This is a genomic window from Sphingomonas sp. ATCC 31555 (assembly GCF_000282895.1).
GTDB lineage: Bacteria > Pseudomonadota > Alphaproteobacteria > Sphingomonadales > Sphingomonadaceae > Sphingomonas.
Genome location: NZ_ALBQ01000018.1, coordinates 1 through 57671, shown reverse-complemented (window position 1 = coordinate 57671; position 57671 = coordinate 1). Strand labels below are relative to the sequence as shown.

Sequence of the window (57671 nt, the reverse complement as noted above, 5' to 3'; positions counted from 1 at the left end):
CGACCGGTTCGATTACACCCGGCCGGTCGACGGCAGCGATCCCGCCACCGATTGGAAGGGGCTGCACACACTCCCCAGCCTGCCGAGCGTGCTGAACCCGAAGGTCGGCTGGGCGCACAACACCAATGACTGGCCGTGGCAGGTGGCGGGGCCGGACAGTCCCAGCGCCAAGGACTATCCGCGCTACATGGACCAGGTGGGCGGCAACGCCCGAGGCGTGCATGCAGACCTGCTGCTGATGGGAAAACGCGGCTGGACCGCCGAGCGGTTGCGCGCCGCCGCGTTCGATCCGTATCTGCCGGCCTTTGCGAAGCTGGTGCCGGAGCTGGTCGCGGCATGGCGGGCGCTGCCGGAAAGCGACCCCCGGCGGGCGGCGCTGGCCGATCCGGTCGCCACGCTGGCACGATGGGACCATTGCTGGAGCGCGGACTCGGTGGCGACCAGTCTTGCCGTGTTCTGGGGCGATCAGCTGTGGCGCGAGGTCGGCAGCTTCGCCCAGGCCGAGCGGATGAACGTACCGGACTATATCGCGGCCAAGGTCAATGCGCGGACGCGGCTGGCGGCGCTATCGGCGGCTATCGATCGGCTGACGCGCGACTTCGGCACCTGGCAGACGCGCTGGGGCGAGATCAACCGCTTCCAGCGCCTGGACAACGCGCTGCAGCCGCATTTCGATGATGCCGCGCCGTCGACGGCGGTGCCGTTCCCCTCGGCCCAATGGGGCAGCCTCGCCTCGTTCGGCGCCAAGGGCTGGCCGGGTACGAAGCGATATTATGGCACCAGCGGCAACAGCTTCGTCGCGGTGGTCTCCTTCGGCCCGCGAGTTGCAGCGGCAGCGGTGATGGCAGGCGGCCAGAGCGGCGATCCTGCCTCGCCGCACTTCGCGGACCAGATCGATCGCTACGCCGCGGGCGAACTGCGCCCGGTCTATTTCTACCCCGACCAACTGGCAGGGCACATCGAGCGCCGCTACCGCCCCGGCCGCTGATCGGCTGTTTGCACGAGCCACGCCCCCGCTAGCGCCGCAGCGTGTACAGATAGGCGGCGATGTCGCGCGCCTCCTGCGGCGTGACGCCTTGATCGGGCATGCCGTTGCCCGGCACGATGCGTTGCGGATGCCGGATCCAGCGCTGCAGGTTGGCGGGATCGTTGGGCAACACCCCGGCGACGAAACTGCGGGTCGCAATCCCGTTCAGCGCAGGGCCGGCCACCCCAGTCGCCGCGCCGATGCCCGGGATGCGGTGACAGGCGCCGCAGGCATGGCGCTCAATCGCCGCGGCTGCGGCGATGGTGCGCTCGACCAGGAAGCTGGCGACGATCAGCACCGTCAGACCTATCACGATCAGTCCCGCCCAGCCGAGCAGGCCGCGGTTCAGCCCGACGTCCGGCGGGTTGATGGCCGGCGCACCGGCGGGTCCGCGCCGCCGCAGCGCCCGCACGATGCTCCAGGCGACCGCGGCCAGCACCAGCAGGTACATTGCACCGCACACCAGCAACATCAGCCAGAACAGGCCATGGATGCTGGACGCCTGCTCGCCCGCCGGCGCAAGTGCCGATTGCAGCCCGTTCAACGGACCGGCCCCGCCCAGTTGCGGCCCTGCGGTTCGCCGGTCTGGTCGAGGTCCTGACGTCGCCGCTTTTCCGGCGACAGCCGCGGCAGGGTCCGCACATAGGCGGTGATCTGCCACAGCTGTTCGCTGGGAATGCGCGTGGCATAGCCGATCGGCGTGCCGGGGTGTTGCTCGGCGATGGTGCGATAGACCTGGTCGAGATTCCCACCCCGTACCCAGATGCGATCGCCAAGGTTCAGCGCGCCCTGCGCGGAGCCGCTGTGACAGCCGCCGCAACCATATCAGGTGAAATAGCGCCCGCCCTGCGCGACCTGGTAGACGTTGCGTTCGTACCGGGCGGCGCGCGGGTCCTGCGCGCCCGTCGGCCCGGTCTGCGGCAGGTCCGGGCCGGCGGAGCGGGATTCGGCGCTGCAGCCCGCTACCATCAATGCCATCAGCCCGGTCAGGCTTGCGCGCGCGAAATCGTTCACGCAACGACTATCGCGGATCGGCAGGCCGCGCTCTATTACAAAGGATAGTTTTTGCAGCCGGTGGGTGTGCGTTGCGCCGAAAATCTGGGAACGGCCGGCAGCCTTACCCGATCTATGCGATGGCCCTGCGGGTCGCGCGCAGATGCGCCACGAACCTGCCCGGATTCTCCATCGCGGCGAAGTGGCCGCCGCGTTCGGCCTCAGCGAAGAAGCGGAGATCGGCGAACCGCGCCTCGGCCCAGCGCCGCGACAGCCGCACCTGTTCGCCGGGGAACATGCTGATCCCCGTCGGCAGCGGCACCGGCGCGTCCGGCACCCCCTGCGCCATTTCCTGCGCCGCCTCCCAATAGAAGCGCGCCGCGCTTGGGCCAGCATTGGGCAGCCAGTACAGCATCATATCGTCGATCAGGTGGTCGAGCGCGAACAGCCGCTCCGGCGCCCCGCCGCTGTCGGACACGTCCTGGAACAGTGCATAGATCCACGCCGCCAGCCCGACGGGCGAATCCGCCAGCCCGAAGCCCACCGATTGCGGGCGCGTGCATTGCAGCTTCATATAGCCCGAATAGTCACGATCGTAGCGGGCCGCATCGGCCAGCATCTGCCGCTCCTCCGCGCTGGCAGCGGCGATTTCGTCGGGGGTCGGTCGGAACATCACGAAGTTGAGGTGGATGCCTGCCAGCCCCGGCGCGCGCATATGCGCGAGCGTCGTCGTCACCGCAGCGCCCCAGTCGCCCCCTTGCGCCATCCAGCGCGCGCCATAGCCCAGCCGCGTCATCAGCGTCGACCAGGCGGCAGCCGTGCGGCCCACACCCCAGCCGGGCTCGCGCGGCTGATCGGAAAAGCCGAAGCCGGGCAGCGAGGGGATCACCAAGTGGAATGCATCCGACGGCGTGCCGCCATGCGCTTGCGGATCGCTGAGCGGCCCAATCACGTCGCGGAATTCCAGGATCGAACCGGGCCAACCGTGCGTCAGCAGCAGCGGCGTGGCGTCCGGTTCGGGCGAGCGGATGTGGAGGAAGTGGATGCCCAGCCCGTCGATCACGGTGCGACTGCTGCCCCACCCGTTCACCATCGCCTCGGTGGCGCGCCAGTCATAGCCCTGCCGCCATCGCGCCACGAGCGCGCGGATGTCTGTGCCGCGCGGGCCCTGGCTACCGTCCGGCACGCTATCCGCCCCCGGCCAGCGCGTGTGCGCCAGCCGGGCGGCCAGATCGTCCAGCTCCTCCTGCGGGACGTGGATCGGGAAGGGCGCGATCGCGTCCTGGCTCAAAGCGTGATCTCGCCTTCGTCGCTGCCGTTCCAGTAATGCAGACGGCTGGCGTGAACGCGGATCATCACCAGGCCGGGCGTGTCGATTCCCTGTTCGAACCAGCGGTCTAGATCCTTGGTCCAGCGTTCGGCGAACTGCGCCTTATCGCGGATCAGCGCTGCCTCGCCCTCCACCGCAATGAACAGCGGTGGTCCGCCGAGCAGGCCGGCTGCGCCGGTGAAGCTGAGCCCGACGCGAGGATCGCCGGCGATGTCGGTTACCGAGCGGGCGGTGTCATAGGCGAAGAAGAAGCTGTCGCCGCGATATTCGACCTCGCCATTGTTGCTCATCGGGCGGCTGGCGATTGCCCCGCCTTCGGTGCGGGTCGACAGCATGCCGAAATCGATCTTCGCCATCTTCTTCGACAGGTCTTCCAGCGTCATCTCAGCCATCGCGTCGCTCCTTGCATAAACTGAACTATACCGTTCAGTTTTGCTGAAACAAGCGGAATGGCTATAGGTTGCAGGATGGAATCGCGTACGCCGCCAGAAACTGCTGCTGCCCGTCGCCCTCGTGGCGGCCGGCCCTCTGCCGAACGCGCGGGCGATGTCGATCGCCGCATCCTCGATGCCGCCACCGTGCTTTTCCTCCAGCTCGGCTTCGACGCCACGAGTTGCGATCAGGTCGTGGCGCGGGCGGGGGCCGGCAAGGCCAGCCTCTATGCGCGCTATGCCAATAAGGAGGCGCTGTTCGCGGCAGTGGTGCGGCGCATGGTCGAACACACGCTGGTTCCGGCCGCAGAGGTTCCATGGCACCTGCCGGTTGCGGATCGTCTGCGGGCGGTAGGGAGCAGTCTGCTGGTCCACGCACTCACGCCCGAAGCGGTGGCGCTGATGCGGGTGGTGGTGACGACGGCGCATCGCATGCCGGAGCTGGCGCGGATGGTGGACCGGATAGGGCGAGAGGGCGGCATCGCCTGCGTCGCCCGCGCGCTCGCCGGGAACAATCCCTCGCCGGCCGATGGCGCGCATGCGCGGGAAGTCGCCGAACGGTTCATCGACATGGTGTTCATCGTGCACCAGATGCGCGCGCTGATCGGCGACGCCCCGGCGCAGCTCGACGCGGCGGCATCCCGCCGGATCGACGATGCGGTCGATCTGCTGGAGCGCGCCGGCCTGCTCCGCGCTTTCGCGGCGACCTAGCTCCCACCGCCGAGCAACAGGCTTGCGCCAAGCACTGCGGCCGCGAGGGAGGCGAGGCAGGCGATCACCATCAGCAGCCCGTCGCGCACCAGCAGGGCGATGCCGAACAGCAGGATGGCCACCATCGGCGCGGTGGTAGCGAACGGAAGCAGTTCCAGCGGCGGCACTGTGCAGGCAAGCACGATCACCACCGCCGCGGCCGCCTTCACCCAGCCGCCCCGCGTGAAGCGCAGCAGTCGGCCGTGAAACCAGCGATCTAGACGCTTGGCGACCGGCCTGGCCTTGCACACGGCCTTGCAGAGCTTTTGCGAGCCCAGGCTCCGCCGCTCGATGAAGCCGGGCAGCCACAAATGGGTGCGCCCGAACAGGATCTGCGCCGCTACCAAGATCACCGTCGCGGCCATCGCCGTCGGTAGTCCGGGGATGCCGCCGATCGGGGAAATGTCGATCAGCGGGACCAGCACCAGAAACGGCGCGAAGCTGCGCGCGCCCAGGGCTTCCACCACATCGCCGATCGCGACGCGATCCTTCTCCTCCGCCAGTTTGTCGACCGCGTCGAGAAGTGCGTCTACCGTGTGTTCGTCGCTCATCGGCTGTCCAACACCGGCGTTTCTGCTCGGTTCCGCCGGGCCGCTTCCCGGTCCGGCGCCGCCTTCAGTCGGTCGCCCGGATGATCGCGCGAGTCACGTCGCCCATCAGCTGCATGCGCACCGGGATCGGCCTGCGCGTGCTCGCGATCAGCACCGCCACGGCATAGCGATGCCCGTTTGGCGCGGTCAGCAGGCCAACATCGTTATAGCCGGTGGCAAGGCTTCCCAATTCCTGGCCCGTGCCGGTCTTGTGCGCCAGCTTCCAGCCGGGGCGCAGCCCCGATTTCAGGCGCAAAGGCCCGGTCTTGCTTGCCAGCATGATCGAGAGCAGCCGGTCGGTGGAGGCAGGGCTGAGCAGCTTCTGCTGGCCGAGCAGCGAAAGACCTAGCGTGATGCCGTTGGCGCTCGCCCCGTCATAGGGATCCGCCAGATAGCGGTTGAGCGCCTTTTGCCGCGCCGCCGGGCTCAACGCCGCGCGCGCCTGCAGGAACCCCGCGCCACCGGCCCATTCCGGCCGCCAGGTCAATCCTGCGGTGCGCGCCTGCAACTCGCGCTCGCCGGGCCCGAAGCTCACGCCGCGAACGCCCTTGTCGGCGAGCATGCGGCGGATCGCGGCGGGGCCGCCCACCTTCCACAGCAGCACGTCGTTGCAGGTATTGTCGCTGCGGGTGAGCGCGCATTGCAGCAGCGCCCCCACCGTCGTGCGGTATCCATTGGCGCCGACCAGCGCCCGGATCGGTTGGTGGAAGACGGTCAGGTCCGCCCTTGTGACGGTCACCGGTGTCGTCAGCGATAGCCGCTTCGCGTCGATCGCATCGAACACCGCGATGGCGACCCACAGCTTGCTTACGCTCTGCTGCGGGAACGCACGCTCGCCGTTCCAGGCGACCATCCAGCCCCGATCGATATCGCGCACCGAAATCGCCACCTGGCCGTCAAACTCCGCGCCCAGCGCCTGCACGGCGTTGAGCAGTGCCGCCGGCGCTTCGTCCGATCTTTTGGGGCGCGGCGCGGCAGACGTGGCGAGGATCGGCGGGGCGACCGGCACCGCCCGGGGGGGCGGCGGTGGCGCCTGTACGGGGGAGAGTGGGCCGGCAGGTACGCAGCCGGTGAGCAGTGCGCCTGGCAGAAGCGACGCGACGGAACGGACAACAGTGGCGAAAAGCGGCAAACAACCCTCCTGTGCCGACCGCTTACAGCCATCGCCCCGAAAAGAGCAGCGCAGATGCCAACGGTTCGTCGCTGCGGAAGCGGCGTTCGTCGTCGTACTGGGCTGGAAAAGTGCTGGAGGCCCGAGCCGGAATCGAACCGGCGTATACGGATTTGCAGTCCGCTGCGTCACCACTCCGCCATCGGGCCATCCAAGAGGGTGAGGCGCGGCCAATGCATTGGCGGTGGGGGCAATGTCAACATCGTTTCAAAATAACGTCGCGGTCGCTTGGCGTTGGCGTTGGGCCGCGATACAAGCCCGGAGACAGCAACAAGTGTATTGCACAACTAACACGGTTGTGCGACAAGCGGAGTGATGATGACCCTCTTGGTCGACCCTGCGCCCCTCGAAGCGCCCCGTTTCGAAGCGATGCGCCACGCCATGGTGGCAAGCCAGCTGCGTACCAACGCGGTGAACGATCCTCGCGTGGTGACGGCGATGTCGCTCGTCCCCCGCGAAGTTTTCCTACCCACCGAGCATCGTGCGCTCGCCTATCGCGATACGCTGCTGCCGCTCGGCAACGGCCGCCAGCACAACGCGCCGCTGGTTATCGGACGGCTGCTGACGGAATCGGTGCTGCAGCCGACGGATCATGTGCTGGTGGTTGGTGCCGCCGGGGGCTATGCCGCCGCGTTGCTGGCGCAGCTCGTCCAGTCGGTGGTCGCGCTGGAGGAAGAGCCGGCGCTCGCGGCGATCGCGCGCGGCGGGCTTGCAGGCTCCGCCAATGTCGAGCTGGTGCAGGGGCCGCTGAACGCCGGCTGGGCGGCGCGCGCGCCCTATGACCTGATCGTGATCGACGGCGCGGTGGAGGAATTGCCGCAGACGATCATCGATCAGGTGAAGCAGGGCGGCCGCATCGCCACGGGCATCATCGATCGCGGCGTAACGCGGCTTGCCATCGGTCGGCGCAGCGAGGGCGGTTTCGGCCTAGTCGACTTCATGGATATTGAAGTCGCGACGCTGCCTGGCTTTGAAAAACCGAGAAAATTTACCTTTTAACCTTAAAGACGGGGCTCATGCGACTGAACTTTTTGCTCATTGGCGTGAGCCTCGTTTCCCTCGGGGCCCCGGCGCTCGCGCAGACCGCGCCGAGCGGTCGGCAGGACGTGCCGTCCCCTGGCGCGAAAACCGCCGCACCGACGACAACGCTGCAGGATGCGCTCGCACAAGCCTATGCGACCAATCCCGATCTGCAGGGGCAACGCGCGAACCAGCGCGCCAACGACGAGAATGTTCCGATCGCGCGTTCGCAGGGGCTGCCGGGCTTCAACGCGACCGGGAGTGCCAGCGACAGCTTGTACAATACTGCCTCCAATGCGTTCACGCCGACGCGCCAGGCGCAGGTCGGGCTCAACCTGTCGCAACCTATCTATAGCGGCGGCCGCATTCGCAATTCGGTCCACGCTGCCGAGGTGCGGGTGGATGCCGGCCGTGCCAATTTGCGCGGGACCGAGGCCGACATCTTTACCCAGACCGTCACGGCCTATCTCAACGTTATCCGCGACGAATCGGTCGTCCGGCTGAACCAGGAAAATGTCCACGTCCTCGAGGTGAACCTCCAGGCAACGCGCGACCGATTCGAGGTCGGCGACCTGACCCGCACCGACGTGGCGCAGTCCGAGGCTCGGCTGGCGCTCGCGCAGGCCCAGCTGCGCAGCGCCGAGGCACAGCTGATCGGGAGCCGCGAGACCTATATTCGGGTGGTAGGGACGCCGCCGGGGGTGCTCGCGCCGCCGCCGCCGCTGCCGAATCTGCCGGAGGACGTGCAGACCGCCGAACAGGTCGCGCTGGCCAACAATCCATTTCTCGAAGCGGCCCAGCTCGCGCGCGATGCCACGCGCTACGACACGCGTGTCGCGCAGGCCGGGCGCCTGCCGCAGGTGAGCCTGGGGGTCGGCGGCAACTACACCAATTATCTCGGCTCTATCGGCAGCGTCGGCGGTGTCTCCTCGGGCGTGCCGAATACCACGACCAACGCCACCGTCGGCGTGCAGCTGACGATGCCGCTGTTCCAGGCGGGCCGCCCCGCCGCGCAGGTGCGCCAGGCCCAGGCGCGCGAAGGCGCCGCGATCGAGCAGGTCACGCTCACCGAGCGTGGCGTGATCGCCCAGGCCCGGTCGGCTTATGCGAGCTACCAGGCGGCGCTCCGCGTGATCGAATCGTCGCGCACCGCGGTGCAGGCAAATCAGCTCAGCCTCGAAGGCGTGCGCGCCGAAAACAGCGTCGGCACGCGCACCATTCTCGATATCCTCAACGCCGAGCAGGAACTGCTGAACGCACAGGTCCAGTATGTCACTGCCGAGCGCGACGCCTATGTTGCCGGCTTCACCTTGCTCGCCGCCATGGGGCGCGCCCAGGCCAGGGACCTCAATTTCGAGGCGGGGCAGCTCTACGATCCGGCGCTGAACTATCGGCGCGTTCGCAATCGTATCAACGACTGGCGCGACGACAAGACGCCGCTGCCGGTCGCGACCAGCACCCGCAGCACGCCGCCGCAGACGCCGGAAGTGGTAGGCCAGCCGCTCGATCCCATTCTCCAGCGTCCGGTTGACAGCGACCGTCCGAATCCCTGATTGAGGGGGTTCGCACTCGAACGCCAGGATGGACGCGATGGGGACTGCCAGCAGCGAGCCGTCGATGGAGGAGATCCTCGCATCGATCAAACGGATCATCGCCGATGACGAACCCGGCGCGCTCGGGCGCGGGCGGCCGCTGCGAGCGGTGCCCGAAGCGGACCATGCGGCGGCCGAGGGTACCACCTTCGCCGATCCGCAGGACGATGTACTGGAACTGAGCGAGCCGATCACGCTGCCGCCGACCGTCACGGCAGGGCCGGACCCGCTGTTGTCCGACCGCGTGGCAGAGGCGAGCCGCGAGAAGCTCGAAGCCTTGTCGCGGCTGGTGGTGAAGCCGCAGGGGCCGGGATCGGACACGCTCGAAGGACTGGTACGCGAGATGCTCAAGCCGATGCTGCGCGAATGGCTCGATCAGAACCTGCCGCAGATCGTCGACGGCATCGTTGCGCGCGAGGTCGCCCGGATCACCGGCGGCCGCTGATCGCCGCGCGTCCGCGGCGTGATCGGGCGATTGTATCCGGCGTTACCTTCCGGCTATCGTGGCCGGCATGAAGCAGTTTCTCGTCGCGAGCGTCGCGCTCGCCGCCACCTGCGCGCCGGTCTCGGCACGCGACCTCACCATTCAGGACGTTGTCGGCCTCTCCCGCGTCGGATCGCCCGCCGTCTCTCCCGATGGGCGCTGGCTGGTCTGGCAGCAGCGCGAAACCGATCTGTCGGCCAATCGCGGGCGCTTCGATCTCTGGCGGCTTGATCTTCGCGCGAAGGGCGCCAAGCCCGAAAAGCTGGTTGCCGAAGCCGAGGTGAACGAAACCGCTCCGCAATTCTCCGCCGATGGGAAGACCGTGTGGTTCCAGTCGGACAAGGGCGGCGAAGATGCGGTGTGGGGCATCGCGGTGACGGGGGGAACGCCCGTGCAGTTCACGCACCTTCCCGGCGGCTTCAGCGGTTTCAAGGTGTCGCCGGACGGCAGCCGCCTGCTGGTCTGGGCCGATCGCAAGCCGGGAGCGCCTTCGCTGCAACCGGCGATGGTGAAGAAGGATGCGAATGCCGGCTCGGGCCGAGTCTATGATCAGCTTTTCGTTCGCCATTGGGATCAATGGGCGGACGGCAATCGCTCGCAATTGTTCGTGCTTCCCTTCGGCCCGAAGGGTGCGGGCGGCGAAGGGGTCGCCATTGTCGGCGGGCTGATCGGCGATGCGCCGTCCAAGCCCTATGGCGGCGGCGAGGAAGTCAGTTGGTCGCCAGACGGCAAGACAGTGTATTTTGCGTTGCGGGAAGCCGGCCGGATCGAGCCGCTCTCGACCAACCTAGATATCTTCGCCGCGCCTGCGGACGGCTCGGCAGCGCCGGTAAACCTCACGGCAGGAAATGCCGCGACGGACACGCTACCCACCGTCTCGCCCGACGGCAAATGGCTGGCCTGGGCGGCGATGCGGCGGCCGGGCTATGAGGCCGATCGCCAGGTGCTGATGCTGCGCAATCTGGCGACCGGGGACGTTAGCGCGTTGACGGCGAACTGGGATCGCTCGGTTGCTTCGATCGCCTGGGCGCAGGATTCGAAGACTCTCTACGTCACCGCGCAGGACGTGCAGGAGGAACCTCTGTTCGCCGTCTCGCTCCGGGGCAAGGTAGAGCGCCTGACCGAAAAGGGCACCGTCTCCGCCGTCGTGCCCACCAGAGGCGGCCTCGTCTACGCGATGAACAGCCTCACCGCACCCGATGACTTCTTCTGGCTCAACGGCAAGAAAAGCAAACAAATCACTGCGGTGAATGCGGAAAAGCTCGCTGGTATCGCCATGCCTGAGGTGACGAGGTACAGCTTCAACGGTGCCAATGGCGATACGGTGTGGGGCTATGTCGCCAAACCGGCGAACCTGGCGGCAGGCGCCAAGGCGCCGATCGCCTTCATTGTGCATGGCGGGCCGCAGGGAAGCATGGGCAACAGCTGGTCCTATCGCTGGAACCCCGCGGTGTTCGCCGGCGCGGGCTATGCCGTGGTCGCCGTCGATTTCCATGGCTCCACCGGCTACGGTCAGGCCTTCACCGATGCGATCCGCAACAACTGGGGAGGTTGGCCCCTTGAAGACCTCAAAAAGGGATTGAAGGCTGCTACCGATCGCTTTGATTTCCTTAAAGAAGACAAGGCTTGCGCACTTGGTGCGTCCTATGGCGGCTATATGATGAACTGGATCGAGAGCCAGTGGCCCGATCGGTTCCAGTGCATCGTTCAGCACGACGGCGTGTTCGATGCGCGCGCCATGGCCTACGAGACCGAGGAGCTGTGGTTCGACGAGTGGGAACATGGCGGCAAGGCCTATTACGAGGATCCCGCCGCGTTCGAGCGCTGGAACCCGGTCAACCACGTGGCCGCGTGGAAGACGCCGCAGCTGGTGATCACCGGAGAAAAGGACTTCCGCATCCCCTACACCCAGGGCCTTGCGGCCTTCACCGCGCTCCAGCGGCGCAACATCCCCTCCAAGCTTGTCGTCTTTCCGGACGAGAACCATTGGGTGCTGAAGCCGAAGAACTCCATGCAATGGTATGGCGAGGTGCTTGGCTGGATGGATCGCTGGGCGGGGAACGCTACGAAATAAGAGGCCGGGAGGGGGGCCATCTTCTCCCCCCTCCGCTTTTCACAGGGTCGTCATCCCGGGGATGTCGGGGTGGCCGCCGACATTTACCCAAGCAACCGCACCGGATCGCCTACCCGGATCAGCCCCGGCCGGGCCGGCGCCGAATACAGGCCGTAACAGGCGGCGAAGCGCTGGGCGACGGTGCGCAGGATCGTGGGGTCTTTCGCACCCGTATCCGGATCGATGGTGACGAGCACGCAGCGCTGGATAGGATCGGCGCACTGGACGATCGCGCCATCCACTTCGGGGTCGCCAAAGGCCAGGCGCAGGCCTTGCCATCGTTCGGGCAAAAGCTCGCTTTCGATCGTCACGTTGATGCGGAAGCGGCGCGGGTCGATGCGGCCGCCATGCGCGGTTTCGAGCGCGCGGTGCCCGGCACTGGTCTGCAGCGAAATCGGCATCGAGTCATAGATGCCGCGCGCCACCTGGATCAGCGACACCGGCTCGCGCGCCGCCTCCGCCAGATGGGCGGCGAGCCCGGCATCGTGCAACGAGCGCAGGCCGCCATCCGGCTGTTCTACCATGATCGCGCTGGTCTTGGGCTTGGCCGGTTCGGCGAAGCGTGCCCGGTGGAGCACCATGCCCGGCACTTCGCGCGCGGTAAGCCATGGAAATCGTGTGCCGTTCGCTGCGCGAACAAAGGCATATTGGCGATCCCCTTCGATGCCTTGCCAGTCCATTTCGGCTACCGGCAGCGCTTCGCCGGCCATGGATTTCACGGGAAAACGCGCAAGCGCGGAGACACGGCCGACGATCAGGGTCATGCCATCCCGCTAGCTGTCACCCCCTCCATGCGCAACCTTCGTGAAGTTCGCCTCTTGTTCTCATGGAACAAAGGCGATACATAAGCGGCAACACGGTTGAATGCGGTTTCCAAACCCTATAGCGACGAGGGCTCTTCAATGGCAGCATCTCTCAAGGTGATCGACGGCAACATGGCCCTTTCCACAGACAAGCAGAAGGCGCTCGACGCCGCCCTCGCGCAGATCGATCGCGCCTTTGGCAAGGGCTCGGCGATGAAGCTGGGCTCGAAGGAAACGATGCAGGTGGAGGCGATTTCCACCGGCTCGCTTGGGCTGGATATCGCGCTGGGCGTCGGCGGCCTGCCGCGCGGGCGCGTGATCGAAGTCTATGGCCCGGAAAGCTCGGGCAAGACGACGCTGGCGCTGCACGTGATCGCCGAGGCTCAAAAGAATGGCGGCGTGGCAGCCTTTGTCGACGCCGAACACGCGCTTGATCCCGTCTATGCCAAAAAGCTCGGCGTCAACATCGATGAACTGATCGTCTCGCAGCCCGATACCGGCGAACAGGCGCTGGAAATCACCGATACGCTGGTTCGTTCGAACGCGATCGACGTGCTGGTGGTCGATTCTGTCGCCGCACTTGTGCCACGGGCGGAAATCGAAGGCGAAATGGGCGACAGCCATGTGGGCCTTCAGGCGCGTTTGATGTCGCAGAGCCTGCGCAAGCTCACGGGCTCGATCAGCCGTTCGCGCTGCATGGTGATCTTCATCAACCAGCTGCGCATGAAGATCGGCGTGATGTACGGCAATCCGGAAACGACGACCGGCGGCAACGCGCTGAAGTTCTATGCCTCGGTTCGTCTCGACATCCGCCGCACCGGGCAGATCAAGGATCGCGACGAAATCGTGGGCAACTCGACGCGTGTGAAGGTCGTCAAGAACAAGGTGGCGCCGCCTTTCAAGCAGGTCGAATTCGACATCATGTACGGCGAAGGCATTTCGAAAATCGGCGAAATCCTCGATCTCGGCGTCAAGGCAGGCTTGGTCGAGAAGTCGGGTGCCTGGTTCAGCTATGACAGCATCCGCATCGGCCAGGGACGTGAGAACGCGAAGAACTTCCTGCGCGAGAATTCGGAAGTCTGCGATCGGCTCGAAGCGGCGATTCGCGGCCGTACCGAGCAGGTTGCCGAAGGGCTGATGGCGGGGCCGGAGCCCGACGACGATATCTGACCCGTCGGACATTCGGGCGGCGGACGTCCTGGCGATGTGCGGCGGCACTTTGTCCGGGGATATAGCCGCTCGTCTTGCCGATGCTCGCCGGCTGGTGCGCGCGGCATGGCCCGGTGCCGTCGAGCGAAGCCTCAAGCGCAGCGAGGGGCAGACCTTCCTGTACGCCGCGTCCGCCACGGGCGCGGCGGTGCTGCGTCTGGTCGTCGATCCGCCCAACCTGATTCTCCATTTCGCCGAAGGGGTACGATTGTCTGATCCGTTGTGCCTGCTGCAGGGGGAGGGGCGGCGGGGGCGCTATATTTGCCTCGGCAGCCCGCGGATACGCGACGATGGTGATGTTTCGGCCCTGATCCATGCGGCGGTGGCCGGTATGGAGCCTGGCGGCTAAATCACCTCGCATTGTGTCGTCGTCGCAACTGTCGCTTCTGCAAGTCGTTGAAGCTTCATTATCTGCGAGGGCTTCATGAACGATCAGACGAAAACCAACACGCGCGCCGGTGGCGAAACGCATCAGGTAACCGATGCCGATCATCCTGTGCTCACGACCAACCACGGCACGCCGATCAGCGACAATCAGAACCAGTTGAAGGCAGGCGCGCGCGGCCCCGTCCTGATCGAGGACGAAATCTTCCGCGAGAAGATGAACCATTTCGATCACGAGCGCATCCCGGAGCGCATCGTCCACGCTCGCGGTTCGGCCGCGCATGGCTATTTCGAAGTGACCGACAGCCTCGCCGACGTCACCGTCGCCGACCTGTTCCAGAAGAAGGGCCAGCGCACCGAGGTGTTCGTTCGCTTCTCCACCGTCGCAGGCGGCGCCGGATCGGTCGATACGCCTCGCGACGTGCGCGGCTTCGCGGTGAAGTTTTACACCCGCGAGGGCAATTGGGATCTTGTCGGTAACAACATTCCCGTCTTCTTCATCCAGGACGCGATCAAGTTCCCCGACCTGATCCACGCCGCCAAGATGGAGGCCGATCGCGGCTATCCCCAGGCGGCTACGGCGCACGACACCTTCTGGGACTTTATCAGCCTGATGCCCGAATCGACGCACATGATCATGTGGGCGATGTCGGACCGCACGCTGCCGCGCAGCTTCGCGACCATGGAGGGCTTCGGCGTCCACACATTTCGCTTCATCAATGCGGAAGGGAAGAGCACCTTCGTCAAGTTCCATTGGAAACCAAAGGCGGGCCTCGCCTCGACGATCTGGGACGAGACGGTGAAGATCGCCGGCGCCGATCCCGATTTCCAGCGCCGCGACCTGTTCGAGCGCATCCAGCGCGGCGACTATCCGGAGTGGGAGCTCGGCGTGCAGCTGTTCGACGAGGACTTCGCCAACGCGCAGCCCTATGACGTGCTCGACGCAACCAAGCTGATCCCCGAGGAAGTGCTGCCGGTACGGATCGTCGGGCGGATGGTGCTGGATCGGTATCCCGACAACTTCTTCGCCGAGACCGAACAGGCAGCGTTCGTGCCGAGCCACGTCGTGCCGGGCATCGGCTTCAGCAACGATCCGCTGCTCCAGGGCCGGCTGTTCAGCTATACCGATACCCAGCTGTCGCGGCTCGGCTCGGTCAATTTCCACCAGCTGCCGATCAATACCGCCAAGGGTCGCGCCTCGGCGGCGGGCTGTCCGTTCATGAACCAGCAGCGCGATGGCCATATGCAAATGGCGGTGCCCAAGGGGCGTGCCAATTACGAGCCGAACAGCCTTGCCAAAGTGGGCGAGGAAGGCGGCGCGCGCGAGGATCCGGAGAAGGGCTACAAGACCTTCCCTTCCGAGGAGGAGGGGCAGAAGCTCCGCATTCGACCCGAGAGCTTCGCCGATCACTACAGCCAGGCGAGGCTGTTCTTCCGCTCGATGGATCCGGCCGAGCAGGCGCATATCGCCTCGGCGCTGGTGTTCGAACTGTCCAAGGTCAGCCTGGAGCATATTCGCGTGCAGATGATGGCGAACCTCCGCAACGTCGACGAGACGCTCGCCCAGCGGGTCGCCGACGGGCTGGCGATGGATCTGCCCGAAGCATCAAAGACCGCAACGCCGGTGCTCGATATGGAGCCGTCACCCGCGCTCCGCATCATCCGCGGTCCGCGCGAACTCCACACGCTGGAGGGCAAGACCGTCGGCATCCTCATTGCCGATGGCACCGACGCGGACAAGCTCGCAGCGCTCAAGGATGCGATCAAAGCGGCCGGCGGCAACGTGCTGACGATCGCGCCCAAGGTCGGCAACGTGCCGCTGTCGGACGGATCGAAGGTGGCCGCCGATGCGCAGTTGTTCGGCCAGCCTTCAGTGACGGTGGATGCCTGCGCGGTGATCCTTTCCGACGAGGCGGCCGTCAAGCTCGTCAAGGAAGGCGCGGCGGTGCAGTGGGTGATGGATGCGTTCGGACATTTGAAGGCGATCGGCGCCAACGCCGCCGCCCAGCCGCTGCTCGACAAGGCCGGCGTCGAGCCCGACGAGGGCGTCACTGATCTAGACGGCTTTGTTGAGGCAGCCAAGCGCCGCTACTGGGATCGCGAACCCAAGGTACGCACGCTCGCCTGAACGCGCGGCTGCTCCGATCGGCTTGCGCGGCGCCCCGCCGCCGCGCTAGCTGCGACACCGTGCAGAAGCGGCGAGGATCGCCGTACCGATCGGAGTGGCCCGCATGACCGTCATCGTCCATCATCTGGAAAATTCCCGTTCGCAGCGCGTGCTGTGGCTGCTTGAGGAACTGGGCCTTGCGTATGACGTCAAGCGCTACGAGCGCAACAAGGCGACGATGCTGGCCCCGCCGGAGCTCAAGCGCGTCCACCCCCTCGGCAAGTCGCCAGTGATCGAGGACGGCGGCACCGTCGTCGCCGAAACAGGCGCGATCCTCGAGTATCTAGTCGACAAGGCAGGAGGTCGGCTCGGCGCACCCGCTCAGCGCGAGGATGCGCTACGCTACCGCCACTTTCTTCATTATGCCGAAGGCTCGCTGATGCCGCCGCTGCTGGTGATGCTCGTGCTCGCGCGCGTGCCGCTGTTCGGCAAGATGGGGCTGAAGAAGTTCCGGCCGATGGCCGAGGTTCATTTCGACTATGTCGAGGGGCAGCTCGCCAGCCGCCCCTGGTTCGCCGGCGACAGCTTCACCGCCGCCGACGTCATGATGAGCTTCCCCATAGAAGCGGCAGTCGGGCGTGCCGGCATCCTGGAAGGGCGCCCGCACATCGCCGCCTGGCTGGAGAAGATCCACGCCCGCCCGGCCTACCAGAAGGCGCTCGCTGCGGGCGGACCCTATGCCTATGCCTGAGGCACGCGGGGGCTGGCGTCAGCCCCCCGCATAATCCTCGAACCGCTCGGCATCGTGCGGCCCTGCAGCGGGAAACGGCCGCACCTCGGGCTCCGCTTCATCGGGCGTGTCTAGCTTGCCTTCCCACCGCGCTACTACGACGCTCGCCACGGCGTTGCCGATCACGTTGGTGGCGGTACGGCCCATATCGAGGAAGTGGTCGACGGCCAGGATCAGCAGGATCCCTGCCTCGGGAATGTTGAAATGCGCCAGCGTACCGGTGATTACCACCAGGCTGGCGCGAGGCACGCCGGCAATCCCCTTGCTGGTGATCATCAGGATCAGCAGCATCTGGATCATCGTGCCCCAATCGAGCGCGATGCCATAGGCCTGGGCGATGAAGATCGACGCGAACGTCATGTACATCATCGAACCGTCGAGGTTGAACGAATAGCCGAGCGGCAGCACGAAGCTGGCGATGCGCGGCGGTACGCCGAAGCGGTCCAGCGCATCGAGCGTCCGCGGATAGGCAGCCTCGGACGAAGCGGTCGAGAAGCCCAGCAGGATCGGATCGCGCAGGTAGCGGAAGAGCAGGCCGGTGCGTGTACCGATCACGAGGAAACAGGCGCCGAGCAGCACCGCCCATAGGGCGGCGAGCCCGAGATAGAAGCTGCCCATGAAGAAGGCGAGATCGCCCACCACGCCCAGTCCCTTGGTCGCAAGCGTACGCGCAACCGCGCAGAACACCGCAACCGGCGCGAACAGCATCACATAGCCGGTGACCGTCAGCATCACCGAGACGAGCGCTTCCAGCCCGCGCAGCAGCGGCTTGGCCTTTTCGCCCACCGCCGCCATGCCGACGCCGAAGAACAGCGAGAAGATCACCAGCTGGAGGATGTCGTTGCTCGCCATCGCCTCGATCGCGCTGGTCGGCACGATGTGGGTGAAGAACTTCGCGGCGTCGAAGGACGAGCGATCGACTCCGCTCGACGCATTGGCCGGCGGCAGCGGCAGGTTCAGCCCGGTACCCGGATGAAGCAGGTTCACCAGCAGCAGCCCGAGCGTCAGCGAGATCAAGCTTGCGCACACGAACCAGAAAAAGGCCTTCAGGCCCACACGCCCGATAGCGCCACCGCTGCCCATATGGGCGATGCCGACGACGAGCGTGGAGACCACCAGCGGCGCGATGATCATCTTGATCAGATGCAGGAACATCTGGGTGGGAATGTCGAGGCCATAGGCGATCGACTCCAGCGTAGCCTTGCCCGCGGGGGTTCCGCCATAGCCGAGGTTCAGCCCCCAGCCGATCAGCCCGCCCAGCAGCAGCGCCGCCAGGATGAACCAGGTTAGTCTCTTGCCCACTATCGCTCCCTGCAGAATCGTCGCGCGAGGGAAGGGGATTGCGCGGCCCGGGTCAAGCCCGATGGCAGCTTCGGGCCTTGCCGAGGGGCGTCGCTTCGGCCTAGTCCGACCGACGAACGGGCAATGAGGGTGCAAGATGAGGGCTTTGCGGACGACACGACGGAGCCTGCTCGGCACCATGGCGGCGCTGCCGGCGCTCACGCTGCCCGCGGTGGTGCGCGCCGCGGAGCCCGACCTGGCCGGGCTGCGAGACCTAACCGCCGATGCTCGCCCGATCGGCCCCGATGAGCGTCGCGCGCGGCTCGCCAAGGCGCAGGCGCTGATGAAGGCCGCCGGAGTCGGCGCGGTTCTGATCGAGCCGGGGGCGAGCCTCGTCTATTTCACCGGCATCCAATGGGGCCGCAGCGAGCGGCTCACCGCCGCAATCCTGCCCGTGGAAGGCGAAGCCTGCATCGTTACACCGTTTTTCGAAGAGCCGCGCACCCGCGAGACTCTGGCCATTCCGGCAGAGGTGCGGGTTTGGCAGGAGGATGAAGATCCTCTAACAACGGTGGCCGGATTCCTCGCCGACCGGAAGCTAACCAACCTGCCCGTGGCGATTGAGGAGACCGTGCGCTATTTCGCGGTCGATGGATTGCAGAAGAACGGGCTGCGGGTAACGTCCGCCAATCCGATCGTGCGTGGATGCCGGACGATCAAGAGCCCGGCCGAAATTGCGCTGATGCAGCTTGCAACGGATATCACCATTGCCGCTTATCGCTTTGTCCATGCGCGCGTGGAGAAGGGTATGCGCCAGCGCGACGTCTCCGCGTTGATGGACGCGGCGACTCGCAAGCTTGGCGGCGATCCCGAATTCAGCATGGTGCTGGTTGGCGAAGGGGCCGCCTATCCGCACGGCACCAAGACGCCATCGCCGGTCAGCGACGGGGCGATCGTTCTGATGGATTGCGGCTGCAACGTGCTGGGATATCAGTCGGACGTATCGCGCACCTTTGTGCATGGTGCAGCAACCGTCAAGCAGCGCACGGTCTGGGAACAGGTAGCCCGTGGCCAGCAAGTGGCCTTCGCCGCGGCCACGCTCGGTGCGTCGGCGGGAAGCGTCGATGATGCGGTTCGCCGCTATTATGCGTCGATCGGCTATGGCCCGGACTACAAGCTGCCGGGCCTTTCGCACCGCACCGGCCACGGCATCGGGCTAGACGGACACGAGCCGGTCAACCTCGTTCGCGGCGAGCGCACTGCCTTGGCGCCGGGAATGTGCTTCTCGAACGAGCCGGGAATCTATATTCCGGGCAGCTTCGGCGTACGGCTGGAAGATTGCTTCCACATGACCGAGGCCGGGCCAAAATGGTTCAGCGAACCGCCCCGTTCAATTGATGCGCCGATGGGGTGACGCGCAAGAACGAACAGCCTGATCGATCTGTTTCGCTTGAGCGAAGCGCTCGTCGCCCCTAAGTCGGCGAGTTATGACGTCGACCAATGATATCCGCCGCTCGTTTCTCGACTATTTCGAGGGCCAGGGCCATGCCCGCGTTCCCAGCGCGCCGCTGGTGCCGCACAACGATCCCACGCTGATGTTCGTGAATGCGGGCATGGTGCCGTTCAAGAACGTGTTCACCGGCCTGGAATCGCGCCCCTACAGCACCGCTGCCAGCAGCCAGAAGTGCGTGCGCGCGGGCGGCAAGCATAACGATCTCGACAATGTCGGCTATACCGCCCGGCACCATACCTTCTTCGAAATGCTCGGCAATTTCTCGTTTGGCGACTATTTCAAGGAGCAGGCGATCACCCATGCCTGGACGCTCCTCACCAGGGAATGGGGCATCCCGGCCGAGAAGCTGACCGTCACGGTGTACCACACCGACGATCAGGCGTTCGACCTGTGGAAGAAGATCGCCGGCCTGCCCGACCACAGGATCATCCGCATCCCGACCAAGGACAATTTCTGGGCGATGGGCTCGGACGGTCCCTGCGGCCCCTGCTCGGAAATCTTCTACGATCATGGCGAGCACATCTATGGCGGCCCTCCGGGTTCGCCCGAGGAAGATGGCGACCGCTTTGTCGAGATCTGGAATCTCGTCTTCATGCAGTTCGTGCAGGAAAATGACGAGATCGTCGGCGACCTGCCGCGGCCAAGCATCGACACCGGCATGGGGCTGGAGCGCATCGCCGCCGTGCTCCAGGGCGTGCACAACAATTACGACATCGACACCTTCAAGGCGCTGATCGACCAGTCGGCGGCGCTGACCGGTACCTCGGCCACGGGCGAGCAGGTCGCCAGCCACCGCGTGATCGCCGATCACCTGCGCTCGTCGGGCTTCCTCGTTGCGGACGGCGTGCTGCCGGCGAACGAGGGCCGCGGCTATGTGCTCCGCCGCATCATGCGCCGCGCGATGCGCCATGCGCACCTGCTCGGCGCCAAGGATCCGCTGATGCACCGGCTGGTGCCGTCGCTGGTCGCCGAGATGGGCGCCGCCTATCCCGAGCTGGTCCGCGCGCAGCCGCTGATCGAGGCGACGCTGCTGCAGGAGGAAACCCGTTTCCGCCAGACGCTCGCCAATGGCCTGCGTCTGCTCGACGAGGCAACGGTGGGGCTGAAGGCCGGCGACACGCTGCCGGGTGCGACCGCGTTCAAGCTCTACGACACGTTCGGCTTCCCCTATGACCTGACCGAGGACGCACTGCGCGTGCATGAGATCGGCGTCGACCGGGCCGGCTTCGATGCGGCGATGGCCGAGCAGAAGCGTGCCGCGCGTGCCGCCTGGAAGGGTTCGGGCGAGAAGGCCTCGGAAGAGCTGTGGTATGACCTCGCCGACGAGCTCGGCGGCACCGAATTCACCGGCTATGTGAGCACCGAAGGCGAAGGCCAGGTGGTGGTGCTGGTGAAGGACGGCGCGCGGGTGGAGAAGGCGGTTGCCGGCGACACGGTGACCATCCTCACCAATCAGACGCCATTCTACGGCGAAAGCGGCGGCCAGATGGGCGATGTCGGCGTGATCGGCAACGATAAGCTGCGCGCACTCGTCGACGATACCTCCAAGCCGCTCGGCCGACTGCATGCGCACCATGCCAAGATCGAAAGCGGCGAAGTCGCGGTGGGCGATGCCGTCCACCTTTCGGTCGATGTCGAACATCGCGACCAAGTTCGCGCCAACCACTCGGCGACCCACCTGCTGCACGCGGCGCTGCGCAAGCGGCTCGGCACCCATGTCAGCCAGAAGGGCAGCCTGGTGGCGCCCGAGCGACTGCGCTTTGACTTCTCGCACCCCTCGGCGCTGACCCCAGAGCAGATCGCCCAGATCGAAGCTGATGTGAACGCGCAGATCCGCCACAACGGCACGGTCGAGACGCGGCTGATGACCCCGGACGACGCAATCGCGGCCGGCGCGATGGCGCTGTTTGGTGAGAAGTACGGCGACGAGGTCCGCGTGCTTTCGATGGGGCTGGGGGAGGATGCGTCCTATTCGGTCGAGCTGTGCGGCGGCACTCACGTCAATGCGACGGGCGACATCGCCATCTTCAAGATCGTGTCGGAAAGCGCCGTCTCTTCGGGCGTCCGCCGCATCGAGGCGCTGACCGGCGAGGGCGCCCGGCTGTGGCTCACCGCCCGCGACGAGCGGCTGCGCGAAGCCGCGGCCGCGCTCAAGACCTCGCCTGACGACGTCCCCGCGCGCGTCGCTGCGCTGGTGGAGGAACGCCGCAAGCTTGAGCGTGAGCTGGCCGAAGCCAAGAAGGCGCTCGCGCTCGGCGGCGGGGCCGGGGCCGCGCCGGCGGGTCCCGAGCAGGTGGGCGGCATCAACTTCGTCGGCCAAGTACTCGACGGACTGGAACCCAAGGCGTTGCGCGGCGCGGTCGACGAAGCCAAGGCACGGATCGGCAGCGGCGTCGTTGCGCTGGTCGCGGTGAACGAAGGCCGTGCATCGGTCGCGGTAGGCGTAACCGATGGGATCGGCGTTAGCGCCGTGGAACTGGTAAAGGTGGCGGTCGCAGTGCTCGGCGGCCAGGGCGGTGGTGGTCGCCCAGACATGGCGCAGGGTGGCGGACCCGACGGAACCAAGGGCCCGGATGCGCTCGCGGCGGTGAAGGCCGCGCTGGCGGAAGCGCCCGTCACCGCCTGATCCTGGGTGATCAGCGCCCGGGGGCGTAGCCGTCCTCGGGCAACACCCAGATTGCCGTTTGGCCCATTTCCGGCCGCAGCAAGCCATCGATCGTCACGCTGACGGCGATTTCCTCGCCGGCAGCGCTATCGCGATAGCAGCGCTCATGGCCTGCCAATGGCTGAAGTGCCTCCAGCAATTTGGCGCGCGTACTTGTCTGCAGCACCGGCGTCAGTGGCGCACCGTTGCTCGTCAGCTTGCCCGCGTTGAAGTCTGCCGGACGGATGCGGCTGCAAACTGCGCCGTCGCGGATCTGGCCGAAGGTGGAATATTCCAGCACGATCAGCGGGTCGCGATTGACGACGCCGGTCACCAGCGCATCGAAATTGCCATCGCCTCGCAGTGTGTAGCGCACGATCGTGCTGCAGGTCCGACTGGTGCGGTCCGGATCGATGCAGCGGATGCGGCCAGCGCGAGCAGGGGCCAGCGGGTCAGATACAGTATCGGTCTGGATCGGGAGGAGCAGGGCAAGGGCGAGGGAAACTAGCATCGGGTTCAAGCCTCGGTTGGTTCGGCGCTCGGGTTCAGTCTCGAGCGGTTGAGCCGCGGCTCGCGCTGCAGGCCGGCGGCTTCCTTGATGGAGCGGCGCATCTCGTCGCGCTTTTCGTGAATCGATGCAATCACCGGCCCCACGCCGATGCCTAGGTCGACGAGCAGCGCTTCAGAGAGCTGCAGCGAGCTTTCCAGCGCTTCCGGAATGGCCTCATCCGCTCCCGCCTTGTACAGCTCGGCAGCATGAACGGCATCACGCGCACGCGCGATGATCGGTAATTTGGGCACCCATCCGCGCACCCGCTTAGTCAGCCGAACGGTAAGCACGGGATCGTCCATCGTCAGCACGAGCGCTCGAGCGCGGCCGAGTTGCAACTGGTCGACCAGCTCGCTGCGCGTGACGTCGCCGAACAGCACATGGAAGCCGGCGCGACGAGCGCGAACGACGGTATCGATGTCGGCATCCACTGCCACATAGGGCATGCCGTGCCGCTGCAGCATCTCCGCGACAGTCCGCCCGACCCGGCCGAAGCCGATCACCACCGTGCCGCCTTCGACTGCAGCAAGATCGTCTTTCGCGATCTCGGACCCATTCCGGCCCTCGATCTTCCGTGCCGCGGTGCGGCCGGCTTTGGCGAGCAGCGGGGTAGCGGTGAGGCCAATTGCAGTAACGGCTGACCAGAAGGCTGCGGTGGCAGGCGCGATAAGTCCCGCTGCCCCAGCCACACCCAATACGATCAGCGTCGTTTCGGAGGGGCTGGCCATAAGCACGCCGGTTTCGGCTGCCGTACCCATGCGTGCACCGGACCAGCGCAGCAGCACCGTCGTAACCGCTACCTTCACCGCCATCACCAACAGGGTGGCGCCGAGCAGCGCGGGTCCGTTGGCAAGCATGAAACCGAAATCGAGTTGCATGCCTACGGTGAGCAGGAACACACCAAGGGCCAGGCCCTTGAAGGGCGCCGTGATGGCTTCGACTTCGCCGTGATATTCGGTCTCGGCGATGAGGAGCCCTGCAATCAGCGCACCCACGATCGGTGAAAGTCCCGCTGCCGTTGTTGCCAGGCTGGCGACAATCACCACCAGCAGACTGGCGGCGAGGAAAAGTTCGGGGCTCTTGGTACGCGCCGCCTGGGCGAACATGCGCGGCAATACGAACCGCCCGCCAAGGAAAAGAACAGCGACGGTCGCCATGCCGATGCCCATGGTGGTCAGCAGCTGATTGAGACCGGCATCATCCGCTGCAGGTGCCAGGGCGCCGAGACCGAAGATGATCGGCACCAGCGCCAGGTCTTCGAACAGAAGCATCGCGAACGCGGCTCGGCCGACCGGACTGGTAGTTCCGGCGATCGGCAGCACGAGTGCCGTGGACGAAAGTGCTAGCGCCAGTCCGAGACCAATCGCGCCTCCAGTGCTGAGGCCCGTAAGATAGAGGAGCGTCGCGAGGATCAGGCCCGAGCCCAATAGCTCTGCCGCACCGGTACCGAACACAAGCGACCGCATTGCCCAGAGGCGACGGAAGGAGAGTTCAAGTCCGATGGAGAACAATAGCAGGATGATGCCAAATTCGGCGAACGGCTCGATCGCATGCGAGTCGGAGATGGTCAGATAATAAAGCCAGGGTGCCCGATCGACGAGATTACCCAGTCCAAAAGGACCGACCAGCGCGCCGACGAGGATGAACCCGATCACCGGGCTGATCCGGAAGCGCGCAAAGGCAGGAATTACCAGCCCGGCAGCACCGAGGATGACCAGCGTGTCGCTGAAACCGTGATTGGACAAACTCAGCATTGGGTGCTCGCCGATCGGAAAGCGTGCGCAATACGAGGGCTGAAGAAACAGAAAGGCCGATGGCCGGTGGCGGGTCTAGCTCGCTCGGTCATGTTGAAAGGGCAGCATGCGGGGTTCTCGAATGCAAGCAGAAAAGCCCGCCAGTGGCGGGCTTTTCCGTTCGGCGATCAAGATGGGTTGGGCTTACTGCCAGCCGCCCATCGCCGTTTCGAGGTTGACGCGGATCGCCTCGAAGAACTGCTCGGTGGTCATCCAGGCCTGGTCCGGGCCGATCAGCAGCGCGAGATCCTTTGTCATCTTGCCGCTTTCGACGGTCTCGATGCAGACGCGCTCCAGCGTCTCGGCGAAGCGGGTCACCTCGGGGGTGCCGTCGAACTTGCCGCGATACTTGAGGCCGCCGGTCCAGGCGAAGATCGAGGCGATCGGGTTGGTCGAGGTCGCCTTGCCCTGCTGGTGCTGGCGATAGTGGCGGGTGACGGTGCCGTGCGCCGCTTCCGCCTCGATCGTCTTGCCGTCCGGAGTCATCAGCACCGACGTCATCAGGCCCAGCGAGCCAAAGCCCTGCGCGACCTGGTCCGACTGGACGTCGCCGTCATAGTTCTTGCAGGCCCAGACGAATTCGCCATGCCACTTGAGGGCCGAGGCGACCATGTCGTCGATCAGGCGGTGCTCGTAAACGATGCCGGCGCCCTGGAACTGGTCCTTGAACTCGGTCTCGAATACTTCGGCGAAGATGTCCTTGAAGCGGCCGTCATAAGCCTTGAGGATAGTGTTCTTGGTCGACAGGTACAGCGGCCAACCGCGGCCCAGCGCATAGTTCATCGAAGCGCGCGCGAAATCGCGGATCGACTCGTCGAGATTGTACATGCCCATCGCGACGCCGGCCTGCGGGAAGTCGAACACCTCGTGCTCGATCGTCTCGCCATTCTCGCCTTCCCACTTCATGGTCAGCTTGCCCTTGCCGGGCACCTTGAAGTCGGTCGCCTTGTACTGGTCACCAAAGGCGTGACGGCCGACGACGATCGGCTTGGTCCAGCCCGGGATCAGGCGCGGCACGTTCGAGATCACGATCGGCTCGCGGAAGATCACGCCGCCCAGGATGTTGCGGATCGTGCCGTTGGGCGACTTCCACATCTTCTTGAGGTTGAATTCCTCGACGCGCTGCTCGTCCGGGGTGATCGTCGCGCACTTCACGCCGACGCCGTACTGCTTGATCGCATTGGCGGAGTCGATGGTGATCTGGTCGTTGGTCTCGTCGCGCTTCTGCACGGAGAGGTCATAATACTTCAGATCGATGTCGAGATACGGAAGGATCAGGCGCTCGCGGATCCATTCCCAGATGATCCGCGTCATTTCGTCGCCGTCGATCTCCACGACGGGCGTTGCAACCTTGATCTTCGCCATAAGCTCGCTTTCCTGAGACAGGTGGTTTTCCGGGAGCGTCTAGGGGCAAGGCCCATGGGGATCAAGCGTTCGATCCCCGCTTTGCGCTTCCCTCAGTCCTTCCAGGCCCACCAGAGCTGAGCAGGCGGGATATTCCACCATTCCATATCGTGTTCGATGTTCTGCCAATGTGGGGTCAGGAAGTTTCGTACATTGGGGTTGTATTGATAGACGAGGAAGGCGCCGCCGGGGCGCAAAATCTCGTGCGTTGCCTTGGCGATTGCATCGCCGATGCCGTCGGGAAGTGTCGAAAAGGGCAGACCGGAAGCGATGAAATCGGCATGCTCGAAGCCATTGTCGCGAATGATTTTCTTCACGTCTGCAGCAGAACCAAGTACGGCTACGAACCGCGGGTCGTCGATCGTCTGACGCAGATAGCGGACGAAATCGGGGTTCGTATCGATCACGATCAATTTGCCGTCTGGCCCCAGGCGATCGAGAATCGGTCGCGAGAAGGTTCCCACACCCGGCCCATATTCCACGAACAGACGCGTGTTGGCCCAATCGACGCGATCGAGCATTTTGCGAATCAGCCGGCCCGAAGACTGCGCGACCGCGCCAACCATGACCGGGCGCTTGAGGAATTGCTGCAGAAAGAACATCCAAGGCGAGGGCACGCCGGCGGGGCGGCTGCGGCGGGCGCTCCGGCGCTTTGCTGCGGCAGTCGAAGGGGGCATGGGCTTCCTTACGAGAAATGACGTTTCAAAGACATCGCCTGCGCAAAATCGCGCGAACATGCAAGCGAGCCGCGTCAAAACCTGCATCCCGCCGGCCTGCGGACGTATCAACGCGGGAACGGTCAATTGTTGCCGCGCCCGGCCCCGCGAACCGTGACCGGCCTCTATGAAATCCGCAGGGACCCGGCTACACCTGTAAACATGACATCGCTCGACAAGCCTCCGGTCGGTACCTCGACGGTGAAATGGCGTTTCCCCGATATCCATCCTGAAGGCCGCAAATATGTGCTGATCGCCGCGGCGGTCGCACTGGTTAGCCTTTGGGTGTGGGACGTCCTCACCTGGCCCCTGATTTTCCTGACGCTGGGCGTCGCTGCCTTTTTCCGCGATCCTGTGCGCGTAACTCCGTTGGAAGAAGGCGTGCTGGTCGCTCCCGCCGACGGGCTCATCACCATGATCGAGCGGGTTCCGCTGCCGCGCGAACTGGCTGGCCCCCATGCCTTGGGTGATGCCCCGATGGTGCGCGTGTCCATTTTCATGAGCGTGTTCGACGTGCACGTAAATCGCACGCCGATCACCGGCACGATCCGGCACGTCATCTACATCTCCGGCAAGTTCATGAACGCCGACCTGGACAAGGCGAGCGACGAGAATGAGCGGCAGCACATGGTGGTAGAGGACCGGGACGGGCTGCGTATCGGCTTCACCCAGATTGCGGGGCTCGTCGCGCGGCGGATCGTCGCGTTCGTCAAGCCAGGTGATATGGTCGTGGCGGGCCAGCGCATCGGTCTCATCCGCTTCGGCAGCCGCGTCGACGTCTTTCTGCCAGAAGAATATGCGGCGCAGGTGATTCTCGGCCAGCGTACGATCGCCGGCGAGACCATTATCGCGCGGCGTAACGCCTCGAGCGCCGCCGGGGTGGCGCAATGACGGACCCGCGCCCGCGCGTCCGGCGCGGGCCTTCCCGGCGACGCACCCCGGCGTTGCCGCGTGGCATTCCGCTTCGTGCGGTGCTCCCCAACGCCGTAACCGCCCTAGCGCTCTGTTCGGGCCTGACTGGTATTCGATTCGCCTTTCTAGCAAATTGGGAAGCGGCGGTACTGATGGTGCTGGCGGCGGCTGTGCTGGACGGCATCGATGGGCGAATCGCTCGACTGGTTCGCGCGGAAAGCCGCTTCGGTGCGGAACTAGACAGTCTTTCCGACGCGATCTCCTTCGGCGTCGCCCCGGCGCTGATCCTGTATCTGTGGTCGCTGGAAGAACTAGGCCGGCTGGGCTGGCTGGTAGCGCTGCTGCATGCGCTGTTCTGCGCGCTTCGCCTCGCCCGCTTCAACGCCCAGATCGACGTCGCCGAGCAGCCGCATAAATCCGCCGGCTTCCTCACTGGCGTGCCCGCACCCGCAGGCGCTGGTCTTGCACTTACGCCGCTATACCTCTGGCTATGGACGGGCGAGTCCGCGACGCGTTCACCGATTCTGGTAGCGGGTTGGATGGTCCTGGTAGCGATTCTGATGATTTCGAGTATCGCAACCTTCGGGCCGGCCATTCGCCTGCGTCAGCAGGTCCGGTTCGAAGCGATTGCCGTCTTGGTCGTGCTGGCTGCGGCACTTGTATCGGCGCCATGGACGACATTGGCTGTCGTCGCGCTGGCATACCTCTTCACGATCCCGTTCAGCGTGCGCTCGTATCGACGAGTCAAGCTGCTGCGGGCAGCTGATGCGCTCTCGGCATCCGAGCCGGGAACGTCCGCGCCCTGATCCGCGTCAGGCGCGGCGTCGGCGCGGGGGCCGCAACAGATCCGTAACTAGCAGATAGCTCGCGAAAGCGGCAGAGTTGCACACGAAGGCTGGTGAATAGCGTCCAGCTAGAGACCGCCAAGGCGACGCCGAACAGAAAAAAGACAGCGAATCCAGTCATTACCCGGCTCCTGATCTTCAACGCCGATCCCAGCGGAACCCAAGAAACCCGAACTCACCAGAGTTCGGCCTGTTCCGCTGACCGCGTTATGATCGCTTTATGTTCCATCCATGTTCTCACGTCAAGGGATGTTCCATTGATGTTCCAGCTTGTGCGTTCCGCTGGAATCGACTAAGCGGCCCCCCTCAACCCCGCATGGGAAGCATCATAACCCGGTGTTCGGAGCGATTCCGAATTCCCGCTTCCCAGAGGACCAACCGGAAGGAGTTATCCCTATGGCGGCACCTGTCGTCACCATGCAGCAGCTGCTCGAGTCGGGCGCGCACTTCGGTCACCAGACCCATCGCTGGAACCCGAAGATGAAGCCCTACATCTTCGGTGATCGCAACGGCGTTCACATCATCGACCTGTCGCAGACCGTTCCGCTCTTCGCCCGCGCGCTCGAGTTCGTCAGCTCCACCGTCGCCGCCGGCGGCAAGGTGCTGTTCGTCGGCACCAAGCGCCAGGCGCAGGAACCGATCGCCGAGGCCGCGCGTCGTGCGGGCCAGCATTTCGTCAACCACCGCTGGCTGGGCGGCATGCTCACCAACTGGAAGACCATCAGCAACTCGATCAAGCGCCTCAAGACGCTCGAGGAGCAGCTGTCGGGCGACACGCATGGCCTCACCAAGAAGGAAGTGCTGCAGCTCACCCGTGAGCGTGACAAGCTCGAGCTCTCGCTCGGCGGCATTCGCGACATGGGCGGCATCCCCGACATCATGTTCGTGATCGACGCGAACAAGGAAGAGCTGGCGATCAAGGAAGCCAACACCCTTGGCATCCCCGTCGTCGCCGTGCTCGATTCGAACGTTTCGCCGGACGGCATCGCATTCCCGGTTCCGGGCAATGACGACGCCAGCCGCGCCATCCGCCTCTACTGCGAAGCCATCGCCATCGCCGCGACCCGTGGCGGCCGCGAAGCGCTGATGCAGCAGGGCTATGACTTCGGTGCTGCCGAGCAGCCGCCGGTCGAGGAAGCCGTCGAAGGCTGATCGCCCGCGTCATCGAACCGTAATCGGGGCGGGGCAGGGCGCACGCACTGCTCCGCCCGACTTTTAACTGAGGAATAGAGACATGGCCGAGATCACTGCAGCCGCCGTCAAGGAACTCCGCGAAAAGAGCGGCGCCGGCATGATGGATTGCAAGAAGGCGCTCTCCGAAACCAACGGTGACATGGAAGCCGCTGCCGATTGGCTGCGCGCCAAGGGCCTCGCCGCTGCCGCCAAGAAGTCGAGCCGCACCGCCGCCGAAGGCCTGGTCGGCCTGGCCGTTGCCGGTACCAAGGGCGTTGCCGTCGAGGTGAACTCGCAGACCGACTTCGTCGCCAAGAACGAGATCTTCCAGAACTTCGTCCGCGAAACGACGGCGCTGGCGCTGGAGACCGGTGATGATGTCGCCGCGATCAAGGCTGCCAAGATGGCGTCGGGCCAGACCGTTGACGAGACGCTGACCGCCAACATCGCCACGATCGGCGAGAACCAGGTGCTGCGTCGCGCCAAGAAGGTCGAAGTCGCGAATGGCGCGGTGATACCGTACGTCCATAACGCAGCCGCGCCTGGCCTCGGGAAGATCGGCGTGCTCGTCGCGCTCGAATCGGAAGCCGGTGTCGACGTGCTCGAGCCGCTGGGCAAGCAGCTTGCGATGCACATCGCTGCCGCCTTCCCGCTGGCGCTGGACGAGAGCGGCCTGGATCAGGACGTGCTCGCGCGTGAGCGTGCGATCGCAGCCGAAAAGGCGTCCGAGAGCGGCAAGCCCGCGGAAATCATCGAGAAGATGGTCGATGGCGCGGTGAAGAAGTTCGCCAAGGAAAATGCGCTGCTCAGCCAGCTGTTCGTGATGGATGGCAAGACACCGGTCGCCGACGTCGTCGCGAAGGCTGCGAAGGACGCGGGTTCGGCAATCGTCCTCAAGGACTATGTCCGCTTCCAGCTCGGCGAAGGCATCGAGAAGGAAGAGAGCGACTTCGCTGCCGAAGTGGCGGCGACGGCCGGCCTCACCAAGTAATCGAAGACGCCGGGACTCGCTGCGCCGTCTGCGTATCCCGGCATCTCCGCTTGTTCGCGCGGCGCGGCTCCTCTAGGGTCCGCGCCGCTTCGCTGTCCGCTTGCCAAACAGGAATTCCATGACCGCTCCGAGCTTCCGTCGCATCCTTCTCAAACTATCCGGGGAGGTCCTGATGGGTCAGGGCCAGTTCGGCATCGATCCCGAAACCTGTGAGCGCGTCGCGCTGGAAGTGAAGGAGGCCAAGGACAGCGGCCTGGAAATCTGCATGGTAGTTGGTGGCGGCAATATCTTCCGTGGCCTTGCCGGCGCGGCGCAGGGCTTCGACCGCGCCAGCGCCGACTATATGGGTATGCTGGCCACGGTGATGAACGCGCTGGCGATGCAAAATGCTCTGGAGAAGGTTGGGGTAGATACCCGCGTTCAGTCGGCGATCCCGATGGCGAGCGTGTGCGAACCCTATATCCGCCGCCGCGCCGAACGGCACATGGAGAAGGGCCGGGTCGTGCTGTTCGCCGCGGGCACCGGCCTGCCGTTCTTTACGACGGACACTACTGCCGCGCTGCGCGCAGCGGAAATGAACTGCGATGCCTTGTTCAAGGGCACTTCGGTCGACGGCGTGTATGATGCCGATCCCAAGAAGGTGCCGACCGCGACCCGCTATGACACGCTGAGCTACGATCGGGTTCTCGCCGATAATCTGAAGGTGATGGACGCTTCCGCGGTGGCGCTGTGCCGGGACAATCACATACCGATCGTCGTTTTCAACATCCGTGGCGAGGGGAACCTCGCTTCAGTGCTTCGGGGCGAGGGCACCTCGACCATCGTCCAGAGCGCGAACGCCGCATAACTTTCTTCTCAACGGATCTTACAAGGAGAGCCGAAAATGGCCGCTTACGACAAAGCAGACCTGGAGCGCCGCATGGCCGGCGCCGTGGAATCGCTCAAGAGTGACCTCGTCGGTCTTCGTACTGGCCGCGCTTCCACTTCGCTGCTCGATCCGGTGACCGTCGAGGTTTATGGCGCGCAGATGCCCATCACCCAGGTAGCGACTGTCTCGGTCCCTGAACCGCGCATGCTTTCCGTGCAGGTGTGGGACAAGTCGAACGTCGGCCCGGTCGACAAGGCGATCCGTTCGGCCGGCCTCGGTCTCAACCCGATCGTCGACGGACAGACGCTGCGCCTGCCGATTCCCGACCTCACCGAGGAGCGCCGCAAGGAACTCGCCAAGCTCGCCAATCAGTATGCCGAGAAAGCCCGCATTGCCGTGCGGAACGTGCGCCGTGACGGCATGGACAATTTGAAGACCGACGAAAAGAAGGGCGTGTTCGGCGAAGACGATCGCAAGCGGCACGAAACCGAGGTCCAGAAGCTGACCGACGCTACCATCGCCGATATCGATGCGGCGGCGGCTGCCAAGGAAAAGGAAATCCTGGGCAAGTGATCCGCCCCGGCATTTCTGTGGCTGCGATCGAGGCAAGGCGCAGTGGCCGTTAAGTTGGCCTCTGCCTCCGGCGGTGAAGTGCTGCCGCCCCGGCATGTCGCGATCATCATGGATGGCAATGGCCGCTGGGCGAAGAAGCGGCTGCTGCCGCGCATCGCGGGCCATCGCCAGGGCGTCGAAGCGGTGCGCCGGGTAGCGCGGGCCGCCCGCACGCTCGGCATCGAGGTGCTGACGCTCTACGCTTTCTCCTCCGAAAACTGGCGTCGTCCAGAGGAGGAGGTCGGCGCGCTGATGGGGCTGCTGCGCCAGTTCCTGGCCAGCGAGCTTGACGAACTAGTGTCAGAGGGTGTCCGGCTGCGCGTCATCGGTGACTGGCGGCAGCTGTCTCCGGATCTTGCTGCCCTGATCGACGGCGCGATCGCGCAGACCGCCAACAATCCAGGGCCCACGCTGGTGATCGCGTTGAACTACGGCGCTCAGGCAGAGATCCTTGCAGCAGCGCGTCGCTTGGCCCAGCAGTCGCGCGAGGGGACGGTGGATCCGAGCGCGATCGACGAAGCCCGGTTTGAGAGCGAATTGGAAACCGCCGGCTTGCCGCCGCTCGATCTGCTGATCCGCACCTCGGGCGAACAGCGCTTGTCGAATTTCCTGCTGTGGCAGGCAGCCTATGCCGAATTGCTGTTCGTCGACACGCTTTGGCCCGATTTCGATGAGCGGACGCTCGCCGATGCGCTTGCGCAGTTCGGGCGGCGCCAGCGGCGTTTCGGCGGCCTGTGAGCAAAAACTCTGATCTGCCCAAGCGTGCCGTAGTCGGGCTGGCGCTGGTGGGCTTGGCGCTCGCTGCACTATGGGCTGGCGGATATGGCTTCTGGCTGGTCGTCGCTGTGATGGCGATCCTGATGATCGGCGAATGGGTATTGTTGGCGGGTGATCAGGATAAGCGCCGGCTCTCACAATATGTGCTGAGCGTGCCGCTCGCGATCCTCAGTCCTGCGGCGGCAGGGCCCGGCTTTCTGGCGCTGGGCATGATCTTTGGTGCCTTCTTCTTCGTCGCCATCGTCACGCGCAACAGCAAGTTGGCATGGGGGCAGGTCTATGTCGGGCTGCCGGTTCTCGCCTTGTTGCTGCTCCGGGAGCATCCGCAGGGGTTCGCCGCAACGCTCTGGACGATGGCAATGGTGTGGGTGTGCGATAGCGGCGCCTATTTCGCCGGCCGCGCGATCGGTGGCCCCAAGCTGGCGCCCGATATCAGTCCGAACAAGACCTGGGCAGGGTTCATCGGTGGCCTCATTGCGTCGATTGGATTTTCGGCGGCATTTGCTTGGCTGGCGCCCGGTTCGGCGATCGGCTGGTGGTTGGTTGCGGTTGCGCCCATCGTTGCGGTCGCCTCGCAGGTCGGCGATTTGTACGAAAGCCATCTGAAGCGCGTTGCGGGGGTCAAGGACTCCGGCAATCTGCTGCCGGGCCATGGTGGCGTTCTCGATCGGCTCGACGGGCTTGTATTTGCGGCCCCCGTCGCCGTGCTGTTTTTCGCGATCCATCATCAGGTGGTTCTGGGAGATTTCTGGTGGTGAAGCGCGTCACGGTTCTTGGGGCGACGGGATCGGTGGGCACGTCGACGCTCGATCTGATCGAGCGCAATCCGCACGCCTTCGAGGTTTTGGCGCTAACCGCGAATTGCGATGTCGATAAGCTAGCCGCCGCCGCGATCCGCACCCGCGCGCGCCATGCTGTGGTTGCCGACCAGACGTGCCTGCCGAAACTGAAGGAGCAACTGGCGGGCACCGGAGTGCAAGCGCTGGGCGGTGCCCAGGCGGTGTGTGACGTCGCGCGGATGGGCGCCGATTGGACGATGGCGGCGATCGTCGGTTCCGCCGGGCTGAAGCCGGTCATGGCGGCGCTGGAAACCGGCGGTACGGTGGCATTGGCAAATAAAGAATCGCTCGTGTCGGCGGGCGAGGTGATGATGGCGGCGGCACGCGCGCACGGCGCTACGCTGTTGCCCGTCGATTCGGAACATAATGCAGTGTTCCAGTGCCTTGATCGCACGGCGCCCAAGGGCGTCCGGCGAATCATCCTCACGGCCAGCGGCGGCCCATTCCGCGCGACGCCCAGGGAAGCGATGCGCGATATCACCCCCGCACAGGCGGTGGCGCATCCCAATTGGTCGATGGGCGCGAAGATCTCCGTCGATTCGGCGACGATGATGAACAAGGGGCTCGAACTGATCGAGGCGTTCCACCTGTTTCCTGTCGCGGCCGAGCAACTGGCGGTGTTGGTCCACGCCCAGTCGGTGGTGCATTCGATGGTAGAATATGTGGACGGATCGGTGCTCGCGCAGCTTGGCACGCCCGATATGCGCACGCCGATCGCCTATGCGCTCGCCTGGCCCGATCGCATGGAGACCGCCTGCGCGCCATTGGATCTTGCCGCCGTCGGACGGCTCGACTTTGAAGATCCGGACCTGGATCGCTTCCCGGCGCTTGCCCTTGCGATGAGCGCGCTGAAGGCCGGCGGTGCGCGCCCCGCGATCCTCAACGCCGCCAATGAAGTCGCCGTGGCCGCCTTTCTTGCTGGCCGGATCGGATTTCTTGAAATTGCCGCAATCTCTGCCGATACGCTAACGCGCTATGACCCGGCTGCACCCGACACGCTCGATGCCGTATTGGCGATCGATGCGGAGGCGCGGCGTTACGCGGTTGAGCGAGTGAAGGACTGCGTCGCTTGATCCAGACACCCGGCTTCCTGTTCACCGTTCTAGCGTTCGCGCTGGTGATCGGGCCGCTCGTTTTTCTGCACGAGTTGGGCCACTATCTGGCCGGCCGCGCCTTTGGCGTGAAGGCCGAGGAATTCTCCATCGGGTTCGGGCGGGAAGTTGCCGGCATCACTGATCGCCGCGGTACCCGCTGGAAGTTTGGCTGGCTGCCGCTCGGCGGTTATGTGCGGTTCGCCGGCGACATGAACCCTGCAAGCCAGCCGTCGCCCGAATGGCTACAACTGCCGGCGCGCGAACGGGCGCAGACCTTCCAGGCCAAGCCGCTCTGGCAACGTGCAATCATCGTCGCGGCCGGGCCAATCGCTAACTTCCTCGTCGCCATCGTGATCTTGTCTGCCTTCGCAATGCTGTTCGGGCAGAACCGGACGCCGTCGGTCGTCGGCTCGGTTGTGCCCGGCAGTCCGGCCGCGATGGCCGGATTGCAGCCCGGCGATCGCATCGTGGCGCTGGGTGGGCGTCCGGTCGCGACCTACACCGATATGGTGCAATATACCCAGCTGCGGCCCAACGAGCCCGTTCGCATCGAACTGGTTCGCGGCGGCGCGACGCGAAGCCTCGATGCAGTGATCGGCACGCGCCTTGAGCGCGACCGATTCGGCAATGAATTCCGCATCGGGCAGCTCGGTATCGGTGCCGCGCAATCGGTGCAGGTGCCGGTGAGCGTGCTGGAAGCGCCCTTGGTGGGCCTGCGCAGTACCGCAGATATCGTGCGAATGACGGTGGATGGCCTGGGGCAGATCCTCACGGGCCGTCGCTCCGTTTCCGAGCTGGGTGGCCCACTCAAGATCGCGCAGGTTTCGGGCGAACGATTGTCTTTGGGGCCGATCGAATTCGCGTTCCTGATTGCGCTCGTCTCCATTAATCTCGGATTCATCAACCTGTTGCCAGTCCCGGTGCTGGATGGTGGTCATCTCTTGTTCTACGCAGTCGAAGCGGTACGCCGGCGCCCGGTGGAGCCGTATGTGATGGAATGGGCGTTTCGCGGCGGCCTGATTGCGATCCTCGCGCTCATGCTGTTCGTTACACTCAATGATTTGGGCGCTTTCGGTGTGTGGAAAAATCTCGCCGGCTTGATCGGCTAAAGGGGTTCGGGCAGGGCGGCTTGATGCTCCGCGCGAACTTACATTGAATTTGGATTCCGACTGGGGTGGGATGGTGACTGCGATTAAGGCAAGCAATTTAGGCGCGCGGGCGACGGCGACGCTGTTGGCAGGTACGATCCTGTCGGGGCTGGTGAGCCCGGCGTGTGCGCAGACCGCACCGCAGCCGGCGCCCGCCGCTCCGGTCACGCCCGCGCCCGCCGCCACGCCGGCAGTGGCGCGAACGATCAAGTCGTTGCGGGTCGAAGGATCGCAGCGCATCGAGCCTGAGACGGTGCTCAGCTACACGCGGCTACGGGTTGGCGACAGCTATACCAACGAAACCGTCGACCAGGCGATCAAGGACCTTTTGTCGTCGGACCTTCTCGCCGATGTGGCGATCGAAGGTGTCGAGAGTGGCAACCTGGTGATCCGCATTCGCGAGAACCCGGTGATCAACCGCGTCGTGTTTGAAGGCAACAAGCGGCTGAAGCAGGACAAGATCGACAAAGAGATCAAGCTTCGGCCGCGTCAGATATTTACGCGAACGGCCGTGCGCGCCGACATCGCGCGCATCGTCGAACTATATCGGCGCCAGGGTCGCTTCGCGGCGCGCATCGAGCCGAAAATGGTCAGTCTTGACCAGAACCGCGTCGACGTGATCTTCGAAATCCATGAGGGCCCGAAGTCCAAGGTCCGCCAGATCAATATCATCGGCAACGACGTATTTTCGGACAAGAAGCTGCGCGGGCAGATGGCCACCAAGGTGGCCAGTCTGACGCATCTGCTCAGCTCCAATACCTCGTATGACCAGGACCGTCTGGCATATGACCAGATGAAGCTCCGCCAATTCTACCTGACCCAAGGCTATGCCGATTTCCGGGTGATCTCGGCCGTAGCCGAGCTGACGCCGGACAAGAAGGACTTCATCATCACCTATGTGGTGGAGGAAGGTCCCCGCTACAAATTCGGCCCCGTGACGGTCGACAGCGCGATCCGCGATTTCGACGACAAGAAGCTGGCTGCGGCGCTGCCGATCAAGGAAGGCCAATGGTATGATGCCAAGGCCGTGGAAGACACGGTTGAACAGCTGAGCGAAACCGCCGGTCTGTTCGGCTATGCCTTTGCAGATGTTCGTCCGGATTTTCAGCGCAACAAGGATGCGTTGACGATGTCGATGAACTTCCACATCGGCGAGGCGAACCGGACTTATGTCGAACGCGTAGACATTACCGGCAACCGCCAGACGCAGGACAAGGTGATCCGTCGCGAAATGCGTGTTGCGGAAGGTGATGCTTTCAACACCTTCTTGGTCAAGCGATCGCAGGACCGCATCAACAGTCTCGGCTATTTCCAGGACAAGTTCGAGATCGAGCGCAACGAAGGCTCGTCGCCCGACCGCATCGTGCTCGGCGCCAACGTCGAAGAGCGGCCGAACGGCGAACTGACGCTTTCCGCCGGCTTCTCCAGCCTCGAGCGCTTCATCCTGCAGGCTTCGATCCGCCAACGCAACTTCCGCGGCATGGGGCAGACCGTCAGCATTTCCGCTGATTATTCCAGCTATTCGAAGTCGGTTGAGCTCGGCTTCACCGAGCCCTATCTGTTCGATAGCAATATCGCCCTGGGCGGTACGGTTTTCCGTCGCGACTACAACAGCTTCAACTTCCTGCAAAATAACACGCGCAACACGACCTATCGGCAAATTTCGACGGGTTTCCAGCTCGTGGCGGGCCTGCCGCTCACTGAATACTGGACGCTGTCAGGCCGTTACTATCTGTCGAAGGACGATGTGACGCTGGACGAAGCGCAGTTCTACACGAACGGTCAGTGCGACCCGATCCGGGCAGGCCGCTACTTTTGTGACTCCGTCGGCAACCGACTGACCTCGCTGGTGGGCGTGTCGATGATCTATGACAGTCTCAACAGTCGCCTGCGTCCCACCCGCGGCCAGCGCGTGTCGTTGGGAGTGGACGTGGCCGGTCTGGGCGGCAATGTCCGCTACATCCGCGGGAAGGCGAATGCGGATAAGTATTGGGGGTTGGGTAGCGGCTTCGTCTTCTCGCTGAGCGGCGAGGGCGGCGTGATCAAGAGCCTCGACGGCTCCGAAGTCCGCATTATCGACCGCTTCTATTTGGGCGAACCGCAGTTCCGTGGGTTTGACATCCGGGGCGTCGGCCCGCGTGTTCAGCGCTTCTTCTATACGGGAGATGCGGCGAGCGGCACACAGGTGCTGAACAGCGCGCGCGACCAGTTCGTCGACGACGCGCTGGGCGGCAAGGCTTACTACCTCACCAAGGCCGAACTCGAGCTCCCGCTGGGATCGGGTGCAGCGGAGCTCGGCCTGCGACCGTCGGTCTACATCATGGCGGGTTCGCTGTTCTCGATCCGCAAGCCGACGATCAACAATTTCTTCATTCAAGCCACGGATTCCAGCGGGAAGCTCTTGTACAACACCGATGGGTCGCCGACCTATCTGCAGCCCCCGCTCAACGATACCGACGGTACTCCGCTGTACCAGGTCACGACCGGGACCTATCAAGGTCAGGTCACCCGGTGTACGATCGGTTACGCTGCGTCGGCCGGCGATCCTTGCTTGGGCACCTCGGTCAACACCCGCGCGCTCAACTCGACTGCACCATTTTACGAGGTATTCCGTGGCAGCACGGCCAGGCCGCGCATTTCGATCGGCTTCGGGGTCAACTGGAATTCGCCGTTCGGCCCGTTGCGTATTGACATCGCCAAAGCACTGCTCAGCCAGCCGGGCGACGACAAGAAGCTTGTTACTTTCAACGTAGGGACCCAGTTCTAATGATGAAGCACCGTGTATTCGCGGCGACGTTGGCTGCCTCGGCGGCGATGATCGCCGCGCTCCCGGCATCGGCCCAGGTCGCCGGCATTGCCACCGTCAATCAGATGGAAGTGATCACCCGCTCCAAGGCGTTCACCACCGCCGAGACGCAGCTCGATACCACTTACAAGCCGGTGCGCGATCAGATCCAGGCCCGCCAGACCAAGTTCCAGACCGACGCGCGTCCGTTGCTGACCACGATCGACACGAACAAGGACGGCCAGGTTTCGGAAGCCGAGGAGCAGGCAGCCTCTGCCCGCAAGGATCCGAACTACACCCAGCTCATGACCCTGCAGACGCAGGCGAATGAAGAGATTCAGAAACTGCAGATGCCGTCGATCCTGGCGGAGCTGTTCGCGTTCGAGAAGATCCTGCAGCTGTACGATGCCGCGCAGATCGGCGTGGTGAACGCCCGCAAGATCAACGTGATCCTGCAGCCGGAAGCGATTGTGTACGCACCGGATGCGGTCGACATCAGCGACGCCATGGTTGCTGAGTTGGACAAGACGCCGACGGTTGCGATCACCCCGCCAGCCAATTGGCAGCCGCAGCAGCGGACCGTGCAGTTCCAGCAGCAGGTGAACGAACTGAAGCGCCGCGCCTACCAGATGGCGGCGATGCGCGCGCAGCAGCAGCAGCAACAGGGCGCCGCCGCCGCGCCGGGTGCCGCCGCACCTGCGGGCAGCGTCCCGGCGGCGCGCCCCGCCGCTACCACCACCCGTCCGGCGAAGCCTGAACCGCGGTGAGCGAGGCAGGGCAGGGGGGCAGCAACATCGGCCCGCTCGATATCGGGCGGGTGATGGCGGCGCTGCCCCACCGCTTTCCCATGCTGCTGGTCGATCGCGTCGAGGAACTCATTCTCGACCAGTCGATCGTCGCGGTGAAGGCGGTGACGATCAACGAGGCCTTCTTCCAGGGGCATTTCCCCGGGCGTCCGATCATGCCGGGCGTGCTCACTGTCGAGGCGCTGGCTCAGGCGGCAGGCGTGCTGGCGGTCGAATCCCTGGGACTGGCCGGCTCTGGCAAGCTCGTCTACTTCATGGCGATCGACAACGTGAAGTTTCGCAAGCCGGTGGAGCCGGGCGTATTGCTCAAGCTTCACGTCGAATTCGTGCAGAAGCGCGCGCGCGTGTGCAAATTCGCCGGCAAGGCACTGATCGACGGCGAACTGGCGGCCGAGTGCGAGTTCACCGCCATGATCGCCGATCCGCCGAGCGCCTGATCCGATCAGGGGATCAAGCTTGGACGGGCTAACCTGGTTCGGCCTGTTCGCGGTAACGGCGATGCTCGTCACCTATGCGATGGAAGCCCGGTCGCATGGGTGGGTTTTGGGGTTCGCCGCAGCCTGCCTGCTCGGCTCGGCCTATGGCTTCCTGCAGGGGGCTTGGCCGTTCGGCGTGGTGGAGGCCATCTGGTCGGTCGTTGCGTTCCGCCGCTGGTGGCGGGTGCGGTAAGAAGGTTGCGCGCGACGCTCGGCTCTGCTAGGCGCGCGCGTCCACTGCCGGTCGGAAACCGGCGGCTTTTCTAAGGAATTTGATGTGAAGCAGAACACGCATCCCGATTATCACATGATCAAGGTGCAGATGACGGACGGCACCGTCTACGAGACGCGCTCGACCTGGGGCAAGGAAGGCGATCTCATGCAGCTCGAGATTGATCCGCTCGCGCACCCGGCCTGGACGGGCGGCCGCGGCCAGCTGCTCGATCAGGGCGGCCAGGTTGCGCGCTTCAACAAGCGTTTCGGCGGCCTCTCGCTCGGCAAGAAGTAATCGGGGAGGGGCTCCCGGCCCCCGCCCAAGCTACAAGGCGCCCCTTGGCTTTGCATTCCGGTGCAAGTCCGAGGGGCGTTTTCGTGTGTGGGACGCGTATCAGACCTGTGCGAAGGACTTGCAGGCCCTTCTCTCCTGTGACCAGCGTCGGAACCCGGCCGATAGGAAAGTGACGGGCTCCCGTAACTGGATCTTGGCATAAAGCGAGTGGTAGAGCGTGTTGCCACCGCCACCCGGCAGGGAAGCGAGCGCCTGGCGAGCGCTGCGGCATTCAGGTTGCCTTCGGCGTGAAGCAGCGCCTGAGTGGATAAAAACATCCCCTTTTCGTGTTCAAATGGCGTCCGGATGGGTACACGGGTGGTTATCTATCTGTGGATGCAGGGCGATGCGTACAGCGACGTGAAGGGGAAATACGGGTGGCCTTGCTGGCCTTGATCTGTCTGCCTTTTGGTGCGGTTCTATTGTTGTTGTTGGCTCGGCGCGCATCGCGCCGGATGCATATCGGTATTGCGGCGAGCGGCAGCGCGGTCGGACTGGCGTTGCTGCTTTCGCAGGCCGGTGCTGCACTGGCCGGCGACGCGCCGACGATCCGGCTGGGCTGGATCCCCATGCTCGGGCTCGACCTCAGCCTGTGGATGGACCCGGTTGCACTGCTGTTCGCCGGCCTGATCCTCGGCATCGGACTGCTCGTCATTGTTTATGCCCAGGGCTATTTGGGAAAGGACGAGCCGACGGCGCGCTTCCTGTCGTTCCTCATGCTGTTCCAGGGGGCAATGCTGGGCATCGCGCTTGCAAGCAACGTGCTGCTAATGCTGGTCTTCTGGGAGTTGACCAGCCTCGCATCGTTTTTGCTGATCGGCTTCTGGCGCGATCGGGCGGAGGCGCGCCAGGGCGCCCGCATGGCACTGACGATCACCGGCGGTGGCGGTCTGGCGCTGATCGCGGGAATGGTGTTGCTCGGCAAGGCGGCGGGCTCCTATGAACTGGCGGAGATCCTCGCCCGCGGTCAGATGGTGCAGGCATCGCCGCTCTATCCGGCGATTCTGATCCTTGTCCTGATCGGCGCCTTCACGAAATCCGCGCAGTTTCCGTTCCATTTCTGGTTACCTCACGCCATGGCCGCGCCGACTCCGGTGAGCGCCTATCTGCATTCGGCGACGATGGTGAAGGCAGGAGTGTTCCTTCTCGCGCGGCTGTGGCCGGTGCTCGCCGGCACGGATCTGTGGTTCTCGATCGTTGTCCCGGTAGGGCTTGCGACGATGTTGTTCGGCGCCGGCGTCGCGCTGTTCCGGTATGATCTGAAGGCGATCCTTGCTTATTCGACGATCAGCCAGTTGGGGCTGATGGTGATGCTGCTTGGCTTCGGGACGGTCGCAGCGGTAACGGCTGCGATCTTCCACATCCTGAACCATGCGGCGTTCAAGGCGGCGCTTTTCATGCATGCCGGCATCATCGACCATGAAACCGGTACGCGCGACATCCGCCGCCTTGGCGGGTTGGCGCGCGTATTGCCGCTCACGGCGACGCTGGGCGTATTGGCAGCGTCGGCAATGGCGGGTGTGCCACCGCTCGGCGGCTTCATTTCGAAGGAGATGATGCTTGAGCAAAGCGCGCACACCGTCTTCATGGGCCAGGCGTTGTTGGTGCCGGTGCTGGCGACGGTCGCGGCGATGCTGTCTGCGGCGTATTCGCTCCGCTATGCGGTTGGGCTGCATTTCGGCCCGCGCCGCACCGGGGAGGTTACGGCGCCGCATGATCCGAGGGCGCTGTTGCTAGGTCCGCCCGCATTGCTGGTGCTGATTGCGCTCGCGCTCGGGTTGTTGCCGATGACGCTGGCAGGGCCGCTTGTCGCGGCGGCAAGTGCAGTGGTCACCGGCACTGCCGCGCCCACATTGCACCTCGCATTATGGCACGGCGTTAATCCGGCGCTGCTGATGAGCATGGGGGCGGTAGCCGTGGCGATCTTGCTGCTGTGGGGATATCGCATCGTCGCCGCAGGGATGGAGCAACTCCCATCGCCGGACGCCAAGCGGATGTTCGATGCGAGTATCGAGGTCTTCGTTCGAGCGATGCGCCAAGCCTCCGCGTTGGTACACGTAGCCGCGCTGCAGCGTTACGTCTTCGTCCTCTTCATCGTTGTTCTGGCGCTGGGCTTAGAGGCGGCGCTCCGCTTCGGTGCCCCGGCGGGCGCGGGCGCGACCAACCCCGCATCGCCGGTGGCGATCGTTGCCTGGGGAGCGTTGATGATCGCCACCGTCGCAGTGGTCGCTGTTGATCGGCGGCGCTTTTTAGCGCTGATCTTTATCAGCGTCATCGGCCTCGTCATGGCGCTTGCCTTCGTTCACCTGTCGGCCCCCGACCTTGCGCTGACGCAGATCGCCGTGGAGGTGGTGACGATCCTGTTGATGCTGCTCGCGCTGCACCTGCTGCCCGGATCGCCGCCGCGGCTCTCGGGTGTGGGGCGGCGCCTGCGAGACGCTGCCATCGCGATTGCAGCCGGCGGGGGCACAGGTTGGCTTGCCTGGGCGATCATGACGCGGCCGGTGCGCGAGGGAATTTCGCGCTTTCATTGGGAAAACAGCTACGCGGGCGGCGGTGGCACCAATGTCGTCAACGTTACGTTGGTGGACTTCCGCGCTTTCGATACGCTTGGCGAGATCATCGTTCTCGGCATCGCGGGGCTTTCCATCTTTGCTCTACTGGAGCCCGCGGCGCGTGGCGCTGCCGGGCGGCGGCTGCGCGAATGGCGATCGGCGGATCTGCATTCACCGGAGCGCCATCCGATGATGTTCGTCATGGCCACGCGATTGCTGCTGCCGTTGGCTCTGCTCGTCGGCATCTACATCTTCTTGCGGGGGCACAACCAGCCGGGTGGCGGCTTCATCGCCGCGCTGGTCTTCTCGATAGCGATCCTGCTGCAATATCTGGCATCGGGGTTCGATTGGACCGACGAGCGGCGCAAGATCGGCGAGCACCAGCTGATCGGTTTCGGCGTCCTGATCGCCGCCGCGACGGGCCTGGGCGCGCTGGTTTTCGGCGCACCGTTTCTCAGCAGCAGCTTCGGCCACTTCCACCTGCCGCTGATCGGCGAGTTCGAGCTGGCGACGGCGATGCTGTTCGATCTGGGCGTCGCCGCCGTCGTAGTGGGCGCGGTGATGATGGCGCTATCGCAGTTGAGCCATGTCGCTCAACGCGCGGCGAAGAGTGAGGGGGAGGGGGCATGAGCCTGGAATTCCTCGTCGCCTCCGCCATCTCGGTGCTGGTCACGGGCGGCGTGTACCTTGCGCTGCGAGGTCGGACGTTCCAGGTCGTGCTGGGGCTGACGCTTCTTTCCTATGCGGTGAACCTGTTCCTATTCGCGATCGGCCGGTTGATCGTCGACCGGCCGCCGCTGTACGCCAAGGGCGTCATCGAGCATGCCGATCCCTTGCCGCAGGCACTGGTGCTTACCGCCATCGTTATCACCTTCGGCATGACCGCGCTGACGGTGATCCTTTCGCTGCGCAGTTTCCTCGAAAGCGGGTCGGACCAGGTCGACGGCCGCGTCGATCCGGACGAGGAGAAGGGCGCATGATGCCGCTTGACCAGTTGATGATCGCCCCGATCGTCGTGCCGGCGGTAACCGCGCCGGTGACGATGCTGTTGATGCGGCGGCGTCGGATTTTCAGTCTCTATCTGTCGCTGGCCGGGTGCCTCATGATGCTAGCGGCCGCCGTCGCGTTATTCATCGTGGCCCAGGACGGCGCGATCCGCAGCTATGCCGTGGGTGCATGGCCGGCACCGTTCGGCATCGTGCTGGTGCTCGATCAGCTGGCAGCGACGATGCTGGTGCTGGTGGCCGTGCTTGCCATCATCGTATTGTCCCACGCGGTGATCACCCGCGCGGATCGAAAGGGCTGGCATTTCCATCCGCTGTTTCACTTTCAGCTGCTGGGGCTGAACGGCGCATTCTTGACCGGCGACCTGTTCAACCTGTTTGTGTTCTTCGAAGTGCTGCTGATCGCGTCTTATGGGCTGATGCTGCACGGGCAGGGGGCGCTGCGGCTGAAGGCGGGCGTGGCCTATGTCGTGGTCAACATCATCGGATCGGCGCTGTTCCTGATCGCGCTGGGCTTGCTCTACGGCCTGACAGCAACACTCAACATGGCCGATCTTGCCGTGCGGGTTGCCGGCCTGGGAGCGGAGGACCAAGGGCTGCTGCGGGTCGCGGCATTGCTGCTCATGGCGGTGTTCGCGCTGAAAGCGGCGGTGGTGCCGATCCACCTATGGCTGCCGCGCACCTATGCCGCGACGATGCCGGTCGTGGCGGCGCTGTTTGCCATCATGACCAAGTTGGGCGTCTATGCGATGATCCGTACGGTGCCCTTGATCTTCGGCGCGCAGGCTGGCGCAGCGGCGTGGGTACCTGCACCCTATCTGTTGCCTGCCGCGATCGCCGGCGCGGTGGTCGGCTTTGTGGGCGTGCTGGCGGCGAGGGGCCTGCGCGAGCAGGCGGCGTTCGCGGTGCTCGCATCCACCGGGACATTGCTGATGGCCGTTTCCTGCTGGAATGAAGCGGCGCTTTCTGCCGCCCTCTACTACATGGTGCAGGCGACGCTGGCAGGCGCCGCGCTTTTCTTGGTCGCGGACGTCACGCTCCGGCGGCGGGGTCAATATGGCGATGCGATCGTGCCGAGCCCGCGTTTTGCCGGACAGGACGCCGCCGGACTTCTGTACCTGACCGCCGGGATCGCCGCGGTGGGGCTGCCGCCGCTCGCTGGCTTCATCGGCAAGCTGCTAATCCTCGACGCAAGTTTCGGCGTGCAGGGCTGGCAGGCGATCTGGACCGCGATTCTCCTCAGCACGCTGATCGGCGTGATCGGCTTCTCGCGGAGCGGCAGCACGATCTTCTGGAAGACCGCACCGCCACACGCCGATGCCGTCGCTGCGGTGCCGCGCTCTCGCATCGAACTCGCGGCACCGCTGGCGTTGATGATGATCCTCGCTCTACTTTCCTTTACAGGGGGATGGATGACGAAGCAGACGCGTGCTGCCGCGGCGCAGATCCTGGCCCCCGACCGCTACGTCGCAGCTGTGCTGGGAGATAGCGCGCCGTGAGGCATCTGCTCCCTCATCCTGGGCTGTCCGCGATGCTGCTGATCGTGTGGTTGCTGATGGCCAATGCCATCACGGCCGGCAGCATCGCCCTAGGCGCGATCTTTGCGCTGGCGCTGCCCAAATTTACCCAGCCCTTCTGGCCAGACCGGCCCAGGATGCGGTTCCGCGGCGCTTTTGTAGCCTATTTGGGCATCGTGCTGCTCGACATCCTCATTGCCAATTTCCAGGTCGCCTGGCTGATCCTTTTCCGCCGTAACCGCGATCTTCGCGCGCGCTGGCTGATCGTGCCGATCGACCTGACCACACCCGAGGCGATCACCATGCTGGCAGGTACGATCAGCCTTACGCCCGGCACGGTATCTTCCGACGTTTCCGCCGATGGGCGCTATCTGCTGGTGCACGCACTCGATGTGGAAGATCCGGCGGCCGAGGTTGTGCGGATCAAGACTCGCTACGAGGCGCGGCTGCAACGGGTGTTCGCATGATCGACATCGCGCTCCATATCGCCGAGGGCTGCGCCGCGCTTGCCCTGCTGCTCAACGGCTGGCGCCTGCTGCAGGGGCCGGCGCTGGGCGATCGGATCATGGCGCTCGACACCATGGTCATCAATGTAATCGCGCTAATCGTACTGATCGGCATGATCGGCGGCAACGATACCTATTTCGAAGCGGCCTTGCTGCTGGCGATGGTGGGCTTTGTGAGCACCATCGCCTATTGCAAGTTCGTGCTGCGCGGAGACATCGTCGAATGAGCCTGATCGCAGAGATTGCCGTCACCGTGCTGCTGCTGCTGGGAGCTGCCTTCGTGCTGATCGGCAGTTGGGGGCTGGTGCGGCTGCCCTCGACGATGGAGCGGTTGCACGGCCCCACCAAGGCGACCACGCTCGGGCTCGGCGCGCTGCTGGTCGCCTCCGTCGTTTACTTTCAGGCGAAGCTGGGCGTCTGGACCGCGCACGAACTGCTGATCTCGCTGTTCCTGTTCATCACCGCACCGATTTCCGCGAACATGATCGCTAAAGTGCATCTGCACCGCGTGCGGATCGGTGCCGTGACCGAGCCGGACAGCATTGCGGGCCCGCCGCCGCGCCCCACCGAACAAGGCGATTGGGCAACCTTTGAAGCGCCGGCCCGCGATACGCCCGCCTCCACGGCAAGCAGTTGACGTCATCGGAACGCATCGTGGACCGCGATAGCCAGACGACGCACTATCATCTGTATCGGCGGCCAAAAACGCCGGTTTGGCTGGCCCTCTCGTGGCGCGCGCTGCTTGCGTTCGGGCTGATCGGCATCGCGCTGGCGGTGCACTGGCTGGACCGCGACGGCCTGCGCCAATCGTCCGGCGAGCCCGTTACCTTCGCCGACATACTCTACTTCACCATGATCACCGTCACCACCGTCGGCTATGGCGATATCGTGCCGGTGACGCAGCAGGCGCGGATGTTCGACACCTTCGTCGTCACGCCGATCCGGCTGTTTGTGTGGTTGATCTTTCTGGGAACCGCCTATGATTTTCTGCTCAAGCGGGTTTGGGAGCGATGGCGCATGTCGATGATCCAGCAACGGCTGCAGGGCCATGTCGTCATCGCCGGTTTCGGCAACAGCGGATCGGAAGCCGCCAACGAACTGATCCGGCGGGGCGCCGATCCGGACACCATCGTCGTTATCGACGACAATCCGGCCGCGCTTCGTAATGCCGAGGCGCTCGGTGTGGCCGTGATGGAAGGGAACGCCACGCGTAACGCGGCGCTAGACGCGGTACGCATCGCGACGGCAAGCGCACTGATCGTGGCTGCGGGGCGCGACGATACTTCAATCCTGATCGTACTCACCGCGCGCGGGCTCGCGCCGGAACTGCCGATCAGCGTCGTCATCCGCTCGACGGACAACGAAGCGATCGCGCTTCAGGCGGGCGCCAACACCGTCATCAACCCGGCGAGCTTCGCCGGACTGCTGCTCGCCGTGTCCACCCACGGCGCGCATCTCGCCGACTATATGGCCGACTTGGCGGCGACCGACGGGCGGGTGGCACTGCGCGAACGCGCCATCACCCCAGACGAGATCGGCAAACCGTTGAGCGCGATTACGACGGGCTTAGGGCACCGCATCTATCGCGGCAGTGCGATCTTCGGTTTTTGGGAAGCCGCGGCGGGTCGCCTGGAGGCAGGTGATGTCATCGTCGAGGTCGTGCCCACCCGCGAGCGAGACGATCGCGCACACGCTTGATTGCGCTTCGAGGCGCGACCGATTGCCTATCCGTGGCATTTCGGCGCCTCGCTATGGAGTGACTGCCCTGATCTGCGTGCCTTCGCTGGGTTGACCACTCCGAGGCGTTGGGGAGGAGGGGCCGCGTCAGCCCAGTTACCCGATCGATGCGATCAATGTTTTACTACGGATCAGGTGAAGGCGGCACCGGATGAAATCGTCGTTACCGGCTTCCGCCGCGCGCTCGACGACGCGGCTGAACTCGCGCTTGCGAGAGGCGAGACGGGCAGCGCCTTCAGCGCGGAAACTATCCAGGAGCCGATAGACCTGGCGCCGGCATAGCCTGAACAGATCGCCGGCCTCGCTGCCGGTAATCTCGCGGCGCTCAACCCGCTGCAGCGTTTCGTACCGTGAGATTTCCGCAGCGCTCATCGCGATCACCGTCATCGTGCGCACATCCTCGTTGCCGAGGACTGCATGGCACCGAGCCGCTGCGAAACGGAGGCTGTCCCGTTTCTATTTAGCGGAGATGTCCCATTTCCACGTTGCGCTTACAGCCCCCAGTTAGCAAATGGATTGATAATTTACATTATGTAAAATATATAACCGTACAAAGCGTTCCTGGAACATATCCCAGCTACGCCGCACGTCGTCGCTACGCTCGCGTGCTCGTACCCGCCGGGTCCACCGGCTCCAGCACCAGGACATTTCCCTCCACGCGCCAGCTATGCAGCCGTGACAGGAAGTTCATGCCGAGCACATCCATGTTTCCGAAGCTCGCCGAAATCACCACGCCTAGGTCGCGCATCTTGAGCGGCCCGAGCACAAGCTCGCCGACCCGGGCGCGTTGCGCGGCGACATTGCCGTTGGCCGTGGTGATGATCGCAGGAAGTCCGTCGGCGGCCTCAATTCTAGCCGCCGCCGCGGTTCGCTGCGAGATGGCGGTCACGGTCGCGCCGCTGTCGATCAGCATGCGGCGCTCGACGCCGTTCAGCTCCACGCGGGCCCAGAAATGGCCGTCGGGGCTCATCCGGATCCGTACCGTACCACCTTCGACCCGCTGCTCCTCAAGCCCCAGCCGGTTTGTCAACGAAGACCATGCGCCGGCCAATTCGTAGCGATAACCGACGGCGATCAGCACCAGGAGGATAATCGCCGCCCAGCCCAGCAACGTGCGCAGCAACAGCCCAAAGCCGACCCGGCGAACCGATAAGGCGCTGACCACCAGTACCAGCGCGCCGATCAACCAAACAAAATGGACGCCATCGGAACTGCTCACACGATCAACTCCAACCCGTCATAGCCCGGTTCTACACCGGCAGGCAGTTCGGCTAGCAGCGTGGCATAGTCCATCGAGTGATCCATATGAACAAGCGCAGCGCGCTTCGGTGCCAATTCCGCGATCCATTCGAGCACTGCCCCCAGATGAGGGTGGGTCGGGTGCGGCGCTCGCCGCAATGCATCTACAACCCACAGATCCAGCCCGCCATAGTGCGCCCGCATCTCGTCTGTAAACGCATGAAAATCAGTGGCATAACCAATGGACTTGCCGCCGTGTTCGAAGCGCAATCCAGCCGAGGTGATCCCGCCGTGCGGCTGTTCGACGACTCGTACGGTGATATCGCCAATGTCCAACCTGTCCGTCAGCAGCGCCGCAGCAACCACGGGAGGATAAAATTTCCCTCGACCTTCGAAGATATAGGGGAACCGCTTGGCAAGCTGATCGAGCGTGAACGCCCGCGCCCAGCCTGGCACCGGCTGGCCATCGCGCGCGTGCATGATCTGCCGCAGATCATCGATGCCATGGCAATGATCGGCATGATCATGCGTCCAGAGTACCGCATCAAGGTTCGAAACGTCCGCCGCCAGCAGCTGTTCGCGCAAATCGGGACTGGTATCGACCAGAATCGTCGTCGTGGCGCTTCGCACCAGAACAGAGGCGCGAGTACGCCGATTGCGTGGATCGGCCGGATCGCACATGCCCCAATCGGGGCCGATGCGGGGTACGCCCGAAGAGGTACCCGAACCGAGAATGCGAAGGCTCAGCAAGAACGCGCCACCAGCCGGATCACCCGTTTGTTTTCGTGAACAACGTGTGGAAATTCAACCGTGTGGCCTCTGCCAGCGCCTCTGGATCTTCCCCGCGCAGCTTCGCCAGGAAACGACAGGTGTCGGCCACAAAGGCGGGTTCGCCGGTCTTGCCCCGATGCGGCACCGGCGCCAGGAACGGCGCGTCGGTTTCGATCAGCAGCCGGTCGAGCGGCAGCGCGGCAGCGGTTTCCTGCAGGTCCTTGGCGTTCTTGAACGTCACGATACCCGAAATCGATATGTAGAAGCCGAGTTCCAACGCGATCTCGCCAAAGGCACGGCTGGCGGTGAAACAATGGATCACGCCGGGAAAGGCCCCCTTCCCCATTTCCTCGCGCAGGATCTCGGCGGTGTCCGCCTCGGCATCGCGGGTATGGACGATGATCGGCAGCTGGGTCTCTCGCGATGCCGCGAGATGCGCGCGGAAGCTCGCCCGCTGGCGATCGCGGTCGCTGTGATCATAGTAATAATCGAGGCCGCTCTCGCCGATGCCGACGACGCGCGGGTGTTGCGCGCGCTCGACCAGCTTGGCGGTGTCGACATGGGGGTGCGTGTCCGCCTCGTGCGGGTGGATGCCGACGCTCGCCCAGACATCGGCCTCGCGCTCGGCGACGGCGATCACCTGGTCCCATTCATTTTCGCGCGTCGAGATGTTGAGCATCGCCACCACGCCGGCGTCGCGGGCGCGCGCCAGCACCTCGGGCTGCTGCTCGCCGAGACCCTTGTAGATCAGGTGGCAATGGCTGTCGGCGAGCTTCATGCGTCCTCGGAAGCCTGGAGTTCAAGCCTCGGAAAGATGGGGCTTGGCGCCGCGATCTTGAAGTCCGCATCGCCCTCTGGTCCAAGCTGAGCGAGCAGCTTGGCCGCCGAGGTCGGCACCACCGGTTCGATCGTTTCACCGAGGCGACGGATTGCCTTGAGCAGCGTGCCGAGCACCGCGTGCATCCGCTCGGGATCGGTCTTGCGGAGCGTCCACGGTGCCTGCGCGTCGATATACTGGTTGCAGGCGAACACGCCCGTCATCCAGGCCTCGACGCCCTGGCTGAGCGCCAGATCCTGGAACGCGCGCGTGAAGGCCGCGCAGGCCGTGTCGACCTCAGTCAGCAGCACCGCATCGGCGTCCTCGGCGCGGCCGGCCTGTACCGCGCCGTCGCAGTTCTTCGCGATGAAGCTGAGCGTGCGCTGCGCCAGATTACCGAAGCTGTTCGAGAGATCGGCATTGGCGCGGGTGACGATCGCCTCGTCGCTGAACGTGCCGTCCTGGCCGAAGCTGACGTCGCGCAGGAGGAAATAGCGCAGCGCATCGACGCCATAGGTCTCCGCCAGTTCCATCGGATCGACGACATTGCCGACCGACTTCGACATCTTCTCGCCGCGGTTGAGCAGGAAGCCGTGGCCGAACACTTGGCGAGGCAGCGCGATGTCGGCGGACATCAGGAAGGCCGGCCAGTAGACGGTGTGGAAGCGGACGATGTCCTTGCCGATCAGGTGCAGGTCCGCCGGCCAATAGCGTGCCAGCCGCTCGGCATCGTCGGGGTAGCCGGCGCCGGTCAGATAGTTGGTCAGCGCGTCGACCCAGACATACATCACATGGCCCGGCGAACCCGGCACCGGCACGCCCCAGTCGAAGCTGGTGCGGCTGACCGAGAGATCGACCAGCCCGCCCTCGACGAAGCGCAGCACCTCGTTGCGGCGCGATTCCGGGCGGATGAAGTCGGGGTTGGCGGCATAGAAGTCGAGCAGCGGCTGCTGGTACTTCGAAAGACGGAAGAACCAGGTCTCCTCCTTGGTCCACTCCACCGGCGTGCCCTGGGGCGAGAGCTTCTGGCCCCCTTCCCCTTCGACCAGTTCCTTCTCTTCGTAGAAGGCCTCGTCGCGGACCGAATACCAGCCTTCGTAGCGATCGAGATACAGGTCGCCCTTGGCCGCCATCTTCTCCCAGATCGTCTGGCTGGCGCGATAGTGATCGGCCTCGGAGGTTCGGATGAAACGATCGCACGAAATATCGAGTTTATCCGCCATAACACGGAAGTAGTTCGACATTTCATCGGCGAGCTCGCGCGCCGTCATGTCGCGGGCGCGGGCGGTCTGCACCATCTTGAGGCCATGCTCGTCGGTGCCGGTCTGGAAGAAAACGTCGCGACCCTGCTGGCGCTGGAAACGCGCGATCGCGTCGGCAGCGATCATCTCATAGGCGTGGCCGATATGCGGCTTGCCGTTGGGATAGTGGATCGCGGTGGTGATGTAGAAGGGGTCAGCCATGCCCGCCGCTTTAGGATGCGGCGCAGCAACGGGCAACCTGTACGCTCAGCGCCGTTATCGACCTTGTGCGAGCCTAGCCAGGATGCCGCTCATTTCGAACACCGTGGCAGTTGCGTCGAGCGACAGGCCCAGCGCCGCCCCCGCCAAGTCCAGCGCTGCTGCATGGGCGTCGATCGCGGTGCGCAGCGCCTCCCCCTCCATCCGGCGGGCGCGCCCGGCGATGAAGCTCGGCGCGCGCTCAAGAAAGGCTTCGTAGCGCGGCTGGGCGGCCTTGGCGCCGAGTTGCCGCGCCAGTCTTGTCCGCACGGCATTGTCGGGGTCGCCGCGATCGGCAAGCTGCGCCATATCCGCTTCCAGCGCCGAAAGATCCAGACCGGCAAACCGCAGGGCACGCCCCGGCGAGCCGCCTGCCGCCTCCACCAGCGCCGCGATCTCGATCTCGCTTGCGTCCGGCGCCTCGCGGCGGAGCACCGTCGCCGTCTCGGCGTCGCTCAGCGGCTCGAACCGCAGCAGCCGGCAGCGCGAGCGGATCGTTGGCAGCAGTCGTCCCGGCGCATGGCTGACGAGCAGGAAGATCGTTCCCGCCGGTGGCTCCTCGAGGTTCTTGAGCAGCGCGTTGGCACCGGCGCGCTCTAGATCGTCGATCGCGTCGATGACCACTACCCGGCGCGAACCCAGCGACGGCTTGGTCGCGAACAGCGGTTGCAGGCTGCGCACCTGTGCGATGGTGATCGATCGGGCAAGCGCTTCATCGGGCTTGTCCGCATCCTTGGGCAGCCTGGCCAGGACCTTCAGGTCCGGATGGCTGCCGGCCGCGATTAGGCTGGCCGTGCGGGTCGAATCCGGCACGGCCCAGCCGGGGCCGAGCAGATCCGGCTCGGCCGCTTCAGCCAGCATACGCGCCGCGGCGATCCGCGCGAATCCTCCCTTCCCTACGCCTTCGGGGCCGGCAATCAGCCAGGCATGATGCAGCGCGCCGCTCGCCATGGCGGCAGCGAGCGCATCGTGCGCAGCGTGATTGCCGATCAGCGTAGGCGCCAACGGGGTCAGGCCATCCCGAACAGCGACAGGAAGCCCGTCCAGGCGCGGCGGAAGAAGCCGGCCTGGCCAACATCCTCCGCGGCCACCAGCGGCAGCACCTGCTGCGGCATGCCTTCGCCTTCCACGATCAGGTCGGCAATATGATCGCCCTTCTTGAACCCGGCTTTCACCGGGCCCTGATAGACGATCTTGCCCGTCAGCTTCGGCGTCAGGCCGGCCGGCAGGGTGATGTTAAGATCGTTGGGCGCGATCACCGCCACATGGCTCGCATCCCCGCCCTGGACGAGCACGTCGCCCACGGCACGGCCCTTGGTGACGACCGGCTTGGTCTTCCAGGCGGCGAAGCCCCAGTTCATGAAGCGCACCGATTCCGCTGCGCGGCCGTTATAGGTATCCAGCCCGGCGATCACCATCACCAGGCGGCGGCCATTCTGCTCGGCCGATCCGGTGAAGCCATAGCCCGCCTCTTCGGTGTGGCCGGTCTTAAGGCCGTCGGCGCCCGCCACCTTGCCGAGCAGCGGATCGCGATTGGCCTGGGTGATGTCGGCGCCGGCGCCCAGCGTCTTACCCCAGCTGAACGTCGGCAGCGAATAGAACTGCTTGTACATTTCGGGGAAGTCGCGGATCGTCGCGGCGGCGAGATGCGCAAGATCCCGCGCCGTTACATAGGTGCGGCCCTCATCCGGCCACCCGTTGGAATTGCCGAAATTGCTGTTGGTGAGGCCGATCTTCTTCGCCCGATCGTTCATCAGGTTGACGAAACCCTCCTCGGTTCCCGCCACGCCTTCGGCCAGCACGACGCACGCATCGTTGCCCGAGAGCGTGACGATACCCTTCAGCAGATCGGCGACGGTGGGTCGTTCGCCGACCGCGAGGAACATCGTCGAGCCCTGCGAATGCCATTTCTTCCAGGTTTCCGGTCGCACTTCGATTTGCTGGTCGAGCTTCAGCTCGCCCTTCTTAATCAGGTCGAACGCAACATAGACCGTCATCATCTTCGCCATGGAGGCCGGTGGGATCCGGCGGTCAGCGTCCTTCGCAAACAGGATCGCGCCGGAAGACATGTCCTCCATATAGGCGATCGGTGCCGGCGTCGGGAAATCGGGCCCGGCGGCTTGCAGGGGAGCGGCGATGGCGAGCGCCAGGAACGAGATGGCGGCGAGCTTCTTCATGATGTCGATCCAGAACGCGAAAAGTTACCCCATATCGAGCGTGGAACAGGCGCGCATCTCCCATTTCCGCCCGAGCGGCGCCTTTTTGCCCCACTTCCGCGGTCCCTGAAGGGAGATTGCGGCAGTCGGGGCGTGGAAACGCCGTTTGCTGCCTTTACGAACCCCGATGGCGTCTGGGCAAGCATCTCCGCGCCGCAGCGGCGAGAAAATGGCTTCCTCCGCTCAACGCTCCACGGCATCGGCAAGCAAGCCCACCGACAAGGCGTAGAAGTTCGAACAATTGTAATCCAAAATAACCCGGTAGTTGCCGGTGAGCAGATAGGCGGTGGCGCCCTGCCCGTCCGGCTCCAACAGGGTGGCGAGCACGTCGTCGGCGGGCCAGGTCCGCGATTGCGGCACCACGCCCAGGGCGCGCCACTCGGCCATCGTCTTCCACTCACTCTGCCGATCGTGCACGCGCGGGCAGCGGGGGCTGGTGGTCCGGTTGGCAAGGCTGCTGCGGTTGATCCCCGCCGGTACCGACACGGCAAAGCCCCAGGGAACGCCAGGGCGCCACCCCGCATTGACGAAGTAATTGCCGATCGAAGCCAACGTGTCGGCATCGCTGCTCCAGATATCCGCGACCCCGTCGCCATCGCCGTCGCGGGCCAGACGGAGATAGACGCTGGGAAGGAATTGCGGTCCGCCGAACGCGCCGGCCCAGCTTCCAACTAGTTTGGCGCGCGGGATGCCGCGATCCATCATCTTCAGCGTCGCTACGAATTCTTCGGTGAACAGTGCCCGTCGCCGCCCTTCATAGGCGAGGCTCGCCAGCGCCCTCGGCAGGTCGAACCCGCCCATCACCCGGCCATAGCTGGTCTCGTGTCCCCAGATCGCGACCATGATCGATTCGGGCACCCCCGTCTCGCGCTCGATGGCGGCCAGTCGGGCGCGTGCGCGCTGATACGCGGTGCGGCCGCGATTAATGCGATCGGCGTCCACGTGCCGCGCGCTATAGGGTGCGAAGGCGGGGATAGGCGCGTTCGGGCGGCTCTCGGGTTGCTGCCGGTCGAGTTCGACGACGCGCGCATTGTAGGTCAAGGTGGGGAACACCGCCTCAATAGTGCGCTGGCTGACGCCAGCGGCGGCGGCCTGTGCGGAAAGCGTCGGCAGATAGGCCTGAAAGCCGGCATCGTCCTGGGCGACCGCCGGGCGGACCAGCGAAACGGCGAAAAGCGCAAGGACTGCCAGGGCGCTGCGACACGAACGTGAAAACGGCATGCCCCCGCTGTTGCACAGCAGCGCTGGCACAGAAACCCCGCCCCAGCCGCAAAGCGACGAAAAAGCTTTCCCAGGGCATCAACCGATGGCCATCACCCCAACTGCGCAAGATGATTGATCCGGACGCAAAGTGCGACTAGGCCGCATCGCACGCCGCCCGCCCTTGCTGCGACGCGCGGTACGGAAGAGTGTCCGAGTGGTTTAAGGAACTGGTCTTGAAAACCAGCGACGGGGCAACCCGTCCGTGGGTTCGAATCCCACCTCTTCCGCCACAGCTCCGCATGCGGTTCCAACTTTCGTCGCCCGAAATGGTACAGCGTTCACCGCTTACGTAGTTTCGCGACGCCCGCCGTTATCGACCGCGAAACCTGGACCCTGCAGGGTAGCGGGCGGGAGTCCTGTGGGTGCTGATAGAGTGGATATCTCGCTTCAAAACGACATTTTGGAACTGGTGGCCAAAGGAGCCGATCTCGTATCGGTAACGGACCGGCTGTGCCGCGAAGTTGAAGTGCAGCTGCCCGAGGTTTTGTGCTCCGTCCTGCGCGTCGATGTCGCAGGGCGGCTGCATCCCGTGGCTGCGCCACGTTTGCCCGAGCATTATCTGCACGCGATCGACGGTTTGATGATCGGGCCGAAGGTGGGTTCATGCGGCGCCGCCGCGTTCCTAGGCGAACCTCACGTCAGCACGGACATCGAACGCGATCCGAACTGGGCCAAGTTTCTCGATCTCGTCCTTCCGCTCGGACTGCGCGCCTGCTGGTCGAGCCCGATCAAGAACGGCCGCGGGGAAGTGGTTGGCGTCCTCGCCTTCTACTATCGCGTGCCGCGCGGCCCCACGCCTCTGGAACGCCGGATGGTACAGGTCTGCCTGCATCTCTGCGCAATCGCGATCGAGCAGGATATTTGGCGCGCCAAGCAGGTTCGGCGCGCGGTACAGGATGGCTTGACCGGCCTGCCCAATCGCTCGGCGTTCAATGCATCGATCGGCGATCTGGATCGCGACGCCGGGAGCTGGGGGTTGATCCTGGTCGACCTCGACAATCTGAAGATCGTGAACGACACGTTTGGCCATGTCGCGGGAGATGCGCTGATTACCCACGCCGCCAAATGCCTGTCGGAGGCGGCTGCGCCGGATCGCACCTATCGCCTGGGCGGCGACGAGTTCGCAGTACTCCTTCAGAGCCCGGCGGCATTGGCCGACCTTGCTGGGACCGCGCGCCGTCTGCTCGCCGCCCTGGCCCGCCAGCCTGAATTAGAGGAACGTAACGTCGTTCCCCGCGGTACAGCGGGCGGTGCCGTCATCGCCGAGGGCGATACGGCGGAACAGGTTCGGATTAACGCCGATCTGGCGCTGTATCACGCCAAGGAAACCGCGCGCGGCAGCTTCGTGCGCTATTGGCCGGGCATTGCCACTCGAATGGCGCAGCGCCTGGAAGCCATCAATCTCGTCGAACGTGCACTCGCGGAAGACCGGCTGATCCCTTATTACCAGCCGCTATTCGATCTCAACACGGGCGAGGTTCTGGGGTTTGAGGCGCTATGTCGTATCCGCGACGGTGATAGGATTATTCCCGCCGCTGACTTTTTCGAGGCGACGACCGACGGCAAGGTAGCGGGCGCGATCACCGAACGGATGCTGGAACGCGTTACACTCGATCTGCGCCAGTGGTGCGATCTTGGGGTTGCCCCGCCGCATGTGGGGATGAATTTCTCGTCGAGCGATTTCCATGGCGGCAAGCTACGCGACATCATCCCGGCGACGTTCAGCCGATACGGTGTGCCGCTCCGCCATCTGACGCTTGAGATCACCGAGACCGTGTATCTCGGCCGCGGGGACACCGTGGTCGCGGATGCGCTCCGCTGGTTCCGGTCTCAAGGGCTGGCCGTCGCGCTCGACGATTTCGGCACCGGCTATGCCTCGCTAACCCATTTGCTTACCATGCCCGTTGATTTTCTGAAGATCGACAAAGCCTTTACCGGTAAGCGTCCGACCAAGGCCGTCTGAGGGAAAGCGGCATGTC

54 protein-coding genes, 2 tRNA genes and 1 pseudogene (1 of these 57 running past the window's edge) are annotated in these 57671 nt (G+C 64.7%); 36 read left to right on the top strand and 21 right to left on the bottom strand.

Features of this window, described 5'->3' with window-relative positions:
- Positions 1 to 988: pseudogene (locus B215_RS19935) on the top strand (penicillin acylase family protein); it begins 1195 nt to the left of the window's first position.
- A gap of 28 nt (positions 989 to 1016) precedes the next feature.
- Here the strand turns inward: B215_RS19935 and B215_RS20625 are convergent.
- The 4 genes from B215_RS20625 to B215_RS0109505 form a co-directional block, all read right to left on the bottom strand.
- On the bottom strand, positions 1017 to 1571 hold the full coding sequence (locus B215_RS20625; RefSeq protein ID WP_019369420.1) for a c-type cytochrome: 555 nt from the start codon (positions 1569 to 1571) through the stop codon (positions 1017 to 1019).
- A gap of 281 nt (positions 1572 to 1852) precedes the next feature.
- Positions 1853 to 2041: a hypothetical protein gene (locus B215_RS0109515; RefSeq protein ID WP_019369419.1), complete on the bottom strand. Its 189-nt coding sequence runs from the start codon at positions 2039 to 2041 to the stop codon at positions 1853 to 1855.
- Between the two features lie 112 nt (positions 2042 to 2153).
- Positions 2154 to 3311, bottom strand: a complete 1158-nt coding sequence (locus B215_RS0109510) for an epoxide hydrolase family protein (RefSeq protein ID WP_019369418.1) — start codon at positions 3309 to 3311, stop codon at positions 2154 to 2156.
- The gene (locus tag B215_RS0109505) at positions 3308 to 3742 is read right to left on the bottom strand and encodes a pyridoxamine 5'-phosphate oxidase family protein (RefSeq protein WP_019369417.1); all 435 of its coding nucleotides are present in this window, start codon (positions 3740 to 3742) and stop codon (positions 3308 to 3310) included. Before B215_RS0109505 ends, B215_RS0109510 begins: the two co-directional genes overlap by 4 nt.
- 75 nt (positions 3743 to 3817) lie before the next feature.
- Here B215_RS0109505 and B215_RS0109500 point away from each other — a divergent pair, with 75 nt between their 5' ends.
- Positions 3818 to 4492, top strand: a complete 675-nt coding sequence (locus B215_RS0109500) for a TetR/AcrR family transcriptional regulator (protein ID WP_019369416.1) — start codon at positions 3818 to 3820, stop codon at positions 4490 to 4492.
- Here the strand turns inward: B215_RS0109500 and B215_RS0109495 are convergent.
- The 3 genes from B215_RS0109495 to B215_RS0109485 all read right to left on the bottom strand — a co-directional run bounded on the left by B215_RS0109495 (position 4489) and on the right by B215_RS0109485 (position 6441).
- Positions 4489 to 5082 carry an exopolysaccharide biosynthesis protein gene (locus B215_RS0109495; RefSeq protein ID WP_019369415.1) on the bottom strand — a complete coding sequence of 198 codons (594 nt, stop codon included), beginning with the start codon at positions 5080 to 5082 and terminating at the stop codon, positions 4489 to 4491. The two genes, B215_RS0109500 and B215_RS0109495, sit on opposite strands and share 4 nt — an antisense overlap.
- Before the next feature lie 64 nt (positions 5083 to 5146).
- On the bottom strand, positions 5147 to 6130 hold the full coding sequence (locus B215_RS19925) for a serine hydrolase (protein WP_019369414.1): 984 nt from the start codon (positions 6128 to 6130) through the stop codon (positions 5147 to 5149).
- A gap of 237 nt (positions 6131 to 6367) precedes the next feature.
- A tRNA-Cys gene (locus B215_RS0109485) sits at positions 6368 to 6441 on the bottom strand.
- 166 nt (positions 6442 to 6607) lie between these two features.
- On the opposite strand from B215_RS0109485, the gene B215_RS0109480 reads away from it, so the two are divergent.
- The 4 genes from B215_RS0109480 to B215_RS0109465 all read left to right on the top strand — a co-directional run bounded on the left by B215_RS0109480 (position 6608) and on the right by B215_RS0109465 (position 11462).
- Positions 6608 to 7291, top strand: coding sequence for a protein-L-isoaspartate O-methyltransferase family protein (locus tag B215_RS0109480; RefSeq protein WP_019369413.1), 684 nt, complete (start codon positions 6608 to 6610; stop codon positions 7289 to 7291).
- A 17-nt stretch (positions 7292 to 7308) separates the two neighbouring features.
- The gene (locus B215_RS0109475) at positions 7309 to 8865 is read left to right on the top strand and encodes a TolC family outer membrane protein (protein WP_019369412.1); all 1557 of its coding nucleotides are present in this window, start codon (positions 7309 to 7311) and stop codon (positions 8863 to 8865) included.
- 37 nt (positions 8866 to 8902) lie between these two features.
- Positions 8903 to 9349 carry a DUF2497 domain-containing protein gene (locus B215_RS0109470; protein WP_026009128.1) on the top strand — a complete coding sequence of 149 codons (447 nt, stop codon included), beginning with the start codon at positions 8903 to 8905 and terminating at the stop codon, positions 9347 to 9349.
- A 67-nt stretch (positions 9350 to 9416) separates the two neighbouring features.
- On the top strand, positions 9417 to 11462 hold the full coding sequence (locus B215_RS0109465) for a S9 family peptidase (RefSeq protein ID WP_019369410.1): 2046 nt from the start codon (positions 9417 to 9419) through the stop codon (positions 11460 to 11462).
- A gap of 83 nt (positions 11463 to 11545) precedes the next feature.
- On the opposite strand, the gene B215_RS0109460 is transcribed toward B215_RS0109465, so the two are convergent.
- Complete coding sequence (locus tag B215_RS0109460) at positions 11546 to 12265, bottom strand: MOSC domain-containing protein (RefSeq protein WP_019369409.1); 720 nt, start codon at positions 12263 to 12265, stop codon at positions 11546 to 11548.
- A gap of 138 nt (positions 12266 to 12403) precedes the next feature.
- On the opposite strand from B215_RS0109460, the gene recA reads away from it, so the two are divergent.
- The 4 genes from recA (at position 12404) to B215_RS0109440 (ending at position 16755) form a co-directional block, all read left to right on the top strand.
- Positions 12404 to 13474, top strand: a complete 1071-nt coding sequence (gene recA / locus B215_RS0109455) for a recombinase RecA (RefSeq protein WP_019369408.1) — start codon at positions 12404 to 12406, stop codon at positions 13472 to 13474.
- Between the two features lie 49 nt (positions 13475 to 13523).
- A complete protein-coding gene (locus tag B215_RS0109450) occupies positions 13524 to 13862 on the top strand; it encodes a hypothetical protein (protein ID WP_236704442.1) in 339 nt (112 codons plus the stop codon).
- A gap of 75 nt (positions 13863 to 13937) precedes the next feature.
- Positions 13938 to 16025 (top strand): catalase, encoded by a 2088-nt coding sequence (locus B215_RS0109445; RefSeq protein WP_019369406.1) that lies wholly within the window; start codon positions 13938 to 13940, stop codon positions 16023 to 16025.
- A 103-nt stretch (positions 16026 to 16128) separates the two neighbouring features.
- Positions 16129 to 16755, top strand: a complete 627-nt coding sequence (locus tag B215_RS0109440) for a glutathione S-transferase family protein (RefSeq protein WP_019369405.1) — start codon at positions 16129 to 16131, stop codon at positions 16753 to 16755.
- Between the two features lie 18 nt (positions 16756 to 16773).
- Here B215_RS0109440 and B215_RS0109435 read toward each other — a convergent pair whose 3' ends face one another.
- Entirely contained in the window at positions 16774 to 18096 is a 1323-nt protein-coding gene (locus tag B215_RS0109435) for a dicarboxylate/amino acid:cation symporter (RefSeq protein WP_019369404.1), read from the bottom strand.
- Positions 18097 to 18232: 136 nt separating this feature from the next.
- Between B215_RS0109435 and B215_RS0109430 the strand changes: the two genes are divergently transcribed.
- Positions 18233 to 19489: a M24 family metallopeptidase gene (locus B215_RS0109430; protein ID WP_037513521.1), complete on the top strand. Its 1257-nt coding sequence runs from the start codon at positions 18233 to 18235 to the stop codon at positions 19487 to 19489.
- Positions 19490 to 19562: 73 nt separating this feature from the next.
- Positions 19563 to 22214, top strand: a complete 2652-nt coding sequence (gene alaS, locus B215_RS0109425) for an alanine--tRNA ligase (RefSeq protein WP_019369402.1) — start codon at positions 19563 to 19565, stop codon at positions 22212 to 22214.
- Positions 22215 to 22224: 10 nt separating this feature from the next.
- On the opposite strand, the gene B215_RS0109420 is transcribed toward alaS, so the two are convergent.
- The 4 genes from B215_RS0109420 to B215_RS0109405 all read right to left on the bottom strand — a co-directional run bounded on the left by B215_RS0109420 (position 22225) and on the right by B215_RS0109405 (position 26656).
- On the bottom strand, positions 22225 to 22743 hold the full coding sequence (locus B215_RS0109420; protein ID WP_019369401.1) for a hypothetical protein: 519 nt from the start codon (positions 22741 to 22743) through the stop codon (positions 22225 to 22227).
- Positions 22744 to 22748: 5 nt separating this feature from the next.
- The gene (locus tag B215_RS0109415) at positions 22749 to 24536 is read right to left on the bottom strand and encodes a cation:proton antiporter domain-containing protein (protein WP_019369400.1); all 1788 of its coding nucleotides are present in this window, start codon (positions 24534 to 24536) and stop codon (positions 22749 to 22751) included.
- A gap of 183 nt (positions 24537 to 24719) precedes the next feature.
- On the bottom strand, positions 24720 to 25940 hold the full coding sequence (locus B215_RS0109410) for an NADP-dependent isocitrate dehydrogenase (protein ID WP_019369399.1): 1221 nt from the start codon (positions 25938 to 25940) through the stop codon (positions 24720 to 24722).
- A gap of 92 nt (positions 25941 to 26032) precedes the next feature.
- A complete protein-coding gene (locus B215_RS0109405) occupies positions 26033 to 26656 on the bottom strand; it encodes a class I SAM-dependent methyltransferase (RefSeq protein WP_026009126.1) in 624 nt (207 codons plus the stop codon).
- Between the two features lie 201 nt (positions 26657 to 26857).
- Between B215_RS0109405 and B215_RS0109400 the strand changes: the two genes are divergently transcribed.
- From B215_RS0109400 to B215_RS0109295, 22 genes are all read left to right on the top strand, one after another.
- On the top strand, positions 26858 to 27586 hold the full coding sequence (locus B215_RS0109400) for a phosphatidylserine decarboxylase (RefSeq protein WP_019369397.1): 729 nt from the start codon (positions 26858 to 26860) through the stop codon (positions 27584 to 27586).
- Positions 27583 to 28413: a CDP-diacylglycerol--serine O-phosphatidyltransferase gene (gene pssA / locus B215_RS0109395; RefSeq protein WP_026009125.1), complete on the top strand. Its 831-nt coding sequence runs from the start codon at positions 27583 to 27585 to the stop codon at positions 28411 to 28413. The genes B215_RS0109400 and pssA overlap by 4 nt, the downstream gene beginning before the upstream one ends.
- Before the next feature lie 435 nt (positions 28414 to 28848).
- Positions 28849 to 29604: a 30S ribosomal protein S2 gene (rpsB, locus tag B215_RS0109390; RefSeq protein ID WP_019369395.1), complete on the top strand. Its 756-nt coding sequence runs from the start codon at positions 28849 to 28851 to the stop codon at positions 29602 to 29604.
- Between the two features lie 82 nt (positions 29605 to 29686).
- Positions 29687 to 30616 carry a translation elongation factor Ts gene (gene tsf, locus B215_RS0109385; protein WP_019369394.1) on the top strand — a complete coding sequence of 310 codons (930 nt, stop codon included), beginning with the start codon at positions 29687 to 29689 and terminating at the stop codon, positions 30614 to 30616.
- 118 nt (positions 30617 to 30734) lie between these two features.
- Positions 30735 to 31463 carry a UMP kinase gene (gene pyrH, locus B215_RS0109380; RefSeq protein ID WP_019369393.1) on the top strand — a complete coding sequence of 243 codons (729 nt, stop codon included), beginning with the start codon at positions 30735 to 30737 and terminating at the stop codon, positions 31461 to 31463.
- A gap of 36 nt (positions 31464 to 31499) precedes the next feature.
- The gene (frr, locus tag B215_RS0109375; RefSeq protein ID WP_019369392.1) at positions 31500 to 32057 is read left to right on the top strand and encodes a ribosome recycling factor; all 558 of its coding nucleotides are present in this window, start codon (positions 31500 to 31502) and stop codon (positions 32055 to 32057) included.
- 108 nt (positions 32058 to 32165) lie between these two features.
- Positions 32166 to 32834, top strand: a complete 669-nt coding sequence (gene uppS / locus B215_RS0109370; RefSeq protein ID WP_050990162.1) for a polyprenyl diphosphate synthase — start codon at positions 32166 to 32168, stop codon at positions 32832 to 32834.
- Positions 32831 to 33631, top strand: a complete 801-nt coding sequence (locus B215_RS0109365; protein WP_019369390.1) for a phosphatidate cytidylyltransferase — start codon at positions 32831 to 32833, stop codon at positions 33629 to 33631. Before uppS ends, B215_RS0109365 begins: the two co-directional genes overlap by 4 nt.
- Positions 33628 to 34785 carry a 1-deoxy-D-xylulose-5-phosphate reductoisomerase gene (locus tag B215_RS0109360; RefSeq protein WP_026009124.1) on the top strand — a complete coding sequence of 386 codons (1158 nt, stop codon included), beginning with the start codon at positions 33628 to 33630 and terminating at the stop codon, positions 34783 to 34785. Before B215_RS0109365 ends, B215_RS0109360 begins: the two co-directional genes overlap by 4 nt.
- Entirely contained in the window at positions 34782 to 35915 is a 1134-nt protein-coding gene (locus B215_RS0109355) for a M50 family metallopeptidase (protein ID WP_019369388.1), read from the top strand. The genes B215_RS0109360 and B215_RS0109355 overlap by 4 nt, the downstream gene beginning before the upstream one ends.
- Positions 35916 to 35985: 70 nt before the next feature.
- On the top strand, positions 35986 to 38721 hold the full coding sequence (bamA, locus tag B215_RS0109350) for an outer membrane protein assembly factor BamA (protein ID WP_019369387.1): 2736 nt from the start codon (positions 35986 to 35988) through the stop codon (positions 38719 to 38721).
- A gap of 2 nt (positions 38722 to 38723) precedes the next feature.
- Positions 38724 to 39506, top strand: a complete 783-nt coding sequence (locus B215_RS0109345) for an OmpH family outer membrane protein (protein WP_236704443.1) — start codon at positions 38724 to 38726, stop codon at positions 39504 to 39506.
- A complete protein-coding gene (gene fabZ, locus B215_RS0109340; RefSeq protein WP_019369385.1) occupies positions 39503 to 39982 on the top strand; it encodes a 3-hydroxyacyl-ACP dehydratase FabZ in 480 nt (159 codons plus the stop codon). The genes B215_RS0109345 and fabZ overlap by 4 nt, the downstream gene beginning before the upstream one ends.
- A 19-nt stretch (positions 39983 to 40001) precedes the next feature.
- On the top strand, positions 40002 to 40214 hold the full coding sequence (locus B215_RS0109335; RefSeq protein WP_019369384.1) for a hypothetical protein: 213 nt from the start codon (positions 40002 to 40004) through the stop codon (positions 40212 to 40214).
- An 84-nt stretch (positions 40215 to 40298) separates the two neighbouring features.
- Positions 40299 to 40529: a 50S ribosomal protein L31 gene (rpmE, locus tag B215_RS0109330; protein ID WP_019369383.1), complete on the top strand. Its 231-nt coding sequence runs from the start codon at positions 40299 to 40301 to the stop codon at positions 40527 to 40529.
- 371 nt (positions 40530 to 40900) lie between these two features.
- Complete coding sequence (locus tag B215_RS0109325) at positions 40901 to 43753, top strand: monovalent cation/H+ antiporter subunit A (RefSeq protein ID WP_237718459.1); 2853 nt, start codon at positions 40901 to 40903, stop codon at positions 43751 to 43753.
- Complete coding sequence (locus tag B215_RS0109320) at positions 43750 to 44103, top strand: Na+/H+ antiporter subunit C (RefSeq protein WP_019369381.1); 354 nt, start codon at positions 43750 to 43752, stop codon at positions 44101 to 44103. Before B215_RS0109325 ends, B215_RS0109320 begins: the two co-directional genes overlap by 4 nt.
- On the top strand, positions 44100 to 45626 hold the full coding sequence (locus B215_RS0109315; protein WP_019369380.1) for a monovalent cation/H+ antiporter subunit D: 1527 nt from the start codon (positions 44100 to 44102) through the stop codon (positions 45624 to 45626). The genes B215_RS0109320 and B215_RS0109315 overlap by 4 nt, the downstream gene beginning before the upstream one ends.
- Entirely contained in the window at positions 45623 to 46111 is a 489-nt protein-coding gene (locus tag B215_RS0109310) for a Na+/H+ antiporter subunit E (RefSeq protein ID WP_026009121.1), read from the top strand. Before B215_RS0109315 ends, B215_RS0109310 begins: the two co-directional genes overlap by 4 nt.
- Positions 46108 to 46377 carry a K+/H+ antiporter subunit F gene (locus B215_RS0109305; protein WP_019369378.1) on the top strand — a complete coding sequence of 90 codons (270 nt, stop codon included), beginning with the start codon at positions 46108 to 46110 and terminating at the stop codon, positions 46375 to 46377. Before B215_RS0109310 ends, B215_RS0109305 begins: the two co-directional genes overlap by 4 nt.
- The gene (locus B215_RS0109300) at positions 46374 to 46787 is read left to right on the top strand and encodes a Na+/H+ antiporter subunit G (RefSeq protein WP_019369377.1); all 414 of its coding nucleotides are present in this window, start codon (positions 46374 to 46376) and stop codon (positions 46785 to 46787) included. The genes B215_RS0109305 and B215_RS0109300 overlap by 4 nt, the downstream gene beginning before the upstream one ends.
- Positions 46788 to 46804: 17 nt before the next feature.
- A complete protein-coding gene (locus B215_RS0109295) occupies positions 46805 to 47848 on the top strand; it encodes a potassium channel family protein (RefSeq protein ID WP_026009120.1) in 1044 nt (347 codons plus the stop codon).
- Positions 47849 to 47983: 135 nt separating this feature from the next.
- On the opposite strand, the gene B215_RS0109290 is transcribed toward B215_RS0109295, so the two are convergent.
- The 8 genes from B215_RS0109290 to B215_RS0109250 all read right to left on the bottom strand — a co-directional run bounded on the left by B215_RS0109290 (position 47984) and on the right by B215_RS0109250 (position 55650).
- Positions 47984 to 48274, bottom strand: a complete 291-nt coding sequence (locus B215_RS0109290) for a helix-turn-helix domain-containing protein (RefSeq protein WP_019369375.1) — start codon at positions 48272 to 48274, stop codon at positions 47984 to 47986.
- A 208-nt stretch (positions 48275 to 48482) separates the two neighbouring features.
- Positions 48483 to 49106: a retropepsin-like aspartic protease family protein gene (locus tag B215_RS0109285; RefSeq protein ID WP_019369374.1), complete on the bottom strand. Its 624-nt coding sequence runs from the start codon at positions 49104 to 49106 to the stop codon at positions 48483 to 48485.
- The gene (locus tag B215_RS0109280; protein WP_026009118.1) at positions 49103 to 49873 is read right to left on the bottom strand and encodes an MBL fold metallo-hydrolase; all 771 of its coding nucleotides are present in this window, start codon (positions 49871 to 49873) and stop codon (positions 49103 to 49105) included. The genes B215_RS0109285 and B215_RS0109280 overlap by 4 nt, the downstream gene beginning before the upstream one ends.
- 22 nt (positions 49874 to 49895) lie before the next feature.
- The gene (locus B215_RS0109275) at positions 49896 to 50675 is read right to left on the bottom strand and encodes a TatD family hydrolase (protein ID WP_019369372.1); all 780 of its coding nucleotides are present in this window, start codon (positions 50673 to 50675) and stop codon (positions 49896 to 49898) included.
- Complete coding sequence (gene metG / locus B215_RS0109270; RefSeq protein WP_019369371.1) at positions 50672 to 52177, bottom strand: methionine--tRNA ligase; 1506 nt, start codon at positions 52175 to 52177, stop codon at positions 50672 to 50674. Before metG ends, B215_RS0109275 begins: the two co-directional genes overlap by 4 nt.
- Before the next feature lie 54 nt (positions 52178 to 52231).
- Positions 52232 to 53218, bottom strand: coding sequence for a DNA-directed DNA polymerase (locus B215_RS0109265; protein WP_019369370.1), 987 nt, complete (start codon positions 53216 to 53218; stop codon positions 52232 to 52234).
- A gap of 5 nt (positions 53219 to 53223) precedes the next feature.
- Complete coding sequence (locus tag B215_RS0109260; protein ID WP_019369369.1) at positions 53224 to 54390, bottom strand: D-alanyl-D-alanine carboxypeptidase family protein; 1167 nt, start codon at positions 54388 to 54390, stop codon at positions 53224 to 53226.
- 222 nt (positions 54391 to 54612) lie between these two features.
- Positions 54613 to 55650, bottom strand: a complete 1038-nt coding sequence (locus B215_RS0109250; protein WP_019369368.1) for a lytic murein transglycosylase — start codon at positions 55648 to 55650, stop codon at positions 54613 to 54615.
- 182 nt (positions 55651 to 55832) lie between these two features.
- Between B215_RS0109250 and B215_RS0109245 the strand changes: the two genes are divergently transcribed.
- Together B215_RS0109245 and B215_RS0109240 are read left to right on the top strand one after the other, a co-directional pair.
- Positions 55833 to 55922, top strand: a tRNA-Ser gene (locus B215_RS0109245).
- A complete protein-coding gene (locus B215_RS0109240) occupies positions 55895 to 57655 on the top strand; it encodes an EAL domain-containing protein (protein WP_152997794.1) in 1761 nt (586 codons plus the stop codon). Before B215_RS0109245 ends, B215_RS0109240 begins: the two co-directional genes overlap by 28 nt.
- The last annotated feature ends 16 nt before the right edge of the window (positions 57656 to 57671 follow it).

Coding starts and splice junctions, on each gene's coding strand:
- B215_RS0109505 (WP_019369417.1), bottom strand. CDS start 3,742: ATGGCTGAGATGACGCTGGAAGACCTGTCGAAGAAGATGGCGAAGATC.
- B215_RS0109500 (WP_019369416.1), top strand. CDS start 3,818: ATGGAATCGCGTACGCCGCCAGAAACTGCTGCTGCCCGTCGCCCTCGT.
- B215_RS0109495 (WP_019369415.1), bottom strand. CDS start 5,082: ATGAGCGACGAACACACGGTAGACGCACTTCTCGACGCGGTCGACAAA.
- B215_RS0109480 (WP_019369413.1), top strand. CDS start 6,608: ATGATGACCCTCTTGGTCGACCCTGCGCCCCTCGAAGCGCCCCGTTTC.
- B215_RS0109475 (WP_019369412.1), top strand. CDS start 7,309: ATGCGACTGAACTTTTTGCTCATTGGCGTGAGCCTCGTTTCCCTCGGG.
- B215_RS0109470 (WP_026009128.1), top strand. CDS start 8,903: ATGGGGACTGCCAGCAGCGAGCCGTCGATGGAGGAGATCCTCGCATCG.
- B215_RS0109465 (WP_019369410.1), top strand. CDS start 9,417: ATGAAGCAGTTTCTCGTCGCGAGCGTCGCGCTCGCCGCCACCTGCGCG.
- B215_RS0109460 (WP_019369409.1), bottom strand. CDS start 12,265: ATGACCCTGATCGTCGGCCGTGTCTCCGCGCTTGCGCGTTTTCCCGTG.
- recA (WP_019369408.1), top strand. CDS start 12,404: ATGGCAGCATCTCTCAAGGTGATCGACGGCAACATGGCCCTTTCCACA.
- B215_RS0109445 (WP_019369406.1), top strand. CDS start 13,938: ATGAACGATCAGACGAAAACCAACACGCGCGCCGGTGGCGAAACGCAT.
- B215_RS0109440 (WP_019369405.1), top strand. CDS start 16,129: ATGACCGTCATCGTCCATCATCTGGAAAATTCCCGTTCGCAGCGCGTG.
- B215_RS0109430 (WP_037513521.1), top strand. CDS start 18,233: ATGAGGGCTTTGCGGACGACACGACGGAGCCTGCTCGGCACCATGGCG.
- alaS (WP_019369402.1), top strand. CDS start 19,563: ATGACGTCGACCAATGATATCCGCCGCTCGTTTCTCGACTATTTCGAG.
- B215_RS0109420 (WP_019369401.1), bottom strand. CDS start 22,743: ATGCTAGTTTCCCTCGCCCTTGCCCTGCTCCTCCCGATCCAGACCGAT.
- B215_RS0109415 (WP_019369400.1), bottom strand. CDS start 24,536: ATGCTGAGTTTGTCCAATCACGGTTTCAGCGACACGCTGGTCATCCTC.
- B215_RS0109410 (WP_019369399.1), bottom strand. CDS start 25,940: ATGGCGAAGATCAAGGTTGCAACGCCCGTCGTGGAGATCGACGGCGAC.
- B215_RS0109405 (WP_026009126.1), bottom strand. CDS start 26,656: ATGCCCCCTTCGACTGCCGCAGCAAAGCGCCGGAGCGCCCGCCGCAGC.
- B215_RS0109400 (WP_019369397.1), top strand. CDS start 26,858: ATGACATCGCTCGACAAGCCTCCGGTCGGTACCTCGACGGTGAAATGG.
- pssA (WP_026009125.1), top strand. CDS start 27,583: ATGACGGACCCGCGCCCGCGCGTCCGGCGCGGGCCTTCCCGGCGACGC.
- rpsB (WP_019369395.1), top strand. CDS start 28,849: ATGGCGGCACCTGTCGTCACCATGCAGCAGCTGCTCGAGTCGGGCGCG.
- tsf (WP_019369394.1), top strand. CDS start 29,687: ATGGCCGAGATCACTGCAGCCGCCGTCAAGGAACTCCGCGAAAAGAGC.
- pyrH (WP_019369393.1), top strand. CDS start 30,735: ATGACCGCTCCGAGCTTCCGTCGCATCCTTCTCAAACTATCCGGGGAG.
- frr (WP_019369392.1), top strand. CDS start 31,500: ATGGCCGCTTACGACAAAGCAGACCTGGAGCGCCGCATGGCCGGCGCC.
- uppS (WP_050990162.1), top strand. CDS start 32,166: ATGGATGGCAATGGCCGCTGGGCGAAGAAGCGGCTGCTGCCGCGCATC.
- bamA (WP_019369387.1), top strand. CDS start 35,986: ATGGTGACTGCGATTAAGGCAAGCAATTTAGGCGCGCGGGCGACGGCG.
- B215_RS0109345 (WP_236704443.1), top strand. CDS start 38,724: ATGAAGCACCGTGTATTCGCGGCGACGTTGGCTGCCTCGGCGGCGATG.
- B215_RS0109320 (WP_019369381.1), top strand. CDS start 43,750: ATGAGCCTGGAATTCCTCGTCGCCTCCGCCATCTCGGTGCTGGTCACG.
- B215_RS0109315 (WP_019369380.1), top strand. CDS start 44,100: ATGATGCCGCTTGACCAGTTGATGATCGCCCCGATCGTCGTGCCGGCG.
- B215_RS0109305 (WP_019369378.1), top strand. CDS start 46,108: ATGATCGACATCGCGCTCCATATCGCCGAGGGCTGCGCCGCGCTTGCC.
- B215_RS0109300 (WP_019369377.1), top strand. CDS start 46,374: ATGAGCCTGATCGCAGAGATTGCCGTCACCGTGCTGCTGCTGCTGGGA.
- B215_RS0109290 (WP_019369375.1), bottom strand. CDS start 48,274: ATGACGGTGATCGCGATGAGCGCTGCGGAAATCTCACGGTACGAAACG.
- B215_RS0109275 (WP_019369372.1), bottom strand. CDS start 50,675: ATGAAGCTCGCCGACAGCCATTGCCACCTGATCTACAAGGGTCTCGGC.
- metG (WP_019369371.1), bottom strand. CDS start 52,177: ATGGCTGACCCCTTCTACATCACCACCGCGATCCACTATCCCAACGGC.
- B215_RS0109260 (WP_019369369.1), bottom strand. CDS start 54,390: ATGAAGAAGCTCGCCGCCATCTCGTTCCTGGCGCTCGCCATCGCCGCT.
- B215_RS0109250 (WP_019369368.1), bottom strand. CDS start 55,650: ATGCCGTTTTCACGTTCGTGTCGCAGCGCCCTGGCAGTCCTTGCGCTT.